54 protein-coding genes (1 of these 54 running past the window's edge) are annotated in these 57,229 nt (G+C 51.6%); 31 read left to right on the forward strand and 23 right to left on the reverse strand.

The window, feature by feature from the left end; all coding sequences use genetic code 11:
- The 5 genes from mraZ to NM686_RS01595 form a co-directional block, all read right to left on the reverse strand.
- Positions 1-425, reverse strand: partial view of a division/cell wall cluster transcriptional repressor MraZ gene (mraZ, locus tag NM686_RS01575; protein ID WP_255190197.1) — the 5' portion only. The gene continues 43 nt to the left of window position 1, outside the view; only the first 425 of its 468 coding nucleotides appear in the window; the start codon lies at positions 423-425; its stop codon lies beyond the left edge, outside the window.
- Between the two features lie 326 nt (positions 426-751).
- Complete coding sequence (gpsA, locus tag NM686_RS01580) at positions 752-1,774, reverse strand: NAD(P)H-dependent glycerol-3-phosphate dehydrogenase (protein WP_255190198.1); 1,023 nt, start codon at positions 1,772-1,774, stop codon at positions 752-754.
- 5 nt (positions 1,775-1,779) lie between these two features.
- Positions 1,780-2,247 (reverse strand): protein-export chaperone SecB, encoded by a 468-nt coding sequence (gene secB / locus NM686_RS01585; protein WP_255190199.1) that lies wholly within the window; start codon positions 2,245-2,247, stop codon positions 1,780-1,782.
- Positions 2,248-2,270: 23 nt separating this feature from the next.
- The gene (locus NM686_RS01590) at positions 2,271-2,711 is read right to left on the reverse strand and encodes a rhodanese-like domain-containing protein (RefSeq protein ID WP_255190200.1); all 441 of its coding nucleotides are present in this window, start codon (positions 2,709-2,711) and stop codon (positions 2,271-2,273) included.
- A 32-nt stretch (positions 2,712-2,743) separates the two neighbouring features.
- Positions 2,744-3,055: an ArsR/SmtB family transcription factor gene (locus NM686_RS01595; protein WP_255190201.1), complete on the reverse strand. Its 312-nt coding sequence runs from the start codon at positions 3,053-3,055 to the stop codon at positions 2,744-2,746.
- A 375-nt stretch (positions 3,056-3,430) separates the two neighbouring features.
- Here NM686_RS01595 and NM686_RS01600 point away from each other — a divergent pair, with 375 nt between their 5' ends.
- Complete coding sequence (locus NM686_RS01600) at positions 3,431-4,669, forward strand: murein hydrolase activator EnvC family protein (protein ID WP_255190202.1); 1,239 nt, start codon at positions 3,431-3,433, stop codon at positions 4,667-4,669.
- Positions 4,670-4,707: 38 nt separating this feature from the next.
- Positions 4,708-6,069, forward strand: coding sequence for a S41 family peptidase (locus NM686_RS01605; RefSeq protein WP_329959159.1), 1,362 nt, complete (start codon positions 4,708-4,710; stop codon positions 6,067-6,069).
- A gap of 168 nt (positions 6,070-6,237) precedes the next feature.
- Here NM686_RS01605 and NM686_RS01610 read toward each other — a convergent pair whose 3' ends face one another.
- Positions 6,238-6,693 carry a DUF934 domain-containing protein gene (locus tag NM686_RS01610; protein WP_255190203.1) on the reverse strand — a complete coding sequence of 152 codons (456 nt, stop codon included), beginning with the start codon at positions 6,691-6,693 and terminating at the stop codon, positions 6,238-6,240.
- Positions 6,680-8,332, reverse strand: coding sequence for a nitrite/sulfite reductase (locus NM686_RS01615; RefSeq protein ID WP_255190204.1), 1,653 nt, complete (start codon positions 8,330-8,332; stop codon positions 6,680-6,682). Before NM686_RS01615 ends, NM686_RS01610 begins: the two co-directional genes overlap by 14 nt.
- Positions 8,333-8,544: 212 nt before the next feature.
- Here NM686_RS01615 and nhaD point away from each other — a divergent pair, with 212 nt between their 5' ends.
- The 3 genes from nhaD (at position 8,545) to rpmE (ending at position 11,732) form a co-directional block, all read left to right on the forward strand.
- Entirely contained in the window at positions 8,545-9,849 is a 1,305-nt protein-coding gene (gene nhaD, locus NM686_RS01620; RefSeq protein ID WP_407942379.1) for a sodium:proton antiporter NhaD, read from the forward strand.
- Positions 9,850-10,064: 215 nt separating this feature from the next.
- A complete protein-coding gene (locus NM686_RS01625; RefSeq protein WP_255190206.1) occupies positions 10,065-11,426 on the forward strand; it encodes an AmpG family muropeptide MFS transporter in 1,362 nt (453 codons plus the stop codon).
- 105 nt (positions 11,427-11,531) lie between these two features.
- A complete protein-coding gene (gene rpmE, locus NM686_RS01630) occupies positions 11,532-11,732 on the forward strand; it encodes a 50S ribosomal protein L31 (protein WP_255190207.1) in 201 nt (66 codons plus the stop codon).
- A gap of 68 nt (positions 11,733-11,800) precedes the next feature.
- On the opposite strand, the gene NM686_RS01635 is transcribed toward rpmE, so the two are convergent.
- Positions 11,801-14,176 carry a penicillin-binding protein 1A gene (locus NM686_RS01635; protein WP_269022232.1) on the reverse strand — a complete coding sequence of 792 codons (2,376 nt, stop codon included), beginning with the start codon at positions 14,174-14,176 and terminating at the stop codon, positions 11,801-11,803.
- Positions 14,177-14,386: 210 nt separating this feature from the next.
- On the opposite strand from NM686_RS01635, the gene NM686_RS01640 reads away from it, so the two are divergent.
- The 5 genes from NM686_RS01640 to pilQ all read left to right on the forward strand — a co-directional run bounded on the left by NM686_RS01640 (position 14,387) and on the right by pilQ (position 19,659).
- The gene (locus tag NM686_RS01640; protein ID WP_255190209.1) at positions 14,387-15,448 is read left to right on the forward strand and encodes a pilus assembly protein PilM; all 1,062 of its coding nucleotides are present in this window, start codon (positions 14,387-14,389) and stop codon (positions 15,446-15,448) included.
- A complete protein-coding gene (locus tag NM686_RS01645) occupies positions 15,448-16,020 on the forward strand; it encodes a PilN domain-containing protein (RefSeq protein WP_255190210.1) in 573 nt (190 codons plus the stop codon). The genes NM686_RS01640 and NM686_RS01645 overlap by 1 nt, the downstream gene beginning before the upstream one ends.
- Positions 16,017-16,640, forward strand: coding sequence for a type IV pilus inner membrane component PilO (locus NM686_RS01650; protein ID WP_255190211.1), 624 nt, complete (start codon positions 16,017-16,019; stop codon positions 16,638-16,640). The genes NM686_RS01645 and NM686_RS01650 overlap by 4 nt, the downstream gene beginning before the upstream one ends.
- 158 nt (positions 16,641-16,798) lie before the next feature.
- Entirely contained in the window at positions 16,799-17,302 is a 504-nt protein-coding gene (locus NM686_RS01655) for a pilus assembly protein PilP (protein ID WP_269022895.1), read from the forward strand.
- A 77-nt stretch (positions 17,303-17,379) separates the two neighbouring features.
- Positions 17,380-19,659 (forward strand): type IV pilus secretin PilQ, encoded by a 2,280-nt coding sequence (pilQ, locus tag NM686_RS01660; protein ID WP_255190213.1) that lies wholly within the window; start codon positions 17,380-17,382, stop codon positions 19,657-19,659.
- 54 nt (positions 19,660-19,713) lie between these two features.
- Here pilQ and NM686_RS01665 read toward each other — a convergent pair whose 3' ends face one another.
- From NM686_RS01665 to NM686_RS01675, 3 genes are read right to left on the reverse strand one after another with little or no spacing between them, the layout of a single operon-like run.
- The gene (locus NM686_RS01665; protein WP_255190214.1) at positions 19,714-21,222 is read right to left on the reverse strand and encodes a YifB family Mg chelatase-like AAA ATPase; all 1,509 of its coding nucleotides are present in this window, start codon (positions 21,220-21,222) and stop codon (positions 19,714-19,716) included.
- A gap of 6 nt (positions 21,223-21,228) precedes the next feature.
- Positions 21,229-21,480 carry a ubiquinone biosynthesis accessory factor UbiK gene (ubiK, locus tag NM686_RS01670; RefSeq protein WP_255190215.1) on the reverse strand — a complete coding sequence of 84 codons (252 nt, stop codon included), beginning with the start codon at positions 21,478-21,480 and terminating at the stop codon, positions 21,229-21,231.
- 5 nt (positions 21,481-21,485) lie between these two features.
- Complete coding sequence (locus NM686_RS01675) at positions 21,486-22,067, reverse strand: MarR family winged helix-turn-helix transcriptional regulator (RefSeq protein ID WP_269022235.1); 582 nt, start codon at positions 22,065-22,067, stop codon at positions 21,486-21,488.
- A 109-nt stretch (positions 22,068-22,176) separates the two neighbouring features.
- Here NM686_RS01675 and NM686_RS01680 point away from each other — a divergent pair, with 109 nt between their 5' ends.
- The 4 genes from NM686_RS01680 to NM686_RS01695 all read left to right on the forward strand — a co-directional run bounded on the left by NM686_RS01680 (position 22,177) and on the right by NM686_RS01695 (position 28,806).
- Positions 22,177-23,082, forward strand: coding sequence for an AAA family ATPase (locus tag NM686_RS01680; RefSeq protein WP_255190217.1), 906 nt, complete (start codon positions 22,177-22,179; stop codon positions 23,080-23,082).
- Positions 23,079-24,035 carry a DUF58 domain-containing protein gene (locus NM686_RS01685; protein ID WP_255190218.1) on the forward strand — a complete coding sequence of 319 codons (957 nt, stop codon included), beginning with the start codon at positions 23,079-23,081 and terminating at the stop codon, positions 24,033-24,035. The genes NM686_RS01680 and NM686_RS01685 overlap by 4 nt, the downstream gene beginning before the upstream one ends.
- Positions 24,036-24,482: 447 nt before the next feature.
- Positions 24,483-26,675 carry a hypothetical protein gene (locus NM686_RS01690; protein ID WP_255190219.1) on the forward strand — a complete coding sequence of 731 codons (2,193 nt, stop codon included), beginning with the start codon at positions 24,483-24,485 and terminating at the stop codon, positions 26,673-26,675.
- A gap of 181 nt (positions 26,676-26,856) precedes the next feature.
- Complete coding sequence (locus NM686_RS01695; RefSeq protein WP_255190220.1) at positions 26,857-28,806, forward strand: transglutaminase TgpA family protein; 1,950 nt, start codon at positions 26,857-26,859, stop codon at positions 28,804-28,806.
- A 272-nt stretch (positions 28,807-29,078) separates the two neighbouring features.
- Here the strand turns inward: NM686_RS01695 and NM686_RS01700 are convergent, their stop codons facing one another.
- Complete coding sequence (locus NM686_RS01700) at positions 29,079-29,342, reverse strand: hypothetical protein (protein WP_255190221.1); 264 nt, start codon at positions 29,340-29,342, stop codon at positions 29,079-29,081.
- A 104-nt stretch (positions 29,343-29,446) separates the two neighbouring features.
- On the opposite strand from NM686_RS01700, the gene NM686_RS01705 reads away from it, so the two are divergent.
- From NM686_RS01705 to NM686_RS01735, 7 genes are all read left to right on the forward strand, one after another.
- Positions 29,447-30,367 carry an SPFH domain-containing protein gene (locus NM686_RS01705; protein ID WP_255190222.1) on the forward strand — a complete coding sequence of 307 codons (921 nt, stop codon included), beginning with the start codon at positions 29,447-29,449 and terminating at the stop codon, positions 30,365-30,367.
- Positions 30,368-30,370: 3 nt separating this feature from the next.
- Positions 30,371-30,814, forward strand: coding sequence for an NfeD family protein (locus NM686_RS01710; protein ID WP_255190223.1), 444 nt, complete (start codon positions 30,371-30,373; stop codon positions 30,812-30,814).
- 2 nt (positions 30,815-30,816) lie between these two features.
- Entirely contained in the window at positions 30,817-31,476 is a 660-nt protein-coding gene (locus NM686_RS01715; protein WP_255190224.1) for a response regulator, read from the forward strand.
- Positions 31,477-31,479: 3 nt separating this feature from the next.
- Positions 31,480-32,877 carry an ATP-binding protein gene (locus tag NM686_RS01720; protein ID WP_255190225.1) on the forward strand — a complete coding sequence of 466 codons (1,398 nt, stop codon included), beginning with the start codon at positions 31,480-31,482 and terminating at the stop codon, positions 32,875-32,877.
- Positions 32,878-32,887: 10 nt separating this feature from the next.
- On the forward strand, positions 32,888-33,259 hold the full coding sequence (locus NM686_RS01725) for a copper resistance CopC family protein (protein ID WP_255190226.1): 372 nt from the start codon (positions 32,888-32,890) through the stop codon (positions 33,257-33,259).
- A gap of 170 nt (positions 33,260-33,429) precedes the next feature.
- Complete coding sequence (locus NM686_RS01730) at positions 33,430-34,416, forward strand: HupE/UreJ family protein (RefSeq protein ID WP_255190227.1); 987 nt, start codon at positions 33,430-33,432, stop codon at positions 34,414-34,416.
- A gap of 156 nt (positions 34,417-34,572) precedes the next feature.
- Positions 34,573-35,157 carry a HupE/UreJ family protein gene (locus NM686_RS01735; protein ID WP_255190228.1) on the forward strand — a complete coding sequence of 195 codons (585 nt, stop codon included), beginning with the start codon at positions 34,573-34,575 and terminating at the stop codon, positions 35,155-35,157.
- Between the two features lie 68 nt (positions 35,158-35,225).
- On the opposite strand, the gene NM686_RS01740 is transcribed toward NM686_RS01735, so the two are convergent.
- The 4 genes from NM686_RS01740 to NM686_RS01755 form a co-directional block, all read right to left on the reverse strand.
- Positions 35,226-35,933: a DUF2490 domain-containing protein gene (locus NM686_RS01740; protein WP_255190229.1), complete on the reverse strand. Its 708-nt coding sequence runs from the start codon at positions 35,931-35,933 to the stop codon at positions 35,226-35,228.
- A 238-nt stretch (positions 35,934-36,171) separates the two neighbouring features.
- Positions 36,172-38,178: a TonB-dependent receptor gene (locus tag NM686_RS01745; RefSeq protein WP_255190230.1), complete on the reverse strand. Its 2,007-nt coding sequence runs from the start codon at positions 38,176-38,178 to the stop codon at positions 36,172-36,174.
- A 252-nt stretch (positions 38,179-38,430) separates the two neighbouring features.
- Positions 38,431-38,874, reverse strand: a complete 444-nt coding sequence (gene nikR, locus NM686_RS01750) for a nickel-responsive transcriptional regulator NikR (protein WP_255190231.1) — start codon at positions 38,872-38,874, stop codon at positions 38,431-38,433.
- A gap of 208 nt (positions 38,875-39,082) precedes the next feature.
- Entirely contained in the window at positions 39,083-39,520 is a 438-nt protein-coding gene (locus NM686_RS01755; RefSeq protein ID WP_255190232.1) for a hypothetical protein, read from the reverse strand.
- A 285-nt stretch (positions 39,521-39,805) separates the two neighbouring features.
- On the opposite strand from NM686_RS01755, the gene amoC reads away from it, so the two are divergent.
- The 4 genes from amoC to NM686_RS01775 all read left to right on the forward strand — a co-directional run bounded on the left by amoC (position 39,806) and on the right by NM686_RS01775 (position 43,609).
- Positions 39,806-40,558: a bacterial ammonia monooxygenase, subunit AmoC gene (amoC, locus tag NM686_RS01760; protein WP_255190233.1), complete on the forward strand. Its 753-nt coding sequence runs from the start codon at positions 39,806-39,808 to the stop codon at positions 40,556-40,558.
- Between the two features lie 111 nt (positions 40,559-40,669).
- Positions 40,670-41,419 carry a bacterial ammonia monooxygenase, subunit AmoA gene (gene amoA / locus NM686_RS01765; protein ID WP_255190234.1) on the forward strand — a complete coding sequence of 250 codons (750 nt, stop codon included), beginning with the start codon at positions 40,670-40,672 and terminating at the stop codon, positions 41,417-41,419.
- A gap of 92 nt (positions 41,420-41,511) precedes the next feature.
- Positions 41,512-42,756, forward strand: a complete 1,245-nt coding sequence (amoB, locus tag NM686_RS01770) for a bacterial ammonia monooxygenase, subunit AmoB (protein ID WP_255190235.1) — start codon at positions 41,512-41,514, stop codon at positions 42,754-42,756.
- Between the two features lie 454 nt (positions 42,757-43,210).
- On the forward strand, positions 43,211-43,609 hold the full coding sequence (locus tag NM686_RS01775; RefSeq protein WP_255190236.1) for a hypothetical protein: 399 nt from the start codon (positions 43,211-43,213) through the stop codon (positions 43,607-43,609).
- A 535-nt stretch (positions 43,610-44,144) separates the two neighbouring features.
- On the opposite strand, the gene prlC is transcribed toward NM686_RS01775, so the two are convergent.
- From prlC to hemB, 7 genes are all read right to left on the reverse strand, one after another.
- Positions 44,145-46,184 carry an oligopeptidase A gene (gene prlC / locus NM686_RS01780; protein WP_255190237.1) on the reverse strand — a complete coding sequence of 680 codons (2,040 nt, stop codon included), beginning with the start codon at positions 46,182-46,184 and terminating at the stop codon, positions 44,145-44,147.
- 30 nt (positions 46,185-46,214) lie between these two features.
- Positions 46,215-47,576, reverse strand: a complete 1,362-nt coding sequence (locus NM686_RS01785) for an HDOD domain-containing protein (protein WP_255190238.1) — start codon at positions 47,574-47,576, stop codon at positions 46,215-46,217.
- Positions 47,577-47,578: 2 nt separating this feature from the next.
- Complete coding sequence (locus NM686_RS01790) at positions 47,579-48,874, reverse strand: HDOD domain-containing protein (protein WP_255190239.1); 1,296 nt, start codon at positions 48,872-48,874, stop codon at positions 47,579-47,581.
- Positions 48,874-50,154, reverse strand: coding sequence for an HDOD domain-containing protein (locus tag NM686_RS01795; RefSeq protein WP_255190240.1), 1,281 nt, complete (start codon positions 50,152-50,154; stop codon positions 48,874-48,876). Before NM686_RS01795 ends, NM686_RS01790 begins: the two co-directional genes overlap by 1 nt.
- A gap of 74 nt (positions 50,155-50,228) precedes the next feature.
- A complete protein-coding gene (gene aroE / locus NM686_RS01800; protein WP_255190241.1) occupies positions 50,229-51,074 on the reverse strand; it encodes a shikimate dehydrogenase in 846 nt (281 codons plus the stop codon).
- Positions 51,061-51,621: a hypothetical protein gene (locus NM686_RS01805; protein WP_255190242.1), complete on the reverse strand. Its 561-nt coding sequence runs from the start codon at positions 51,619-51,621 to the stop codon at positions 51,061-51,063. Before NM686_RS01805 ends, aroE begins: the two co-directional genes overlap by 14 nt.
- A gap of 22 nt (positions 51,622-51,643) precedes the next feature.
- A complete protein-coding gene (gene hemB, locus NM686_RS01810; protein ID WP_269022244.1) occupies positions 51,644-52,657 on the reverse strand; it encodes a porphobilinogen synthase in 1,014 nt (337 codons plus the stop codon).
- Positions 52,658-52,794: 137 nt separating this feature from the next.
- Here hemB and NM686_RS01815 point away from each other — a divergent pair, with 137 nt between their 5' ends.
- From NM686_RS01815 to hxlB, 6 genes are all read left to right on the forward strand, one after another.
- On the forward strand, positions 52,795-53,436 hold the full coding sequence (locus NM686_RS01815) for an MlaC/ttg2D family ABC transporter substrate-binding protein (protein ID WP_269022246.1): 642 nt from the start codon (positions 52,795-52,797) through the stop codon (positions 53,434-53,436).
- 49 nt (positions 53,437-53,485) lie between these two features.
- A complete protein-coding gene (gene cmoA, locus NM686_RS01820) occupies positions 53,486-54,217 on the forward strand; it encodes a carboxy-S-adenosyl-L-methionine synthase CmoA (protein ID WP_255190245.1) in 732 nt (243 codons plus the stop codon).
- A complete protein-coding gene (gene cmoB, locus NM686_RS01825) occupies positions 54,214-55,182 on the forward strand; it encodes a tRNA 5-methoxyuridine(34)/uridine 5-oxyacetic acid(34) synthase CmoB (protein ID WP_255190246.1) in 969 nt (322 codons plus the stop codon). Before cmoA ends, cmoB begins: the two co-directional genes overlap by 4 nt.
- Before the next feature lie 124 nt (positions 55,183-55,306).
- On the forward strand, positions 55,307-55,621 hold the full coding sequence (locus tag NM686_RS01830; protein ID WP_255190247.1) for a ComEA family DNA-binding protein: 315 nt from the start codon (positions 55,307-55,309) through the stop codon (positions 55,619-55,621).
- Between the two features lie 271 nt (positions 55,622-55,892).
- Entirely contained in the window at positions 55,893-56,540 is a 648-nt protein-coding gene (gene hxlA, locus NM686_RS01835; protein ID WP_255190248.1) for a 3-hexulose-6-phosphate synthase, read from the forward strand.
- Between the two features lie 3 nt (positions 56,541-56,543).
- Positions 56,544-57,077 (forward strand): 6-phospho-3-hexuloisomerase, encoded by a 534-nt coding sequence (hxlB, locus tag NM686_RS01840; protein ID WP_255190249.1) that lies wholly within the window; start codon positions 56,544-56,546, stop codon positions 57,075-57,077.
- Positions 57,078-57,229 lie beyond the last annotated feature (152 nt).

Below are 57,229 nucleotides of genomic sequence, written 5' to 3' on the forward strand. Positions count from 1 at the left end.
CTACCGTCCAGCCATTCTTGTTCTTTTGCTTGCCAGGCGCTGTCGCTCCAGATTTCAAATTTGTTCAATTGTCCAACCAGGAAAATATGCTTTTCCATGCCGGCGTATTCGCGCAATTTCTCGGGAAGCAACAAGCGTCCTTGGGCGTCCATTTCGCATTCGCTGGCATGGCCAATCACAAAACGGCGAAGTTTGCCGGCCATTTTGTTGAGGGTGGGTAATTTGCTAATCGTCTGTTCCAGTTTTTCCCATTCCGGCAACGGATAGAGCCACAGGCAACCTGGTTCGCCAACACATTTGTCATTCACGGCTACGGTTACAACCATTTGCCGCTCGCAGCATTCTTGTAATTCCTCCCGATAACGGGTCGGAATTGCAATGCGCCCTTTCGCATCCAAATTGATTGCACTTATGCCTCTAAACAAGAGCTGCCCCAAATAATCTGAAAAAATCCCTTTTTAGCCACTTTACCTCATTTTTGCACCACTATAGTTTTCAATAGAGGCTTAGTCAAGAGTCTGTTGCTTAAATTCTTTCTTTTCCTACAATGACTTACGATGAGTGGGTCATGAGGGTGGGTGTGAATTTCTTACGAAAAATAAAGTTTATTTTTATCAGGCGCTTAATAAATACTATTGATGTGGTCTGTGACTAAGTTCAGGGGATGTGTTGTGTTTGCAGGAAAAAGTCTGTCCGTGCGGAGGTTTGATGCGGTTTGGATGTGGTGTTTCAATCGCTTTGCAGGCGATGGCTAGGCGTGGGAGGCTATAAGGGGTTGGGTTTCAGGTTTTTGCTCGCGCGCAAGCAGGTTGTGTACCGCTTGCCGAGGGGCTAGATTGTTGAAAAGTACTTGGTAAACCTGCTCGGTGATGGGCATTTCAACGTGATGTTTTTGCGCGAGGAGATAGGCTTCCCGGGCCGCAGATATGCCTTCGACCGACTGGGCGATTTCTGCAAGCGCTGCATCCTTGCTTTTCCCTTGGCCTAGCGCCAGGCCGAAGCGTCTGTTTCGCGATTGGTTGTCGGTGCAGGTCAGGATCAAGTCTCCCAGTCCGGCCAATCCCATGAAGGTATCCGGGTGGCCGCCTAGCCTGGCGCCCAAGCGCATGATTTCTGTCAGGCCGCGGGTGATCAGGGCGGCGCGCGTGTTGGCGCCGAAACCTAGGCCATCGGCGATGCCCGCGGCAATGGCGAGTACGTTTTTACAAGCACCACCGACTTGGACGCCGATAATGTCGTTGCTGGTATAGGCTCTAAAACATTGATTGTGCAGAATGGAAGCGACTTCGGTCGCAAACTGGTTTGACGTGGAGGCTACGGTAATGGCGGTCGGCAGGCCGTCGGCCACTTCGCGGGCGAATGTCGGCCCGGATAGGACGGCTGTTAAGGCCTGATTGCCAAGTACCGACGCCGCGACGCTGCTGAGTAAGGCCCCGTTATGGCTGTCAAAGCCTTTGGTGGCCCAGGCAATCCGCGAACTTGGACTCAGGAAGGGTTTGATGTTTTCCAGGGTTGTCTTGAACGCATGGCTGGGGACGGACACCAGCAGCAATGTGCTAAAGTTTAGGCACTCTTGCAGGTTTCCGCTTACCGTTAGGTTGTCCGGAAGTTTGATACCGGGCAGGTAGCGCGCGTTTTCGCGTGTTTGTTGCAATAAATTTGCTTGTTGCGGATTGTGCCCCCAAAGCATGGTTTGGCAACCGTTCCGCGCTGCTTGTATGGCTAGCGCGGTACCCCAGGAGCCAGCGCCTAGCACGCTAAGTGTTCGGGGCATGGCCGTTAGTTGAGCGTTTTGGCTTCCGGGCTTTGTTGAGCTTGTTGTAGATGTTGCATGTACAGAGCGTCGAAGTTCACCGGGGCCAGTATCAGTTGAGGGAAGCCGCCTTTGCTGACCAGGTCTGATATGACTTCGCGGGCATAGGGAAACAAAATGTTAGGGCAGAAACTACCCAGCATCGGCCCCATTTCCTGTTCGGAGAAACCGGCAATGGTGAAGATGCCTGCTTGTTTGATTTCAACTAGGTAGGCAACGGTATCGCCGATTTTTACCGTCACCGTAATGGATAGCGCGACTTCATACATCGAGTTCTCTAAAGGTTCGACGTGAGTGCCCAGGTTCAGGTCAAGCGCGGGTTCCCATTTTTGCGTGAATACCTTGGGAGAGTTGGGGGTTTCAAATGAAATGTCCTTGGTATAAATCTTTTGAATCGCAAATTGCTTTTCGTTGGCTGTATTGGTTTCTGACATGTCTAAAGTTGGATTTTTTAAGGTTAGTCTTTGTTTTTGCTGCTGATTTTGATAGGGAGCTTGTTGTCTTCCCAAGACTGCATGCCCCCGGTCATGTTGAACACTTGTTCAAAGCCGGCCTTGGTCAATGTTTTGCATGCGGGCACGGAACGCGCGCCGGTTTGGCAGGTTACGATAACCGGATGGGTTTTGTATTTTTCCAGCGTGGGTAATTTTTCTTCAAGCTTGCCTAATGGGATGTTGATGGCGTTTTCGATATGGCTTTTGAGAAATTCATTGGGTTCCCTGACATCGATCACGTGAGTTCTGTCGTCATTCATTTTGGTGACGGCGATCAGGGGTGAAATGCTTTCGTAGCTATTGAAAGAGTTCGATAACAAATCCTGTATTAACAGGAATATGACGCAAACCAGCGAAAAAGAAAGCAGGTAATGGTTGGTGGCAAATTCGATATATTGATCCATCGTAAATTTAATCAGTCAATTTTGGGGAAAAGTCAGCTTTCGCAGAAAACCGTTCGCATCATTTGAATCAGGTTTATCACGCGCTTGTCGTCGATATAGTAAAAAACCCGATTGGCGTCTTTTTTGAAATCCAGGATGCCCTTGTCTCTTAGTATGGCCAAATGTTGAGAGATATTGCTTTGACTGGTGCCTACCTGTTCGACTATGTCTTGGACGCTAATCGATTTGTCGCCCAGTACGCATAATATCTTCAACCTTAACGGATGCGACATGGCTTTTAAGCAGCGTGAAGCTCGATTGATGTCGGTGTCGTCATATAGTATGTGATCGTCGTTGTCTTCCATATAGCCCGTCTAAGATGATCAAGGCGCCCTTAAGTGGCGCTATTTTCACGCTGCGCCAAAATACGCCTACTGTATAATGGTAATCTAAGCCAATGAAAATTGGCTTGAGTTGTCGCAAAAGATCGCCAAATCTAACAGAGTGGGCTTTAATGATCAATAGATAGGCATGGATTGCCAGGTTTGCGCCATGCCGGGCGAATCGATCTTGTGGGCGGAAACAGCATTCACAAAAACTTTATAGAGTCTAAAAACGACTATGACTAACGGGATCAAGCCTATTGTGTTTCGGCTACTTGATGGCTTTGGCTTGCATGCCGAGGATTTTAGCCGTAAGAGACTCCAAGTCGCTAACATTCTCTGTTTGATTGGCTAGTAATGAAACTTGGCGCCTGTTTTTGGATCGTCTGTGTCGGTATCAGTCCAGCCGTATTCGCGGTTGATGCCGGCAATGCGCGCGAACTGGCCGATGTGCAAGCCAAGATTCAGCGGGTTGGCGCAGATGTTAAAAAGCTCGCGCTCGAAAAGTCTGGGCAAATCGAAGAATTGCGCAGACTCGAAAAACAGTTTGGGGAGCAGGTCAATGCACTGACGGCGATCAAAGTCGAAATCAAGCAGCAAGAGCAGGTGCTTGAAGAAGTTAGGGGCAAAATCGGCGTTACGCAAAAAAATTTGCAGGAACAGCGGCGCAGTTTGGAGGGGCTGGTCAAATCGGCTTATGCCATGGGTGACAAGGAAGGTTTGAATGTGTTGCTTAATCAACGCGACCCTGCCTTATCCGGGCGGATGCTGGTTTATTACGATTACATCAGCAAAGCCAGGCTACGGAAACTGCAGGCCATACGAGACGATGTCAAAAGTTTGAAACAATTGGAGTCGCAAAAGGATACCGAGACGCAATTGTTGCAGGTGGCACTGGAAAAGAAACAGCAAGAAACCGACGCACTGCAGGCGCTCAAGGTGCAGCGCGAAAAACTATTGGCGAAACTGAATGAAGAGCACGCCGCCAAGCAAGGAGAGTTGGCTCACCTGATTCACGATGAGAAAAAATTAGAAACCTTGCTGGCATCATTGCCCAAATCTGATGATAATGCGGTGCAAGCACCTCCGCCAGAGCCGGCCATTGAAAAAAAACGGGTTATCTCAGCGCAAAAGCCTTCGCCGGTTTCGTCCAAGAAACTTGATGAACCTCCAAAAGTCATTCAATCAGGGAAAGCCTTTGCCGAATTGCAAGGCCAGTTACCATGGCCGGTGCAGGGAGCCATCGTCGAGCGGTTCGGTAGTCGGCGATTCGAAACCACATGGGATGGCACGGTGATCGGCGCGAGCGAAGGCGCCGACATTCGCGCGGTTGCCGCTGGGCGCGTTGTTTATGCCGATTGGTTGCGTGGTTATGGTTTGATGATCATTGTGGATCATGGCAAAGGCTATATGAGCTTGTATGCGTTCAATCAAAGTCTGCGTAAAAGCGTGGGCGATTATGTCAGGGCGGGGGAGGCTTTGGCTTCGGTAGGACGCAGTGGCGGACGGTCGCAAGCAGCACTTTATTTCGGCATTCGCAATAAGGGCAGGGCGGTTGATCCGGAGAAATGGTGTCGTAAGTTGGGTAAGGGTTAATTTAAACTAGGAAACGGGTTGTTGGAGTTTTAAAACACATGCGGAAAAAAACGAATATTTTGATTTTATTGCTTGGCTTTTGTCTGGGCGCGATGGTCAGTTTATGCAGTAGCGTGCTGGCGGAAAAAGATTCCCCGCTGTCGGCGGGAGTAGAGGATGCGCAAACCTTGCCATTTGAGGAGCTCCGGACTTTTACCGAAATTTTTGGCCGCATCAAGCAAGACTATGTTGAGCAAGTGTCGGACAAAAAGCTGCTGGAGGATGCGATTCGCGGCATGTTGTCTGGTTTGGATCCGCATTCGGCTTATCTGGCGAGCGAGGAATACAAGGAGCTGCAAGAAGGTACCACTGGTCAGTTCGGTGGCTTGGGTATTGAGGTAGGCATGGAGAACGGCTTTGTCAAAGTCGTTTCTCCGATAGACGATACTCCTGCGCACAAGGCGGGTATCAAGGCCGGGGATTTGATCGTGCGCCTCGACGATAAGCCCGTAAAAGGAATGTCTCTGGCCGAGGCCGTCAAAATGATGCGTGGCGAACCTGGCAGCAAAATTGTATTGACCGTCGTTCGGGAGGGTGCGGAAGCCCCGCTAAAGTTTGAAATCACGCGTGACATTATCAAGGTCAAAAGCGTTAAAAGTCGCTTGCTAGAGAAAAACTACGGCTATGTCAGAATCAGCAGTTTTCAGTCCGGTACCGGTGAAGGCTTGCTTGAGGCGATTGCCGAGCTGAAAAAGGAAAATGATTCTCCGTTGAAGGGAATAGTGCTGGATTTGCGTAACAATCCTGGCGGTGTGTTGAATGCTGCTGTCGATGTCAGCGATGCCTTCATCGAGTCTGGCCTGATTGTCTATACCGAGGGGCGAATCAAGAATTCCGAAATGCGTTTCAATGCAACGCCGGATGACGTGCTGAATGGCGCACCGATCGTGGTCTTGATCAACGGGGGCTCTGCGTCGGCGTCCGAAATCGTCGCCGGCGCGTTGCAGGATCATAAGCGTGCCATCATCATGGGTGAAAAATCATTTGGCAAAGGGTCGGTGCAAACCATTCTGCCGACCAGCAATGGGGCCGCGGTCAAATTGACCACCGCGCGCTATTTCACGCCATCCGGGCGTTCCATTCAGGCTGAGGGTATCGAGCCCGATGTGACGCTGGCACGAGTCAAATTGGAGGCTTTGGAAAAGGCGCAGGTTGAAGGGATCAAGGAAGCGGATTTGTCGGGCCATTTGACCAACGGCAACAAGCAGGACAAAAAGTCTGAGGACGATGGCAAGGACGACGAAAAAGAGACGCTGGATAAGAACAGTGACGAAACGGGGCCGGATATCGACGTGCGTGATTATCCGCTACATGAGGCCTTGAATTTGTTGAAAGGCGTTAGTATTTGGAAGACCAAATGACGCATTGCCCATGGGTGAGGTCATGACTCCCGCGGTTTAGCGTGGAGTCATGCGGGCTGTCATTTTTGCGTAGACCGTAAAGCAAAAAAACCGGCCGATGAACATTTCATCGGCCGGTTTTTTATGCGTGCGATATTGCCGATCAACCGGACAGGTATTGCAACTAACCTAGTTGATCGAGGCTTGGTAGCGGACAGAGAAATCGTTCAAGGCCTTCAAGGCGCGTTCGCAATCTTTTGTTTCGGCAAATTCAAAAGTGTCCACCCCAACGCGGTGCAAGTAAAACACTTGATCGCTGATGAAATTTCCGACGGCGCGGATTTCGCCCCGGTAGCCATCACGGCTTCTGAGTAGTTGCGCGGCAGAGAACAGGCGGCCGTCGGTGAAGGCCGGAAACTCCAGTTCGACCAGGCTGATATGGCTCCAATCTTCTTGCGTCAGATTGGCGGTTGAGTCAAGCGGCGCGATTCTGATGCCAACTTTTCCCGCATGGTTTTTAAGCGCGGCCTTTTCTTCGAGCCAGCGCTTGAGCGTAACGGTGATATTGCCTCCGGCGAGCGGCGCATCGTCGGCGACAAAGGTCCAGTTGTTTTCGGTTATCTGCTGGTCTTTAATGATTGGCATAGACTTTTTCTCTAAAAGGTTCGAGGCCGACGCGGTTTACGGTTTGTAAGAAAGGTTCGTCTTCCAGGCGTTGCTGCACATAGACTTCAAGAATCCGGGTGATGGAGTCGGTGATGTCTTCTTTGGATACGGCCGGGCCCAGGCGCTCGCCAATTGCCGCTTCGTTTTCCGATGAGCCGCCCAGCGTGATTTGATACCACTCTTCGCCTTTCTTATCGACGCCGAGGATGCCGATGTGGCCGACGCTTTGGTGGGCGCAGCCGTTCATGCAGCCGGACATGTTGATCTTGATGTCGCCCAGGTCGTGGATGTAGTCCATGTCGTCTAGCGCGGTGTTGATTTCTTTGGCGACACCGATCGAGCTTGCATTGGCCAGCGAGCAAAAATCCAGGCCAGGGCAGCAAATCATGTCTGTTACCGTGCCAATGTTGGGCGTGGCCAGTTTCAGCTCGTCCAGTTTTTGCCATAAGGCATAAAGATCGCCTTGTTTGACATCGGCCAGGACCAGGTTCTGCCTGTGGGTGCTGCGCGCTTCGCCGAAGCTGTATTGATCAGCCAGGTCAGCCAGATTATCCAGTTGATCGGCCGTAATGTCGCCCGGTGGTGAATCCGGTGCTTTCAAGGAAACGAAAATGGCTCGATAACCAGGCACTCTGTGGTCGGCACTGTTGTATTTGATCCATTTTGCAAAGGCCTCGTCGGCAGTCTGACGCTCGGCAAAGCTGGTGTCACCGGCCGCAGCGGTGTCGTAGGCGGGCGGCGTGAAGAAGGTTTTCATCGCTTCAATGCGTTCGTCGCTTAGCAGCATGTCGTCTCGAATGCGCAGCCATTCCTCTTCCACCAGAGCCGTGAATTTTTCCAGGCCGGTTTCCTTGACCAGGATTTTGATGCGCGCCTTGTATTTATTGTCGCGTCTGCCCAGTAAGTTGTAGACGCGCAGAATCGCTTCCAGATAAGACAGTAGATGTTTTTTCTCCAGGAATGGCTTGACGGTTTGGCCGATGATGGGTGTTCGGCCCAGGCCGCCGCCCGCCAGTACTCTAAAGCCGACTTCACCTTGTTCGTTGCGCACCAGATAAACGCCTATGTCATGAAGCTGCACGGCCGCGCGGTCCCGTGCCGAGCCGCTGACGGCAATCTTGAACTTGCGAGGCAGATAAGCGAACTCCGGGTGCAGGGTCGTCCATTGGCGGATGATTTCGCAATAAGGGCGAGGGTCTTCGATTTCATCGACGCAAACGCCGGCCAAATGATCCGAAGTCGTATTGCGCAAGCAGTTGCCGCTGGTTTGGATCGCATGCATTTGCACGGTTGCCAAATCGGCCAGAATATCGGGCACTCTTTCCAGTGCCGGCCAGTTGTATTGCACGTTTTGGCGGGTCGTGAAATGGCAATAACCTTTATCATAGTCACGAGCGACCTTGGCCAGCATCCTGAGTTGTTTGGATGACAGTAAGCCGTAGGGTACCGCGACCCTTAGCATGGGGGCATGGGTTTGAATGTAGAGGCCGTTCATCAGGCGTAGCGCTCTGAATTCATCAGGGCCGAGTTCGCCGTGCAGAAATCGCTCGGTTTGGCCGCGGAACTGGCTAACGCGCTCTTCGATAAGCGTTTGATCTTGCTCGTTATATTGATACATTTAGACGTGTTTTGTGCTTGACGGACGAATTTGATAAGGCCAGAAATAATATACTGGCAGGCTTTAAATGACAAAGATTATTGTATGGTGATAACATGGCGAACTGATTTTTTCACCATTAATTAATGACTAAAACTTTAGAGGTAGAGGGGGTTATCTTGTTGCGCTTACTGTTGATTTTGGCCGGCTTGCTGTTTTTGCCGGAAATAGCCATGGCCGAAGAGTTTCATAATCTAGGGATGACTGGGACCGAACGGGGTATTTATACCGTACTGATCTTTTTGGTGGCCTATGGTTTCGTAATGACCGAGGAATTTACCCATTTGCGTAAATCCAAGCCGGTCATTTTTGCCGCTGCCGTTATCTGGGCGCATGTGGCCATCTTGGCTCAAGAAGCCGGTGTTCCCGGCGAGGAACTGCATAAAGCCTTCGAGCATGATTTGAAGGAATATGCCGAGTTGATGTTGTTCCTGCTCGTCGCGATGACTTACATCAATGCGATGGCCGAGCGTAACGTATTCGAAGCCTTGCGTTCCTGGATGATCAGGAAGCAGTTTGGCTATAAGCAGCTGTTCTGGATCACCGGTATCATTACCTTCTTCCTGTCTTCGGTTGCCGACAACCTGACTTCTGCGCTGTTGGTCGGCGCGGTCGTATTGGCTGTTGGTGCGGACAATGAAAAATTCGTTTCAATCGGTTTTGTCAATCTGGTGATCGCGGCGAATGCCGGTGGTGCGTTTTGTCCGTTCGGCGACATCACGACCTTGATGGTTTGGCAGGCTGGTTATGCGGAATTTTTTGATTTCTTCAAGTTGTTCATTCCGTCCGTGGTGAACTATGTGGTGCCCGCATTCTTCATGTGGCAGGCCGTTCCCGATGAGCAACCCAAAGCAACCAATGAAGCGGCTGTCGAGATGAAGCCGGGCGCGCTAGTGATATGCGGTTTGTTCGGCTTGACCATTGCCTCTGCTGTTAGTTTCAAGCAGTTTCTGCATTTGCCGCCGTTCATGGGCATGATGCTCGGTTTGTCGGTGTTGATGCTGTATGGCTATAGCTTGCATGTGCGTTACAGCGTGCAAGGCAGCGGTTTCGACATTTTTAACAAGGTCAAAGATGCCGAATGGGATACCTTGCTGTTTTTCTTTGGTGTCGTTTTTGCGGTAGGCGGTCTGGGCTATATTGGTTACCTGGAGTTGATGTCTCAAGGCATGTACGATGGCTTGGGTGCTACCACTGCCAATATCCTGGTAGGCTTGATCTCCGCGATTGTCGATAATATCCCTGTGATGTTTGCGGTGTTGAACATGGGTGTGGATATGGATCTGTACCAATGGTTGCTGGTGACCCTGACAGCGGGCGTGGGCGGTTCGATGTTATCAATCGGCTCCGCAGCCGGTGTGGCGCTGATGGGGCAGTCCAATCACAAATATACCTTCTTCAGCCACTTGAAATGGACACCTGTCATTGCGGCCGGTTACGTTGCAAGCATTTTTGTTCACTACCTGATCAACGGCTAAAACGCTTTAGGATTTCGTCAGAAATAACTTCCGCTTATGGTTCCCATGTTTCGCGTGGGAACCTGCTCAGGGACGCTCTAGTACCCCCGAACCGCAGAGCGGTTCAGTCTACATTCCCACGCGGAGCATGGGAGCGGTGAGCCCGGAATGCGGGGAATTGTTTTCAATCAAATCCTTAGTTGATCGAATCTTAAAATTGAGGAGAAGCGCTGGCAATGACTAGGCAAGGTTGGCGTCACGCTTTTTCCGTTTATACCCAGCCGGTCGTGCTGGGTATGATTTTTCTGGGCTTTTCAGCCGGCCTTCCTTTTATATTGGTTTCTTCAACCTTGTCCGCTTGGCTGGCGGATGAGAATGTGGATCTGTCCGTGATTGGCTATTTCAGTTTGGTGGGGGTTGCTTATTCCATCAAGTTTCTGTGGGCGCCGATTATCGATCGATTGCCCTTGCCCTTGTTGACCCGCTGCTTTGGCAAGCGGCGCGGCTGGATGTTGCTTTCCCAGGTCGGGATCGCGGCGGGGCTCTGGGGGATGAGTCAAGTCCCCGTTGTTACAGGATTGCAGCAAATAGCCTTATTGTCATTATGGGTGGCCTTTTGTTCTGCAACCCAGGATATCGTGATCGATGCGTATCGCATAGAAGTCGTAGCGGTGAAGTTTCAGGGCGCAATGGCTGCGATGTATGTGTTTGGTTACCGGTTGTCCTTGCTAGTGGCGGGGGCCGGAGTGTTTTATATTGCCGAATATGCAAGTTGGCAATTAGCCTATCAGGCCATGGCCGTGTCGATGCTGGTCGGCATCGTGTCTACGCTCTTGCTTGGGGAACCTGAGCATCGGTTGGATGAAGCGACGCAAGACATCGAAAAAAAATTGGAGCGATCATTCAAGGTCAAGGCGGGTGTTGTGTTGCCGGCGCGATTCTTGAAATGGTTTGTGGAGGCGGTAATCAGTCCTTTTGTCGAGTTTTTTCAGCGCAACGGCCGAAATGGTCTCGTGATTTTGGCCTTGATTGCGCTTTATAAAATGAGCGATATCGCCATGGGGGTCATGGCTAATCCTTTTTATTTGGAATTGGGGTTCAGCAAAAAAGAAATCGCCGATGTTACCAAGGTTTTCGGGTTTTTTATGACCATACTGGGCACTTCGCTGGGTGGGGTATTCGTCGTGCGCTTTGGTATTATGCGGCCATTATTGTTGGGCGCGATCATTGTGGCGCTGACTAATTTGTTGTTTGCGGTTTTGGCTGCGGTGGAGCCCAATCGATATTTGCTAGCGGGGGTAGTCAGTGCGGATAATCTGTGCGGCGGTATCGCTTCGGCGGTGTTTATTGCGTATTTATCCAGCTTGACCAATAGCGCCTATACCGCGACGCAATACGCCTTGTTCAGTTCGCTGATGACGCTGCCTGCTAAGCTGATTGGTGGCTTTTCCGGTCAAATCGTCTCTGGCTATGGCTATCAAGTGTTTTTTATATACGCGGCCGCGCTTGGTTTGCCGGCCATCATTCTAGCCATGGGAGTGATGAAAATTCAGGCTGGGAGTCGGAAAGTCAGAGCGGAACACAAAATCGCGGAGTAGCTGGAACAAAGTTTGTGCAGTTTTTAATTGCGGTTCAATTGTCGAAGTCGTATCATAAGCAGTTCTCTATTATTATGATGTGGCCCGAATGGGTATGTGAGCACTATGAAACCAGAAATTCATCCTGAATATAAACAGATTACTGTCACTTGTGGTTGCGGTAATGCCTTTGAAACCGGTTCGGTCTTGGCAAAAGACTTGCACATAGAGGTTTGCTCGTCTTGCCATCCTTTTTATACCGGTAAGCAACGTGTGGTCGACACCTCGGGACGCGTCGACAAATTCCGTAAAAAATTCGGCAAATAAATCATCCGGATGCGCCTTTCGTAGCCGCCGATTCAGAAGGCGGCTAATTGCGAGTGATCGCAATTTTCTCAAAACAACGTTTCTTGCAGCCATTCCTCGTCAAACTCAAATTCCGGTTCCTTGGGCGCGGAATAAGCAGTTGGTTGGGTTCCTTCGATGAAATATTCCCAAATGCCGCCACTGCTGTTTTGATTCAGTAGTAGACCGTCGCGTGGGTTGATGTAAGCTTGCACGATGCCTGCGGGGGGAGTCAACGCGGTTTCCGGCGTATTTTCCAATGCCGTTTTCATGAACTCTATCCACATCGGCAATGCGGCTTTACCGCCCGTTTCGCCTTTTCCGAGCGGGTGCAGGTTATCGAAGCCTATCCAAGCCGAAGCGACAATGTCTGCCGCAAAGCCGTTAAACCAGGCATCCCGTTGTTCGTTCGTGGTGCCCGTTTTTCCGGCCAGATCGTTGCGGCCCAGTTTTTGTTTGGCCAGGGTGGCGGTCCCGTTTTGCACGACATCGCGCAGCAGGCTGTTCATTAAAAAATGAGTTTGCTCGGAAATCACGCGCGGCGCGGTCTTGTTCACGGTCACCACGGTTTCTTGGCAGTCTCGACAGACAGCTTCGGCGGGCTTGGCTTGAAACACTTCATTGCCGGCATGATCCTCTATGCGCTCGATCAAGTAGGGTTTTATCAGAAAGCCGCCATTCGCAAAAACCGCATAGGCGGCAGCCATCCTGAGCGGTGGCGCGTAACCACTGCCCAATGCCAACGACAGTGTGGAGGGTAATTGTTCGCGGCTAAAGCCAAAACGCATGGCTGTTTCCAGCGCGTAAGGCATGCCGATGTCTTGCAATAAGCGAATCGAGACCAGATTGATCGATTGGCGCAACGCGACGCGGAGAGCGGTAGGGCCTAAATATTTGCGATTATAGTTTTCCGGGCGCCAATCGTTTTCCAGGGAGGGGTCTTGGATTACGATTGGTGCGTCATTGATGATGCTGGCAGGGGTGAAGCCTTTTTCCAGAGCGGCTGTGTAAATGAAGGGTTTGAATCCTGAGCCTGGCTGGCGCTTGGATTGCGTCGCCCGGTTATAGCCGCTGTGATAGAAGTCAAAACCGCCGGAAATTGCCAAAATGGCGCCTGTTTGAGCGTTAAGGGCGGCCAGGGCGCCTTCCGCGGCCGGGATTTGTGTCAAGGTCCAGGATTGATCGGCCAGTTGCCTGATCCAGACGATGTCGTTGGGCTGAATGAACGAAGCATTCGCGGCGCCGATGCGTATTTTGCTGAAGCCTGATTGTTTCCAGGGAACGTTTTGCCAGGAAATTGATACGCTAGAATCATCCGATAATGTAGCGCTTATCTGCGTGGCGGAGACAGCGCTGACGACAGCCTGGCGACAGTCGCCGATGGCTTTCAGTGTCGCCAATGATTGGCCGGTTTTGAATTTTTTATGCGGTAAGCCTCGATAACCATGGCGTTCGTCGTATTCATGCAAGGCGCTTTGCAGTGCATGATCGGCAGCAGCTTGAAGGCGACTGGGGACGGTGGTGTAGACGTTCAGTCCGAGGGTGTAGGCATCGTCGCCATATTTTTCCACCAGTTCCTGTCTTGCCATTTCGGCGATGAAGGGGGCGTTGAACTGGATGTTCGTCGGCTGAATGGCGGCATCGTCGGGGCTGTTGATGGCTTGATCGTATTCACTCGTGTTGATGTGGCCGAGCTCCAGCATGCGCCGCAGCACATAATTGCGGCGCTCCAAGGCTCTTTCCTTGTTTGCGATGGGGTTGTAGACGGAAGGTGCCTTGGGTAATCCGGCGATCATCGCCTGCTGGTACAGTTTGAGTTCGTTCAGGCTTTTGCCGTAATAAGTTTGAGCCGCGGCGGCCACGCCATAAGCTCGTTGCCCCATATAGATTTTGTTCAGGTAGAGTTCAAGGATTTGATCTTTGGAATAACGCTGTTCAATTTGTAGTGATAGTAAAATTTCCTTGAGTTTGCGTAGAAATGTCTTTTCCTTGCTCAATAAAAAATTACGCGCCACTTGCATCGTGATGGTGCTGCCGCCCTGGGTTTTTTTCCCCGTGGTCAAAAGCTGGTTGGCGGCACGCAGCAGGCCTTTGTAATCGACGCCCGGATGTGTGTAGAAACGGTCATCTTCGGCCGCTAGAAAAGCATTTATTTGTTGCCGAGGAACTTGGTCTATCGCGATGGGTATGCGCCGTTTTTCGCCAAATTGCCCAATCAGCAATTTGTCCTGGCTGTAAATCTTTAGCGGTGTTTGATATTGAACGTGTTCGAGCTGGCCAATGTCGGGCAGCTCCTTGCTCAGTTCGAGCAGGAAAAAATAACATGCTGCGGAAACGCTGAGCAAAAAGGTGAAAAAGATAAAGACAAGCCATTTAAATAGGCTTTTGAAAAAGCGTTTGGGCTTTGGCTCTTTCCTGATCGGCACGGACTGTTCAATATAGGGTTGTTGTGTATATCGCCAGCCAAAATACCTGCTTTTGATCACAGGAACAACTTAAAGTTTGGATTTAGCAAATGCTCAGGGTGTGAAAATTGCAAAACCTAACTATACTTCCCCCCTAGTTGGATTCTGCGGGCCAGGTTTGCAGCATTGCAGAGCCATTCACGTTTTTACGAGTCAAAATGGGTTTCATTCATGAGCTGGTTTAACAGGAATCAGTCTGCCTTGCTCGGTATCGATATCAGCACGGCAGCGGTCAAATTATTGGAGTTAAGCCGAACTGGCGCGCGCTACAAGGTAGAAAGCTATGCCGTCGCGCCGCTTCCGCAGGATGCGATCATCGATAAAAACATCACCAACGTAGAAGTCATAGGTAACGCCATCAAGGCTGCCGTAAAACAATCGGGGACACGCGCCAAGCGGGCTTGCGTGGCCGTGGCCGGGTCGTCGGTCATGACAAAAATCATTTCCATGCCTGCTACGTTGAGCGAGACGGACATGGAAGAACAGATCATGATCGAGGCCGATCAATATATTCCCTATTCTCTGGATGAAGTAAATCTCGACTTCGAGGTGCAAGGCGTTTCACGAAACAATCCGGAGATGTTGGACGTCTTGTTGGCCGCCTCGCGGCGAGAGAATATCGAGGATCGCGTGGCTGCATTGGCCTATGCGGGCTTGAAAACAGCCATCGTGGATGTCGAGGCCTTTGCCATGGAAAATGCCTTTACGCTGCTGATGGATCAATTGCCTGAAAAAATGGAAAACAAAACCGTCGCAATCGCCGATATTGGGGCCACGATGACGACGTTGAACATTTTGCACGACGGCAAAACCATCTATACCCGCGAGCAGGGTTTCGGCGGCAAACAGCTCACCGAAGAGATCCAGCGTCGTTACGGTCTTTCGTATGAAGAAGCCGGTTTGGCCAAAAAGCATGGCGGATTGCCGGACAACTATATTCCCGATGTCTTGGAACCGTTTAAAAAAGCGATGTTGCAACAAATCGCCCGATCCTTGCAGTTTTTTGTTTCCTCCAGCGCAAACCGGGGTGTGGATGCGTTGATTTTGGCCGGTGGCTGTTCCTCGATACCGGGGTTGGACAAGCTGGTCGAGCGTGATTTGGGTATTCCGTCTTATATTGCCAATCCTTTCATCAACATGGCGTTGTCGAGTCGAGTCAAGCCACAAAGTTTGAGTAACGATACGCCCGCGATGATGATCGCATGCGGCTTGGCATTAAGGAGTTTCGATTAATGGCTAGAATCAACTTGCTGCCGTGGCGCGAAGAACTGCGCAAGAAAAAACAACAGGACTTCGTCGCGGGCATTGGCGCCGGTATTTTGGCGACGATACTGATTCTTGCGCTGGTGTATTTGTATATCGAAGGCATGAAGGAGTATCAAACGCGCAGAAATCAGATGCTGAAAGACGAAATTGCCGTATTGGATAAGAAAATCGCGGAAATCAAGGAAATAGAAGAAAAGAAACAGCGATTGCTGACCAAGATCGATGTCATTCAAAAACTGCAGGAAAGTCGGCCGGAAATCGTGCATTTGTTTGACGAACTGGCCAAAGTGGCGCCGGAAGGTGTTTATTTGACAAAATTTACTCAAGTGGGAGCCTCGTTGACCATGGATGGCAAGTCTGAGTCAAATGCCAGGGTTTCCGCGTTGATGCGCGCGATAGACGGCTCGGAATGGCTCAATTCGCCGGTATTGACGGTCATCAAGGGCCAGGGTAAGAGCTCTGGGGAAATGAATGATTTTTCATTGACGGCCAAACAAGGGAAAAAAGTCAATCCAGATCAGGCGGGAGCTGGCAAATGAATCTATCGGAAATCAATTGGGACCTGAATGCCGCGGGTACCTGGCCGACGCCGATCAAGATAGCGGCGGGTGCCATTGTGTCGTTATTGGTCGTGATTGCGGACATATACTACGTAAGCAAGCCACAGTTGGATGAACTTGCCGCTTTAGAGCAGGAAGAAGTCACGCTGAAAACTGCTTTTGAAGCAAAACAAAAGAAAGCGGTCAATCTGCAAGATTATCGCGATCAATTGGCGCAGATCGAATCCTCGTTGGGCGAAATGCTAAAGCAAATGCCGACCAAAGCCGAAGTTGCCAATCTTTTGGTCGACATTTCTCAAACAGGCTTGGCCAGCGGTTTGGAATTTAAGTTATTCCAGCCAGGAGCGCCGGTGCCCAAGGAGTTTTATTCCGAGTTGCCGATCAACATTCAGGTAGTGGGTAAATACGAAGAGCTGGGATTGTTTGTCAGCGGCTTGGCCTCATTGCCCAGGATCGTCACTGTGCATGATGTCAATATTACGCCTATTGCCAAGGCCGAGAAAACCGGCGCCATGAATATGTCCGCCATCATCAAAACCTATAATGAGAGTGAGCAGGGCGGCGATAAGGATAAGGCTAAGAAAAGGGGGGGTAAATGATGTCGCGGCATTGCCTAAGGGTTTGGTCCTTGATGGCTGACACATTTTGCTCCATCACTCTCCGGGAGAGGCTTGGGGTGAAGGGGGTGATAAACAAGAAGGCTGGTTGTGGACAAATCCCAACTCTGTATATTGGACGCTCATTGGTCGTGGTTTTGATGTTCATGCTGCCGGGTATCACGGCGTGCAGCAGCGATGACGTCAGCGATTTGACTAAATATATTCAAGAAGTTAAAGCAAGGCCGAAGGGGGCCATCGAACCCCTGCCGGAGACCAAGATCGTTGAAAGCTTCATTTTCCAGCCTGAAGGATTGCGAGATCCTTTTCGGCCTACTGAAAAGAGTACGGAAGACGCGGGGCCCGATTTGGCGGGTGTCAGTGGCATTAAGCCAGATACCGAACGGAGGAAAGAGGAGTTGGAGGCTTATTCCCTGGATACTCTCAGAATGGTGGGAACTCTGAAGGATTTACAAGGATTATGGGGCCTGGTTAGAACCAAGGATGGCACCATACATAGCGTAAGGGTTGGAAATTATATGGGGCAGAATTACGGCAAGATCATCCGCATCCTTGAGGACAAGATAGAACTAATGGAAATCGTGCCAGACAAGCCAGGCACTTGGCGCGAACAACAAGCAACATTAGCATTGGTTGAGAAATAAAGGTTATAAAAATGACTACTAAGCAAAAGATTATGATGAGGAATATACAAGGCCGATTTGCTCACCGATGGCTATTCATGTTGCTGCTGGCTGTACAGGTTTTTTCTGTTTCGGCCGATGAGGCTACTATCAACAATCTTGAATTTTCGTCTTTGGCTGGAAACCAGCTGCAGATACGGTTGGATATGAGCGGTCCGGTTGCCGAACCGAAGGTGTTTCAGACCGACAATCCGGCTCGAATCGCGCTGGATTTCGATGGGGTGAAAAGCAATTTGGCCAAAAAAAGCTTCCCGATCAATCAAGGCGCGGCCAATACGGTTTATGTGGTCGAGGCCTCAGGGCGGACGCGGGTGGTTATCAATCTGATAGAGAAAGTCCCTTACGAAACCAAGATCGATGGCAATAAGTATTATGTCGTGCTGAAATCCGCAGGCGCCTTGGAGGCGGTCAACAAAATCGTGCAAACCAGTGCGACCAAAGAATCGGCGCTGAGTCGTTTTTTGCCAGAGCAGGGCATTAAAAGCATCGATTTTCGCCGTGGTCCCAATGGGGAGGGACGTTTGTTATTGGGTTTGTCTACGCCCAATACCGTGGTCGATGCCAAGCAAACCGCGGGCAAGGTCGTCTTGAACTTTTTGAATACCTCGGTACCGGAATCGTTGATCAAAAGTTTTGATGTGGCCGATTTCGCCACGCCCGTGCAAAAAATCGATGTGGTGCCCCGGGGCGAAAGCGCGACGATTACCATCACGCCAAACAATCCAAACTTTGAGTATTCGTCGTATCAAGCCGACAATGTACTGACTGTCGAATTTCGACCGTTGACGCCCGCCGAAAAAGAGGCGCAACTCAGAGAAAAACAACCTTATATCGGCAGCAAGTTATCGCTGAATTTTCAGGAAATCGATGTCAAATCGGTGCTGATGATTCTTGCCGATCACATTAAGACTCAAGAAGGCAAAGAGATCAATATTATTACCACCGATTCGGTAACGGGCTCGATCGCCTTGCACGTCAACGACGTGCCTTGGGATCAGGTGCTGGATGTGGTCATGAAGTTGCGGGGCCTGTCCAAACGTGAAAACGGCAACGTGATTCTGATTGGCCCCACGGAAGAAATCAAAGTTCTGGAGGAAAAGGAACTGGAGGCCAGAAAAATTTATGAGCAACTGGAGCCGTTGAAAACCGAAAATATTCAAATTAATTATGCCCGTGCCAGTGACATTTGTAATATCTTGATCGGTCGCGGCAACTTCAATCAGGGTGGAGGGCCGCTGGCGCAGGGATCATCGGGTGGCGGTATGGCTGGCGGTGGTGCAGGCATGTCCGGTGGCGGAGGCGGCATGGCCGGTGGTTGCGGCGGTGGTACCGGAACTGGCGGCATGGGTGCTGCGGGTCTGACTCAGCAGATCGGCGCGCTGGGTGCGTCGGGTACGGATATTGCCAATTTGCGGCTGATTTCGCCGCGTGGCGCGGTGATCGTCGATGCCAGGACCAATACCTTGATCGTCAAGGATACCGCCAAGCAATTGGAAGAAATTCATAAAATGATTGCCAAACTGGATATTCCTGTCCGGCAGGTGTTGATCGAATCTCGTATCGTGATTGCGACAACCGCTTTTGCGCAAGATATCGGTACCAAGTTCGGTGTGATCAAACGTGGAGATAACGTTTTGTTCCGGGGAAAAGGCCTGACCGATTCCCAGGATTCAACGTATGGCCAAGGTCTTGAGGATGGTCAAACGGAAGGCTCGCGAATTTTGAAAGATCTGGGTACCGCGTTGGCGACTTCTAGTGGTGGTTCGTTGGCATTGACCTTGGCGCGTGGCGCGGATTATTTGTTGAACCTGGAAATTACGGCTTTACAAGAGGATGGTAAAGGAGAGCTGGTCTCGAATCCGAGAGTGATGACTCAAGACAGGGTGCCCGCTACCATCAAGCAGGGTATCGAAATTCCTTACACCACGGTCAGCCAGAACGGTACGCAGACCGAGTTCAAGGAGGCCGTGTTGGAGTTGAATGTGATTCCGCAAATTACGCCGACAGGCAGCGTGATCATGTCGCTGAACATCAAGCGTGATTCACAAGGCCAAGCCGTAACGACGGGTGGTCAAAACACCACTGCCATCGATAAGCGCGAAGTCGAAACGATGGTGCAGGTCGAAGACGGAGAAACCGTGGTTCTTGGCGGGGTGTATGAGTCCGATAGTATTACTAATGTCGACACCGTCCCCTGGGTATCCGATTTGCCGTTGGTGGGCTGGCTGTTCAAAAAGACTGTTAAAGACGAAGCTAAGCGGGAATTGCTGATATTCATCACCCCAAAGGTGATCAAGGATAGTGCGGTCAGCAGCTGAGACTTTTCCGGCGGGCCAAGCTGCATCGGCTCGGCCCGGCTAGGTTTCGATGGGTTATCGGGTTCTATCGAGTTTCCGATAACCAATCGCTTCGCTTAAATGAACCATTTCAATCGCACGAGAGCCGGCCAAGTCTGCAATGGTGCGCGCCAGTTTCAAAATGCGATGATAGGCTCGATGCGACAGGCCGAATTTTTCCAGGGCCTGCTCCAGTAATTGATGTCCCGCCTCATTGAGTTCACAATACTGTTTGACTTCTTTCGCGCTTAATTGCGCATTGGTTTTGTCTTGGCGTTGCTGGGCAATTTCCCTGGCCGCGATTACCCGGCCGCGGATGCTTGCGCTGCTTTCCTCGCCCAGTATGGAGCCTTTGCGCAATACGTCTAGCGGCACGCGGGGCACATCCAAATGCATGTCTATCCGGTCCAGCAAAGGCCCCGAAACCCGGGCGCGATAACGCGCTACTTGTTCCGAAGAACAATGACAGCGGCCGGACGCGTCACCCAAATAACCGCAGGGACAAGGATTCATCGCGGCAATCAATTGAAAGCGCGCGGGGAAATCGGCTTGCCGGTTGGCCCTGGAAATCGTGATGTGCCCGGTCTCCAGCGGCTCCCTCAGAACCTCGAGGACTTTCCTGTCGAATTCCGGCAACTCGTCCAAAAACAACGCGCCGTTGTGCGATAGCGAGATCTCGCCAGGCTTGGGATTGCTGCCGCCCCCGACCAATGCGGCCGCCGAGGCCGTGTGATGGGGGGCGCGAAACGGTGGTTGCCGCCATCTGCGTACGTCGAGTCCATGATCACTGATCGACGCAATCGCCGCGGTTTCCAGCGCTTGCGACTCGTTCAGTTGCGGCAGGATGGTGGGCAAGCGTGCCGCCAACATCGATTTGCCTGTGCCTGGCGGGCCGAGCATCAGCAGGTTGTGCGCGCCGGCCGCGGCGATCTCCATCGCCCTTTTGACATGAAACTGGCCGTGTACATCGGCAAAGTCGATGTCGAATTCAGTCTGTTCTATGTGCCGCGTGGGTGGCGGTGATTGGATCGGAGTTTGGCCGGTCAAATGCGCGCAGACTTCCAGCAAATTTCTAGCAGGTAGCAAGCTGGCGTCGCTGATCAAAGAGGCTTCCTGTGTGCAGTTAGCTGGCAGGATCAGTTGCCTGTGCGCGTCTCGACAATGGATGGCGACGGGGAGTGCGCCGGAAATCGGCCGCAGTTGACCGCCCAGGGATAATTCGCCTATACACTCATATTGATCGAGTTGCCCTTTGGGGATTTGACCGGATGCGGCGAGGATACCCAGGGCAATGGCGAGATCGAAGCGGCCCCCTTCCTTAGGCAGGTCGGCGGGCGCCAGGTTGATCGTGATGCGTTGGAAGGGGAATTCAAAGTGCGAGTTGATTATGGCGCCGCGCACTCGGTCTTTACTTTCCTTGACCGCCGTCTCGGGCAGGCCGACGATGTTCAACGCGGGCAGACCGTTGCTGACATGCACTTCGACCGTCACCAGCGGGGCGGTGATGCCGGCGCGCCCGCGGCTATAAACGACAGCCAGGGACATGGCGATTTAGTCTTGCAAAATGCGTTTTTCCAAATCAGCGACGCGTTTTTCCAGTTCTTCCAGGCGGGAGCGGGTTTTGGCCAAAACGGCTTTTTGCACTTCAAACTCTTCCCGGCTGACCAGGTCCAGTTTGGATAATGCGCTCTGCAGCAAGGCGTGAACGTTTTTGTCCATATCGTCCTTAAAGTTGCTCAGGCCTGGTGGAATGGCATTGGCGATGCGATCGGCGATATGGTCTATGGATTTCGGATCGAACATGATGTTTACTCTTGGTTGGTAAAATAATCGACAGGCATGTGGTCGCGGCATATTTTATCAGTATCCTCGCGATCCAATGCTTCATCTGTTAACTGGCATTGGTAATGATGCGCTTCGACGCCAAAATACAGGCAGGAGCGGCACGGACCAAAACTTTTGCTTTGATTGGCTTTTTGCAACATGCCTAGCGTGGTTCTCAAGGCATGGTCGATATTGCCGAATTCTTGGTCGCTGATCTCGGCTTCGGCTTGCCTGAATATCTCCAGGGGTTTTAGCTCGTTGATCAAGGCGAGGCCTGCTTCGGTCAAGCTTAGGTGAATGACGCGGGCATCGTGTTGATCGGTGGTCTTTGCCAGCAAGCGCTTTTTCTCAAGTACCTGAATGGATTGCGATACCGTGCCTTTGGTCAGGCCAAGGTATTCCGCCACGGATGCGTGGGTATTGCTGTATTTGTTGCATTTTGCGAGGTATTCCAATACCTGTCCATGGACCGGCTGTAAGCCTATGGCTGCATATTTTTTGCGCTCCTCCGAGCGCAATAAGGAACTGATGCGTTCGATCAGTTTAAAAATTTCCAAGTCGTGCATTGTCGGTATTTTATCATATGCCCAGCGCTTGCCGCGTATGGCCCATTTGCACTTTATCATCGACCCGGGCCACAATGAATAATAATCCGATGCGATGGGCTTATTTTTGATGAATACCGCGCTTAATGAGTTGTTAGCCGCTGCCGACGGCGTGATACTGGGCAAGCAGACGCAAATTCGCCTGGCGGTTTGCTGTTTGTTGGCCAAAGGGCACTTGTTGATCGAGGATATTCCCGGTGTGGGTAAAACCACGCTGGCGCATACTTTGGCGCATTTATTCGGTCTGGCCTATCAACGCATCCAGTTTACCAGTGATATTTTGCCGGCCGATATCATAGGCTCTTCGGTGTTTGATGCCGGCCAAAACACTTTCACCTTTCGGCCGGGACCTTTGTTCAAGCAAATGATTCTGGCCGATGAAATCAATCGGGCAACGCCAAAAGCGCAGAGTGCGTTGTTGGAAGCCATGGAAGAAGGGCAGGTGACGGTCGAAGGTGAAACCCATCGCCTGCCGCAACCGTTTTTCGTCATCGCCACCCAAAATCCTTCCTATCAGATAGGCACTTTTCCGTTACCCGAGTCGCAATTGGATCGGTTCTTGATGCGGATTGAACTGGGGTATCCATCACGCCAAGCCGAGCGTGAATTGTTGATGGGGCAGCCGCGGCATGTTTTGATCAAAACGTTGTCCGTGAAATTGCCGCCGCAACAATTGATGCAATTACAGCAAGCGGTGACTCAGGTGCATGCCGCGCCCGCTTTACTGGATTATTTGCAAGGCATGCTCGATTTTACCCGTCAGTCCGGGCATTACCCGTGCGGCCTATCGCCTCGGGCTGGTTTGTCCTTGTTGGCCGCGGCCAAGGCCTGGGCCTTTATGGACCGGCGGCAAGCGGTTTTACCGGAGGATCTGCAAGCCGTCTTGCCAGCCGTGGCGGGACATAGGTTACGCGCTAGCAGCAATGATTCCGTGGCGATCGTCGAGCCTATCCTGAAGCAAGTACCTGTCCATTGAACGAAACTTCATTACCACTCAAGCAGCGCTTCAAGCTGAGCCGTTTTTTCCAGGGTGAGGAACCCGTCGCCGAGCCGGTCATACTCAATCAGCGCCGGATTTTTATCTTACCGACCAGACAAGGGCTATTGTTTGCGGCATTGATCGTGTTGCTACTGCTGATCGCGTTCGTCTATAACAACAATTTGGCCTATATGCTGGGTTTTCTGCTGGCCAGCGCTTTTTTTGTCGGCATTTTGCACAGTTTCAAAGCGCTAGCCGGCTTGGTGGTATGGGCGGGCAACAATCCAGCCGCGTTCGCAGGCACCGGGGCCGGGTTCAATTTTTATGTACAAAATCCTGCCAATCAAGCTCGAATGGCGGTGGATATTCGGTTGCAGCAACGCAAAACCATTGATTTCGAGCCTGGACAAACCCGCATGATAACCCTGTATGTCACGGCGGAACGGCGTGGCTGGTTGGCATGCCCAACCCTCACGGTATCCAGTCGCTATCCTTTGGGCTGGTTTCGGGCCTGGTCTCCCTTGCGATTCGCCAGTAACGTATTGATTTACCCGAGACCGGCACGGGAGCTCCTGCCGTTTCCGGAAACCGATGCAGGGCCGGGGGAACAAGGGCAAAGCCGGCGCGATGGCGACGAATTCCATGGGCTCAAAACCTATCGGACGGGAGATCCCGTGCGGCAAATTCATTGGAAAAGTTTTGCGAAAGGGCGTGGCTTGCATAGCAAGGAATACGCCGGCACTACCAGCGTCGAATTGTGGCTGGATTACGCCATGGCGCCGGGAACGGGTGTCGAGGAGCGTTTGAGTCATTTGTGCCGATGGGTAATTGAAGCCGAGCAGGCGGGTATGCGCTATGGTTTGATTTTGCCAGGACTCAGCGTTCAGCTCGATACGGGGGCCGCGCATTATCATCGCTGCCTGCAAAGTTTGGCGCTGTTCCAGGCGTGACGCAACGGGATGACAAGGCAGTCAGTTTTTACGTTAAGCTTCTTTGCTTTTTTGTGAGCCGAAAATCCTTTTTTATTAATGTGTTATGGGTTATCAATAGTTTTGTTTGGCAGGAAGTCCAACTGATTCGATCGGTATTATTTTACTAATTTAATTATGGGATATGGCTCAAAGTGAGCCATATCCCGTATTTTTGTGTTTCCCCCCTTTCATTCATCCCATGTCTTTGGCCGACTTTGTTCCATGGTTGCCAAGGCTTGCGGCGATTTGGCCCGGCTATTGCTTTTGCTGTTGCGCGGGGCAGAACAGCACTCTTCCGTTTGCACGGGTGGCCCAGGTACGCCGAGACCGTTACGGTGGCAGGAATGAACTCCATCATATGATTAGAACTTTGAACATTAGCTGGTTGTTTGTTCCGTAACCCAGCAATTGATCCAGGAGCACTGAATGAAAAAAAACTTCGGCGTTGCGAGTAAAAAGATTTTTAAACTGACTGCGACTTTTGCAGCGGTTTCCGCTTTGGCGCTCGCGCTTAATGCGCAATATGAACAGTTGATGGTTGGTTCGGGTGAGACAATCAACAGCGTGGGGCATGGTGATGTCGACACGCTGAAAGCGGCGCTGGATGTTTGGCGTGAAAATTATGAAGCCAAAGGTGGAAGTCCCGAGGTGTTGAAAATTTCCCTGGGCTACTCCAAGGTGTTGTCGCAAAGCTTCACTAAAGCCAGGGGACAATTGAAGTTCAATTTAAAAAACGGTGCGTTGGCTTTTCATGTCAGCGACCTGAATGATGGACAGTATGCGCTTTGGCTGGTGGACAACCGGAACGGTTCCGTGATGCCGGATGCCGAAGACAACATGGTCAAGATAGCCGATTTTGCCGTCGCCGATGGCAAGGGGCTAATAGAGTCTCAACTCGAGCGTGGTAAATTGTTGGACGTTACGATGGATGCGGTCGTCGTCACGGAATCGGGAAAAACCCCACTCGATGGTGTCGCGATAGCTGGTGCGCCTGACTTGATGCATAAACTTTATTATGCCGACAAGCCTTGGCTGACCACGGGCATGGGCGATTTCAATCGGCTTGCTTCGGAACTTGCGGCTCCTTTCGAATTCTTGCTGCCCAAAGCCGCGCAAGCCGATACCGTCTCGGACTTGACGCCCGTGCTGGGCGCCTTGGTGGCAAAGGGGCGGCAAATATTCCATAACGAAACCTTCGGCGGTAATGGTCGTACCTGTGGCACTTGTCACCGGGCCGATAACAACTTTACGTTGGACCCCAATTACATCATGACTCTGCCGCAATCCGACCCGTTATTCGTGGCGGAAAACAACCCCGAACTGGCCGAGCTGGAAAATCCTGTCTTGATGCGTAAACATGGCTTGATTTTGACCAATATCGATGGCCCGGATGTCGATATATTCCGCAGCGTGCCTCACACGCTATCGATGGCAACCACGATCAAAAGCGAAACTTTGGCAGGTGGTGGAGAATTTGAAGCCGATGAAGCCTTTGCGAATGCAACGGGTTGGAGTGGCGACGGCGCGCCGGGTTCCGGCTCGTTGCGCGAGTTCACGTTGGGTGCCGTGGCGCAGCATATGCCGAAAAGGATGAGCCGGATGGCCGGCGTGGATTTCCGCTTGCCTACCGAGGACGAGTTGGATGCGGTCGAAGCGTATACCTTGTCTTTGGGACGGAGTAAAGATTATCCGGTCTATCAGCTCAGTTTCAACGACCCTCTGATCGAGGCCGGCAAGGACTTGTTCGATACCAAGGTCAGTGTCTGTGCCGACGGTTCGGCGCAGAAAAAAAACGCGCCCTACTGTCCGGACGGCGCGCCAGTGGTGCAAGGAACCACGGCCAACTGCAACGGCTGTCATCAAAACGCCGGCGGTCGCAGTTCTTCCACGAATGCCAACCCCACGCGTAATACCGGCATAGAGCAAATGAAAATCCATCCTGCGCGCTTGTTAAAACCGGACATGGCTTATGACGGCGGCTTCGGCACCGAGCCCGCTGTTTGCGGACCGGATGGCGAGGTTTGTTATGGCGACGGCCGTTTCAATACGCCGCCTTTGATCGAGGCGGCCGATACCGCGCCGTTTTTCCACAACAATGCGGTCAGTACCCTGGAAGAAGCCATTGCAGCCTATAACAGCGACGCGTTTAATACGTCGCCAGGCTCTTTGTCCAAGGGGCTGGATCGTAAGGTGAAGCTGGATTCCACGCAAGTGGTGGCGGTCGCTTCCTTCCTGCGTGCGATCAATGCCTTGGAAAACATTCGTCTCTCCGATCAATTGGACAAGCAAGCGCAGCGGGTAGGCAACAATGCAACGGCGCGCGAATTGGCCAGACTCGCCGGGGAGGAAAGCAAGGATGCCATTCAGGTCCTGAAGGAAGGTGTGTTGGGTAACAACTGGAAAGCGGTGCAAAAACTGGAAAAAGCCGCGAATTATCAGCAATTGGCTCAATTGGCTCCAGCCAAAGTATTGCGCAACAGCTTGATAAATCGCGCTTTGGCCGAGAAGCAGGAAGCCCGTGCCTTGATCGCGAGCTGTGATCCGAATGCGCCGGTGCCTTCCACGGTGGTGGTGCCGCCCGCCGAGAACCTTTATACCTGCGCGGAAATCGGTTTGTAAACGAATCGCGTAGCGGATCGCGAAGGCTTCATATAGGTGCCTGAATGCCCGCTGACCACATGGTCAGCGGGCTTTTTTTTGCCTGGCAGCCGCATACGTTGGCGTTGTCAGTCAAGACAAAAGCCGGTAGTCTTGGATGCCAAGAAATTTTTATCAGGTTGAATCAGGAGATTGCAGATTAATGCATGACAGTACGCTTAATCAACGCAGTCTGTTTTTTCTGCTGAGTTCGATTGGCTTGATCACCTTGCCGCATGCGTGGCATCTTCCACCGCTTCTCTTTGGTTTTTTTGCCGCAGTACTGGTTTGGCGCGTCATTGGTATTTGGCGTAGTCGTTGGTTGCCCAATCGTTTGTTGCTGTTTTTGCTGACGTTGACCGGCTTGATGCTGATGCTGAGTCAGTACCGGAGTTTTTTGGGGCGCGACGCCGGTACCGCGTTGTTCGTTACGGCCCTGGGTTTGAAGTTGCTGGAAATTCACGGCAGGCGCGACGTGTATTTGGTGGTCTATCTGGCTTTTATCGTGGCCGCGACCCAGTTTTTATATGAACAAAGCATCTTGATGGCGGTTTATATTCTGCTGGTCTGCATGGTGTTGTTGGCAACCTTGATGACCCAGACCGCGCGGCAAGTACAAACCTGGGCGGCGCTTAAAACCGCGGCCACCGTGATTCTGCAAGCCTTGCCGATTGCGGTGGTGATTTTCGTGTTATTTCCGCGTGTGGAAGCACCGCGCTGGATGTGGCTGAAAGACGATACCAAGGCCTTGTCGGGCTTGACCGATACCCTGGAGCCTGGCTCCATCAGCGATTTGAGCTTATCGGACGAGTTGGTGTTCAGGGTGCGTTTCGACGGCGATGTGCCGCCGCCAAAATTACGTTACTGGCGGGGGCCCGTTTATTCGAGAACCGATGGCGTGCGCTGGTCCATCGCCGGCAAAGCCTCGCAAGCGGCTAAACCACCCGGTTTTTCCGGCGAGACGTATCGATACACATTGCTGATGGAGCCGCAAAAGGAAAATTGGGTGTTTGCGCTGGAGATGGCGGAAAGCTTTGATCCCAGTTTGCGCCGCAACGGTTTATATCAATTGTTGACCAATAAAAGGCCGGGCGAGCGGGCCGAATACAAAATCACTTCCCGCCCCATTTACGACACCGGCGAACTCAGTCCCGACGAATATCGGGAAAACCTGCAATTGCCAGCGGAAGCTTCAACCAGGCAGCTGGAATTGGTCGGAACGCTACGAGGCAGGGGGGGCGATCCAGAGCAATTCATTCAAAACTTGCTGAATCATTTTCGCCGGGAAAAATTTTATTACACGCTGACGCCGCCGCTGATGCCGGAAAACCCTATCGATACGTTTTTGTTCGAGACTCGTAGCGGATTTTGTAGTCATTACGCCACCGCCTTTGTCTATCTGCTGCGGATAGCCGGAATTCCTGCGCGGGTTGTGGGCGGGTATCAGGGCGGTGAAATCAATAAAGTCGGTGGTTTTCTGGAAGTCAGGCAAGCCGACGCCCATGCTTGGGCCGAAGTATGGCTTAGGAACCAGGGCTGGGTTCGCTTCGACCCTACGGCTGTCATCGCGCCAGAGCGGATCGAGCATGGCGTCAATGTGGACGTGCAGATCGCCAGCGGTGCCGTCAGTTTTAGCCCTGTGCTGCTGGATTCGGCGGCGATCAGTTGGTTGAAGCGTGGCCGGCAGTTTTGGCAGAGTATCGATTACAACTGGCAGCGCTGGGTGATCAATTACCATGGCGCCAGCCAAAATCAATTCCTCCAACGGCTCGGCATAGACAGTGTTGCCAGGTTGGCGCAATGGCTGGTCGGCAGCTTGTTAATGATCACGCTGCCGTTGTCTTGGTGGCTGTTAAGGCAAAAGAAGGGACGTAAAGCGCCGGCCGTTGCGTATTACGACAAGTTTTGCGCCAAGCTGGCCAAGGCCGGGGTGCAAATTCGCTTGGGCGAAGGTGCGCGCGATTTCGCCGAGCGGGCCAAACAGCGGTTCCCGCATCTGGCGATCCAAATCGAACAAATCACTGCTGTTTTCATTCGTTTACGCTACCAAGACGATGCCCAGGCCGACGATCTACAAACGCTCAAAAAACTGATCGCCGGCCTGCATGTTTAATAGAATCGCTTGAAATGCGTTTGCAAGCGACTTTTGGCATTCGAGGCTGTCGCAAAGCCCCTCTCCTGTGAGAGGATGGGGGTGAGGGGGGTGGGTGATGATAATGTAAACAACTGATTTATATGTCCTCATCCTAACCTTCTCCAGGCGGGAGAAGGAACAATTTTGACTTTTTAGCACCCCTCCATTCAATGGCTGGGGCAATCTTAATCGCCCTGAGCTCATCAATTCGACTTTGCCAGATATTTGGGAATTGGGTTTTGCTGAAATCGTTAATGCAGATCGGGAACTTCCTCGGTTTTTTGCTGGCTGGATTGCTGTTTGCTGAGTTGGGCTTTTTCTTGTTGCAGTTGTTTGTTGCCCTCGCCGAACATCACGGCGGCTATCATGAGCAAAATAGCGACGATAAACGCGATAGGCATGCGGCCGGGTTTTTCCATCCATAGCAAGATCCATTTGGGTTTGTACATGCCGACGCCCAACACGATCAACGCAAGAATGAAGATGTTGAAAGAATAATAGATCAAGGTATTCATGAATCCGGTCCTGTATCCTGCAAGTTTGAGAGGGATGCATTATTATTAGTCGGCAGGCAGTTTGCAATAAACAATATTTTTAAATCGATCATTGAGGAGGCGCTATGGGCGGCTTTGGCTTGTTTGTAACGGTGCTGTTTGTGTTTGCGATACTGATGGTGTTCATGAGTGTCAAGTCGGTGCCGCAAGGCATGGAATATACCGTCGAGCGTTTCGGGAAATACACCAACACCCTGACCCCGGGTCTGAATATCATCGTGCCGATCATCGACCGCATCGGCCGGAAATTGAACATGATGGAACAGGTGCTGGACGTGCCGTCGCAAGAGGTGATTACGAAGGACAATGCGATGGTCAAGGTCGATGGCGTGGTGTTTTATCAGGTGATGGATGCGGCCAAGGCGGCTTATGAAGTCAATTACCTGGACATGGCGACCATCAATCTGGTGATGACCAATATTCGTACCGTGATGGGCTCTATGGACCTGGACGAACTCTTGTCAAGGCGGGATGAAATCAATGCCAGGTTGCTGAGCGTGGTCGACGAAGCCACCTCGCCCTGGGGCATCAAAGTGACCCGCATCGAGATCAAGGACATTTCCCCACCCAAAGATTTGGTCGATTCGATGGCGCGGCAGATGAAAGCCGAGCGGGAAAAACGCGCGCAAATTCTGGAAGCCGAAGGCTTGCGGCAGGCGGAAATTCTGAAAGCCGAAGGCTCCAAACAAAGTGCGATCCTGGAAGCGGAAGGCCGCAAAGAGGCCGCTTTCCGCGAGGCGGAAGCCCGCGAACGGATGGCCGAAGCCGAAGCTAAAGCCACGCAGATGGTTTCCGAAGCGATAGCGAAGGGTGATGTACAGGCCATCAATTACTTTGTCGCGCAAAAATACATCGAATCCATCAAGGAAATTGCCACGGCCGATAACAGCAAACTGATCCTGATGCCGTTGGAGGCTTCCAGCGTAATCGGGGCCTTGGGCGGCATCGGTGAATTGGCCAAGGAAGCCTTGCATAAAAAGGCATGATGCATGAGTGAATTTGCAATCGAATTTTGGTACTGGTGGGTGCTGGCGGTCGGCTTTTTGGCCATCGAGTTGCTGGCGCCCGGTTTTTTCTTTTTGTGGCTGTCGGTATCGGCGTTTGTAGTCGGCTCGATATTGCTGATGATTCCGTCTGCCTCGCTTGAAGTGCAATTGCTGTTGTTTTCGATACTGGCCGTGACGTCGATCCTGGTTTGGCGCCGTTTCGTCAGCGCCAAGTCGCAAGAAAGCGACCATCCGTTGTTGAACCAGCGCGGCGCCCAATACATCGGTCGCACCTTCAATCTGGTGACGCCGATAGAAAATGGTCAAGGCCGGATCAAGGTCGATGACACCCTGTGGAAAGTCCAGGGCCAGGACTGCCCCCTGGGCAGCAAGGTCAAAGTGGTCGGGGTGAAGGGAACGATTTTTGACGTGGAATTGTGTGACTGATTATGCGGCTGTTACTGGTAGAAGACGATGCCATTCTGGGGGATGGCTTGAAGGCTGGCTTGACGCTGGAGGGTTATGCCGTGGATTGGCTGACCGATGGGGCTCAGGCCGATGAAGCCTTGAAGTTGAATCATTATGATTTGGTCGTACTGGATTTGAATCTGCCGCGCCTGGACGGCATGAGTGTGTTGAAAAATCTGCGCAAGCGCAAGGACAATACGCCGGTATTGGTATTGACGGCGCGCGACGGCGTGTCCGAGCGCGTGGCCGGCCTGGATGGCGGGGCGGACGATTTTGTCTGCAAGCCCTTCGATCTGACCGAGGTCTGCGCGCGTCTCAGGGCCTTGGCGCGCCGGCACGAAGGACAGGGTTCGCCGTTGCTGGAGCATAAGGGGGTGACCTTAGATCCTGCCGCGCATCAGGTGTTCTATCAAGGTGCGGCGGTGGATTTGTCGCAAAAGGAATACGAGATTTTGAATTATCTGATGACCCACATCGGGCACGTCACATCGCGTGCTCGTTTGGAAGAGGCTTTGTATGCCTGGGGTTCCGAAGTCGAGAGCAATGCGGTCGAGGTGCATATTCATCATTTGCGTAAAAAACTCGATCCTGGTTTGATCCGCACCATCCGTGGAGTGGGTTACATCATAGATCAAGCCTGAGCCTTGAAGCACAGGTTTCGACCGCGCTCGCTGAAAAGGCAGCTTTTGTTTTCGTTGCTGTCATCCCTGCTGCTGGTATGGGGGATGACGGTCTATGTCAGTTATCAGAAAACGCGTGAGGAAATCACGCAATTATTCAATGCCGATTTGGCGCAATCGGCCAGAGTGGTGCATGCCTTCGTCGAAAACCTGTTGCAGCAGCGCCGCTTGACCAAGCTATGGAATCAGGACAAATCCCCCGATTTGTTTCAGATGCCGATACTCGGGCAAAAATACGAACGCAAGATAGCTTTCCAACTGCGCTCGGTCAAAGAAGGCGTGGTATTGCGCTCGGAAAGCGCGCCGGAGTTTGCGTTGTCCTTGACCCGCAACGGTTATAGCGAGACTTTGCTGAATAAAGAGCTCTGGCATGTGTTCAGCATCAGCACCGAAAATGGCGAATATGTGATTCATGCCGGCCAGCGCGACGACATGCGCCGCGAATTGGTGACGGATCTGGCCAATCAACAAATCTTGCACATGTTGCTGGTTTTTCCGGTGTTGGGATTGGTGATCTGGTTCATCGTCAGCCGCACCTTGCGTCCGGTGAATCAGCTGAAGGAGCAATTGGCCGCGCGCGAGGTGGGCCATTTGCAGCCGTTGCCGTTGGAACGTTTGCCGGAAGAAGTGGTGCCGATGGTCGAACAGATCAACGCCTTGTTTGCCTTGCTGGAACAGGCTTTTACCAACGAACGCAATTTTACCTCGGATGCTTCGCATGAGCTCAAAACACCGCTGGCCGGTTTGATGACGCAGTTGCAAGTAGCGCAAAAAACCAGCGATGAGGCGATGCGCAGGCAGGCCCTGCAAAAATGCCAACAAGCCGTTTTGCGCATGACGCATATGGTGCAGCAGCTATTGACCTTGTCCAGAGTTCAATACCAAAATTTTCAGCTGAGCAAGCAGCGAATGGATATCAATCAAGTCTTGATTGACGCAATTGCCGATATCGAATTTTCCGCGCATGAAAAGCGGATCGACCTCGAACTAAACGGAAAAGACGGTATCGCGATTGAAGCCAACCCGCAATTATTGACGATATTGTTGCGGAATTTGCTGGATAACGCCGTCAAATATACCCCGCGAGGGGGCAAGGTCAGCGTTGGCTTCTGGCGCGAGCGGCAAGACGTCTGTGTCGCTGTCGAGGACAGTGGGCCCGGTGTCGCCGATGAGGATTATGCACGCATCGGCCAACGGTTTTACCGCTGTGTCGAAACCGCTCAAACCGCCGAGGGCAGTGGTTTGGGGTTATCGATTGTGCAGCGCATCATGAACCTGCATGAGGCGGATATTGTTTTTTCAAAGTCCGAGCTCGGTGGATTGAAAGCCCAGTTACGTTTTCACGCGCCACAACCGGCATGAGACGAAGCGTATGTGTAAAGCAATAACCATTTCAGTGCTGCTTTTCCTGGGGGCGATGGTGCATTCGATTCCGGTTGCCGCGCATGCGATTCTGGTTAACTCGCAACCCGGCAAAGGCGAAGAACTGACCGAATCGCCCAAGCAAATCGATCTATGGTTCAACGAGCCGGTGAGAAGCGAATACAAGGCCGTGGCGGTGATCGATGGCAGCGGAAGGCGGGTCGATAATCGCGATGTCGAGCAAAATCCAGCCGATGGTTCTCATGTCCACGTCACGGTGCCCAAGCTTGAACCGGGTAATTACATGGTGCGTTATCGAGTGGTTTCCCAGGATGCTCAAATTTTTACCGGGAAATTCGAGTTCATCCTGAAAGCGCCTTGATCGATGAGAGTAGTGGAAAGTCAATGCTGCATAGGGGAAGGTTCAGGGTGAAGCATATTCGGGCAAAGTTCTTTTACTGGTTATTGTTATGCCTGCTGTTGCGGTCGAATGCGGTGTTCGCGCATCAGCCGGGTCTTGGTTCGCTCGACGTTACCTTCGCAAGCGGGTTAATGCTGGTTCAAGCGACCTTTGCCTTGCAGGACGTTGAGGCCCTCGTGCCGATGGATAGCGATCTCGATGCCGAAGTCAGCGAAGTCGAGCGGGAATCGGCCAAACCCGCCATCGCCGACTGGTTGTCCAAACAATTGCTCATCAATGTGGATGGCCAGAATCGGGTTCCGGCGACGGCCGGAAGCGTGACTTACGACGAGCGCAATAACGTTCATGTCGAGTTCCGCTATGAAGCCGTTCCGCGTCGGCTGCTGCTGATGCAAGCCACGTTTCTGTCGTCATTGCCGGAGGGGCATAGACAATTCGTCAAAATCCAAGACGCCAATGGCGACACGGTCCTGGAGCAGGTGTTGACTCGGGCCAGTGACCTGGTTCGACTCGAACTGGCGGCTTCGCATGGCGGGCATGAGCGCAAGCTGTCTTCTTGGCAAGAGGTCTCTGGCGACTTTTTTCGGCTGGGCATCGAGCACATCGTCACCGGTTACGATCATTTGCTGTTTTTGTTCGCGTTGCTGGCGGTCACTCACGGTTTCTGGCCGGCGCTCAAGATCATCACCGCTTTTACCCTGGCGCATTCATGTACCTTGGCTTTGGCCGCGCTCGGTTGGGTTTCGCTGCCGGCCAGTTTCGTCGAGCCCTTCATCGCCGCGACCATCGTTTATGTGGCCGTCGAAAACTTGATCCGCGGCGACCGCGCCGGAGGTCGGTATTGGTTGACGTTTGGGTTCGGGTTGATTCACGGTTTTGGTTTTGCCGGTGCGTTGGGGGAAATGGATATATCCAGCGGCGATAGCGGAATATTGTTACCACTGCTGGCGTTTAATCTGGGGATTGAAACCGGACAAATCGCCGTTGCGGCTATCGTGTTGCCAATGATCTGGCGCTTGCATGGCAAGCCTGGGTTCTCCGAGAAGTTTCTGAAAGGCTGCTCGGCAATGATTTGTTTGGTGGGTTCCTACTGGTTTTTGGCGCGCACCGTTTTTTGACCGATCAATGGGCTTGGCTGCGCGCGGGGGCCGCGTATGAGGTAATAAATATGTTTCATAAAGGTGCTACAATCGAAACATGGACCTTCCGGGCTGTGGTGGCGCCGAAAGGCAGGACTTGAACTCGCATTAATAGCCTCAATTGGGAGATGAACAATGAAAGGTAAAAAATTAGTTTTATCCGTGGTCGCTGCCGTGTCATCGCTTATACCATTGACGGTCGCCGCGCATCCGCTGGTCGGTGATTCAATAGGTTTCATGTCGGGACTGGTTCATCCGCTGTTCGGCGCGGATCATGCATTAGCCATGTTGGCCGTGGGTTTGTGGCTGGCCCGGCAGAGCAGGCGAGCGGTTCGCTATATGCCGGTGGCTTTCGCGGTTTTGATGGTGTTGGGTGGTAGCGTGGCGTCCGGTTCCTTGCCCTATGCAGAACACGTCGCAGCTTTTTTGTTGATGATGCTGGGTTTGATGGTCGTTTCGGCGTTTAACGTCAACGGGACATTGGGCGGCTTGTTGATTAGCGGGTTTGCGGTTTTTCACGGTTACGCGCATGGTGCCGACATGTTGTTGGATACCGAAGCCCATGCTTATAGCGCCGGTTTTGTCGTGGCAACCCTGGGTTTGTTGTTTGCCGGTATCGGTTTGGGGGGCTTGTTTCGCCGTTGGGGGCAGGAGAAACTGTACCGCTGGGCCGGCGGCATGTCGGCGCTGGCTGGCGTTTGGGTGGCCTTGCAATTTTGACCTCCGGCAGGCTTGCTCAAAAAGGGGCGAAGACTTCGCCCCTTTTTTATGCCCAAAGTCCGGCGGATTTAAAAATTTACGTTGACGTTGGTCAGCCAGACGTGGTTGATCAAATCCGGGGTGCCGAAATTGTTCACGTACTGCAACTGATAACCCGTATCGATATTGAGTTGCGGGGTCAACTTGTAGCCAACGCCCACATAGGTGCGGTTTTGATTGATCCCGGCTTGCACCGAATGTTCCATGCGGCTGTCGTTCAGCGAATTGAAATACACGAACAACTCGTCGATACCGATCAAATAAGCTTTGCTGTCTGGTAGCGTATAGACGAAACGGAATCGATGCCGCATGCGGTGGCCGGCATCGCTTTCATGGGCAAAAAATCGTTGTTCCAGGCGGAATCGGTATTGAAAGTTCAGTTGCGGCGTCCAGTTATCGATCCACTGCAGTTGCTGCATGAAATCATTAGTGGCCAATTCAAAATCGGTCTGATCGTTATATTCGCCTTGCCAGGTATAGCCGAGCCAAAGCTGCAGTTTCTGTGTGACCTTGTATCCCACCAGCGGCCGGACGATGACCTGGCTGAAATCGTTGTTATCGTTTTTGGTGCGAGGCGCCAGTTCCAGAAATGCTAGATAGGGGCTGCCGCCAAAGTCGGTCTGATAGGTGTTGCTTAGCCACATGCCCCAATCATCCTTGACAGGGCCAGCCTGACTTGGGCTGGTGCTAACGGACAATCCGGCCAATAGTGGCAAGGCTATAAGATTTTTTCGCATGATTGACTTAACGTTGAGTTGCGGATTTGAGAATGAATAGGGACTCGGCGGCGAAGCATGCCGATGCCAATCCGGGCGCTATGGATGCGAGCGCGAGCAAGCTTAGCGTAATTTTGGCCAAATACTCGCAGATTTTTGTCGTTCTTCCAATAGCTTCGTCACTGTTGCCGGCGGCTATGGCTTTAGGCGACAGGTTTTCGCCATAGGATTGGGATGATGCTGGTCTCTAGGGGTGTTATCAAAAATTGACGGTGATGGTGCCGCGGATCATGCGGGGTTCGACGGGGTGCTGCAAAATGCCTTCGTCGGACGAAATTCCTGGGTAGCTGTAAGCGTAGGCGTAAGCGATATCGTTGCTTTCGGAACCCAGGATATTGAAAATATCGATTTCGAGCTTGTATTGTTTTTGTTTGAGGCCGGCGCCCAGATTAACGATATTGGTATCGCCTGACCAAAAATTACCGGCCTCATCCAATGGCATATGACCAAAATGCCGGAAGCGCAGGGTGCCGAATAGGCCGTTGGGCGCCATGAACGTTGCGCCGGTACTGATGACGCGGCCGACCGAGTTGGGCACATGGCTCTTGTCATCGGCATATTCGGCGGTTGTCAATGCGTAGTCCGCATCCAGCGTCAACCAGTCTGTCGGTTGGTAGTAGTTGGTAAATTCAAAACCGTAGCGATTGGATTTGCGATTGGCCTCGGTGGTGCCTTCATCGCCGACGAACACCAATTCCTGGCTGGATTGCAGCCACCATACGGTAAAAGTGCTGTTCAAGCCGGGAATGAGGTTGTTGCGCAAACCTGCTTCGCCGCCGCGCGACCAGGCGGCCGGCGTGATGCGGGCCGTCGAGAGGCCGTTGTCATCTACGGCCGGGCTGCCATCCACCGGGTTTACGCGCAAGGTTGTGCCGCGGGCGTCATTGGAGTGATAGCCATAGCCGCCATTAACGAAAAACTCGGTATCGTACCAAGGCCCCAGCACCAGGCCTGCTTTGGGGCTTAACATCACTTTGCCGCGATTGCCTGAATTGGCGGCGTTCACGCCGGCATCGCCGCTGCCGGTGCTGCGCACTCTGACGTCATTGTTGATAAAGTCGGCGCGACCGCCGATGATGCTGCGAACCTTGTCGTGCCAATGGGTCTGGTTTTTCAGGTAGGCGCCAACGGTGGTGACGCCGACATCGCTATTGCTGATCGGTCTAAGGGTTTGTCGGTTCCGGGTTTCATAAAGCCCAAGACCCATGATCTGGTCATGGCGAAATTGCAAGCCGATGCTGTTGTCCATCGCGAAACCGAATATTTTTTGATAACGGATATGTTCGGCATGGGTCCCCGTTTGCACGCGGCGCTCGGTTTGCAAAATCTGGTCTCCTTCCTCGCCCCGCGTGAATCCGCTAAAGTTGGAGTACAGATTCAGGTCGCTATACAGCGCGTAGATGTTGGCGGTGTTCTTCCAATGGCTTCCCTGTTGCCAGACATTGCTCGACAGGCTGTAGCGGTTGCTCGTGCCGCCGTCCGACGGGGCCATCGAACCATATAAGCCGATCGCGCCGCTAGCGATGGCTGCCTGAGGTATCTGGTTGGTGGCGACCCAGCTGTTGGTATAAGCCTTGCCGTCGATAGATAGCCCCCAGTCCTGCCGGTCCAGGCTGTATTTCAGCAAGCCGTTGAAGCGTTTGCTATCTTCCGGTACGTCCCACACGCCATCGTAGAGATTGAATTCGCCCGCATAAAGCAGGTCGCCGCCGCCAAGCGGGTTTGAATGGGCAAGCAAGCCACGGTAATAGTCGTATTGACCAGCGCTAAATTTGGCGATGCCACCTGCTTTCAAACGGCTCATCGTGGTCATTTTGGCGTGGCCGGCCGCCGCAAAATCGCCGACCTCCGCATAATAAGGCCCTTTGCCGTATTCGATTTTTTCCACCAACTCAGGGATGATGCTGCTCAGGTCCATGTAACCCTGGCCATGCGCGTGAGTGGGCATGTTCATCGGGATGCCGTCGACGAAGGTCGTAAAGTCGGTGCCGTGGTCCAGATTGAAGCCGCGCAAGAAATATTGATTGGCCTTGCCGGAGCCGCTGTGCTGGGTAGCTATGGCGCCAGGAATGACTTCTATCAGTTCGCCATTGCGCGAAAGCGGGCGGTATTCGAATTGCGCCTGACTGATTTCGCCTTGAGATGCCGAATCAGCGGCGCCAAGCAGATTCTTGCCGCGTCCATCCGCGACCTCGACGGGCGCCAATTCTTCTAGTTCAGAATTTATCGAGCGCGCGTGCGCAGGGGGAATGTTCAGTATTAAAGCAATGTATATGCCAACTAAAGGGTTTGTTGTTTTGTCCTGGCGGTGCATATCATCCCCAAGCGGCTGCGTAAAAGAATGGCGCAACACCAAGGCAGGCCAGGCGTCGGCGTATGATGATTTTAAAATACATCATACATGGGCGGCAGGTTCTTGCGCAAGGCGCCCGGGACGCGTCTTGGGGAGGAGGGGGCTTCAGGTCAAGGGATGAAAATGAGTGTGTAAATCTGTCGCTGCGAGGTTTGCGGGGACCCAATTAACCGCGCTGTGGCGAACGCCCGATTCGGCTGAAATTCGCTCAACAAAGCCACGAACGGCTTGGGTTTCTCCTCTCAAAAACAGCGACTCGAGACATTCATGGTGGTCTAGGTGAACATGCGTCGAACAGACCACGAGGTCGTGAGCATCGTGCTGAAGCTGGGTTAGGCGTTCTGCCAGCCTGCGCTCATGATGGTTGTAAACGTAGGAAAAGCTGGCGACACAATGAGTGGCCTGGTCGCTGGTCAGTCGCTCTGACTCGATTTCCTTGCGTAGCAAATCACGCACGGCTTCGGATCGATTGACATAGCCGCGCGCTTGAATCCAGGCGTCAAAGTTTGCGGCAAGTTCATCGCTGAGAGAAATGGTAAAGCGTTCCATGGTCGGCTTGACTCGTTTATCGGTTCAAAGCCCTGGATTATAACGTGAACTTCGCTCGTCTCCGGTCGAATGACTGCGTAGGAAAAAGGCGGTTTAGGCGGGCAGGGAAGACTGGATTCGCCTGCGCCAGTTGATAGGGTATTGGCGTAAGCATGGATATGGGCAGGTTGTGCGTGGCCAATATCCATGCGGCAATCGGTGATGAGGGTTAGAGATCGGGTAGACCGGTCAGGCCTTCGATGGACCAGTTGTTAATGTCCGAGGCGCCGGCAAGGTCATCGCCGTTGGAGTATTGAATGCGGCAGACATAGTGATGAACCGCGTTGGGAGCGTCTTTGCTGGATAGCTCTACTTCGGCATTGATGATGTATTCATAATTGCCAATGCTCCATGCATTTGTCGGTTGGCTGGGAAAAGAGATCGTGGTGTCGGAATCCAGCTTGCTGTTGATGTAGCTGTTGCACTGAGTAAACGCAAGGGCAGTCATGTCGTTCGAAATCGGCATGGGATTGGCTTCGTCTTTGCTTTCAACTAAAAACAAGTCAGATGCGGCAATCTCGAGCAATATCGGCTGAACGACCTTGCTTTGCAATGAATATAACAGAATGAGGCCGACGGCCAACAGGATTAGTTTCTTTGGTTTCATGACTCGGTTCGGTGGATGTGATGGCAAAAAAATATGCTAACTCTTCGAGAATTCTAGCAAAAAAATTATTGGCTGCGTTAAGCGATTAACGAGCGGAAATGGCGGGTCGAAAGAAGATTTGGAAAAATCTCAATATTGTCTTGACAAGGAATCTTGTGGTGGTAGACTCCCTCGCACTCTCAGGGAGGTGGGTGGATCATCCGAAATCGGGTGATTCGGTATAACAGGAAAAAACAAAGAACTCCCGGCTTATCCGGGGATTTTTAAATCTTTTAGGAGGTAGAAATGGCTGCTACAACTGAATCAGTTAAGGCTGATGCTGCGGAAGCACCGCTTTTAAACAAAAGAAACCTGACACTAGGCGTTTTGCTGTATCTGGTTTTCTATTCTTTCATTCGTTGGTACGAAGGCGTCTACGGCTGGTCAGCTGGTCTGGACTCATTTGCTCCAGAGTTTGAAACATACTGGATGAACATGCTGTACATCGAGATCGTAGCCGAAGTTGTCCTGTTCGCAGGTATCAACGGTTACATCTGGAAAACCCGTGATCGCAAAGTAATGTCAATCACTCCACGTGAAGAACTGCGTCGTCATTTCACACACTGGACATGGTTGGTTTGCTACGGTTGGGCAATCTACTGGGGTGCTTCTTACTTCACCGAGCAAGACGGTACTTGGCATCAAACCATCGTTCGTGATACTGACTTTACTCCAAGTCACATCATCGAATTTTACCTGTCATACCCAATTTACATCATCACTGGCACAGCTTCTTTCATGTACGCTAAAACCAGACTGCCTACCTATCAAGAAGGTCTGCATTTGATGTATTTGGTTGTTGTTATTGGTCCGTTCATGATTCTGCCAAACGTTGGTTTGAACGAATGGGGTCACACATTCTGGTTTATGGAAGAGTTGTTCGTTGCTCCATTGCACTACGGTTTCGTATTCTTTGGTTGGGCTGCTCTGGGTATTCTGGGTGTGTTGAATACCGAAGTTATGGCAATTGCCAAATTGCTGAAAAAAGACCTGGCTTAATCGCTTAAGTCTAAAAGTAAAATACTATCTCCTTTCTTGCCCCGTCTAGGCGGGGCAAGATAAAGGGAAAGTAACAAAAAATATAATTTTAATTCTTTAGGAGGTAAGCTAATGAGCGCATCTCAATCAGCTGTACGTTCTCGTGCGGAAGCGGTACAAGTTTCCCGTACGTTTGACTGGATGATTCTTTTTACACTGTTCACAGCGGTTCTGGGCGGTTATCACATTCACTATATGTTGACTGGTGGTGACTGGGACTTCTGGACTGACTGGAAAGATAGGCGTCTATGGGTAACCGTAGCTCCTATCGTTTCTATTACTTTCCCTGCGGCTGTTCAAGCTTGCTTATGGTGGAGATACCGTTTGCCTGTGGGTGCAACCTTGTCGGTTATTGCCCTGATGGTCGGTGAATGGATCAACAGATATTTGAATTTCTGGGGTTGGACATACTTCCCAGTGAATTTTGTATTCCCATCAAACTTGCTGCCAGGCGCTATCGTTCTGGACGTAATCCTGATGTTGGGTAACAGCATGACCCTGACCGCTGTTGTTGGTGGTTTGGCTTATGGTTTGTTGTTCTACCCAGGCAACTGGCCAATCATTGCTCCTCTGCACGTTCCTGTTGAATACAACGGCATGATGATGACTCTGGCTGACTTGCAAGGTTACCACTATGTTCGTACCGGTACACCTGAGTACATCCGTATGGTAGAGAAAGGTACATTGAGAACTTTCGGTAAAGACGTTGCTCCTGTATCAGCGTTCTTCTCCGGCTTCGTTTCTATCATCATTTACTTCTTGTGGCACTTCTTCGGCCGTTGGTTCTCAAAAACCGACTTCATCGCCGACGATGCTTCTTAATTGAAGATTTGAGAAAAATGACGGCTGGCATGACTTGCAGTAGATTGCCAGAAGATCTTAATTACAAATTCTCTAGTAATAGAGGAGGAAATATGAAAATAATTAAAGACAGAGTTGCAAAACTGTCCTTTGTCGCACTGCTGATCACTATGACAGCAGCGATGTTCTACGCTCCAACAGCATCTGCTCACGGTGAAAAGTCTCAAGCGGCTTTCATGCGTATGCGTACCATTCACTGGTTTGACTTGAACTGGTCAGCCGATGAAGTTGCTGTAAACGATACCATGACAATTTCCGGTAAATTCCACGTTTTCGCTGGATGGCCTGAAACTGTTGATAAACCAGAAGTTTCTTTCTTGAACATCGGTATTCCTGGTCCTGTATTTATCCGTGCAGGTTCTTGGATCGGTGGTCAATTGGTTCCTCGTTCTGTATCTTTGGAACTGGGCGAAACTTACGAGTTTAAAGTACTGTTGAAAGCACGTCGCCCAGGCGACTGGCACGTTCACACCATGATGAACGTTCAAGGCGGTGGTCCTATCATTGGACCAGGTAAATGGGTAACCATTACTGGTAAAATGAGCGATTTCGTTAACCCAGTTACTACTCTGACTGGCCAAACGATCGACCTCGAAGACTACGCGCTGGACAACGTTTACTTCTGGCACGCAGTATGGTTTGCCATTGCCCTTGCTTGGGTGATTTTCTGGATCAAACGTCCAATCTTTGTTCCACGTCACATCGCTGTTAGCACTGGTAAAGCAGACTCTTTGATCTCTGCTGGCGACAAAAAAGTTGGCATGATCTTCGGTGTTGGTACTCTGGTTATCGTTGCTGCTTCCATGGGCGCAACCAACGAAAAATACCCCGTAACCACTCCTCTGCAAGCTGGTTTGTTGCGTGGTATGAAGCCTTATCAAATGCCGGAAGCTACTGTTTCTGTCAAAGTTGATGACGCTACCTACCGTGTGCCAGGTCGTGCTATGCAAATGACTCTGACCATCACCAACAATGGTGACTCAGCTGTTCGTTTGGGTGAGTTCAACACTGCTGGCGTTCGTTTCTTGGACTCTTCTGTTCATGAAGACGAAACCGGTTATCCAGATGACTTGTTGGCTGAAGATGGTTTGTCTGTTAGCGACAACAGCCCGATTGCTCCAGGTGAGACTCGTACTGTTGAAGTTACAGCTTCTGACGCTGCTTGGGAAGTATATCGTCTGGCTGACTTGATCTATGACCCAGACAGCCGCTTCGCAGGTCTGATGTTCTTCTGGGACGAAAACGGCAACCGTCAAATGACTATGGTTGACGCTCCTCTGATCCCAACTTTCATCTAATGAAAGAATTCTAGGATAACATCTTAGAATAGGAGGGAAGCCTCCGCTGCCTTCGGGGAGCGGGGGCTTTTTTTTAGCCTTGAGATATTGAAGATAAATCAATGAACTCATCGTTGTTAATGACCTAGTCAAAGATAAATCAAGTCGCGGCATGTTTCCGCAAAAACGATGGGCTTGACTGAACGAACTGGAAGCGAAGCTATTCAGGTAGTAGATACTGACGTAAAGGTTCTTTCAGATGGGGAGAAGGCCGGCACGAAGTGATGAAGTTTGGGGATGCTCCAACGAAAAGGAACTAGTGGGTTTTTACGAAACAGCCAAGATGAAAAGGGTTTTGGAAAAGTTCACCCCGCCAACAAAATCCTGACTGCGAGAAGAACGGCTTTGACAACCAATGTACATAGCGACGAGAATTAAACCATTTCGAACGAAATCAACCCAAAGTGCGCCAAAAATGAAAAAAGTTTTATTAGTGATATTAGCCATATTTGTTGCCGGATGTGCGGAGAAAGGAGAATACGAACAAGCCGTAGCCAAGCAAGTGGCTAACGATAAAGATGTGCAAGACTACAAAATCGATCCTGAAATAATGGTCAAGTGTATAGTCGAGACATCGTCAAAAAAAATGCCGGGTTTCATCGCATTTGATCCAGAACGGCGGAAAGCTTATCAAAACTATGCCATGATGTTGAATTTATACGATGCTAAAGACCCAAAGCAAACGCTGGACGAGTTGCGGGAGACGTTTGGTTCAGCCAAGGACTTGGCGGACGCTCATCGAAACTATGCGGAGAGCATGGTCGATTGCGTCTCGGGTTTGGTCACCAGTGAAGAAGAGCAAATGCACAAATAGGACGTCGATCCTGGAAAAGCGTTAATCACCAAAATTTCAAACAGTTAGGAATGAACCTAAAAATATCAGTAGTTCACGAAAAGCACGAAAGAAATCATTGTGCTATGAACACTTATCGATTTGCCTGTTCTGTGCAGATCTTTAGGATGAAAACTGTTTGCCACTTTTCGTGATTTTCGTGTGTTTCGTGGACCCAATGATTTTTCCAGGATGAACAGGAAAACCTATGCAAGTATTCGGTATAGGTGCGGATTTATCCGTACAGTGCGAATGAATTCGCACTTACCAATGCCGAGATTATTTCCCACATATTCCTTGCCAGCATAAATTACGGCCCTCTATCAGTGAACGCATAACGGTCATGATTCCTGAAGATTCTCGTGTATCGCGTGCTTTTCGTGGGCGACTGCTGTTTTTGCTTGGAAGTTAGCGTAGGAGTGACGCTCTCGTCGCTACGAAGGCGGCGCTCCCACAAAATGCAGTTATTTGCCGAGATGATGCTTGTTAATGTTGTCAGCTTATTTGGAGCAAAATGCTAAGCCGCAATGCCGTTATGTCTGAGCAGTGCATCGATATTGGGGTCACGGCCACGAAAGTTTTTGAACAATGTCATCGCGTCGTTACTGCCGCCTTGCTCCAAAATATTATGCAGGAAGGATGCTCCCGTCGCGCGGTCGAAGATGCCTTTTTCTTCGAATAACGAGAAGGCGTCCGCCGATAAAACCTCCGCCCACTTGTAGCTGTAATAACCCGCCGCGTAACCGCCCGCAAAAATGTGCGAAAAACTATGAGCGAAACGGTTGAACTCAGGCACCTTGACCACGGCAACTTGATCTCGGATTTGCTGCAGGATTTGGTAGATGCGGCCGCCTTTGGCTGGGTCGTAATCGAGATGGATTTTGAAATCGAACAGGCTGAATTCGAGTTGACGCACCATCAGCATGCCAGCCTGGAAGTTTTTGGCGGCCAGCATCTTGTCAAACAGCGCATCCGGCAGCGCTTCGCCGGTTTGGTAATGACCGGAAATCAGCGTCAGCGCCTCTTTTTCCCAGCACCAGTTTTCCATGAACTGACTCGGGAGTTCTACCGCATCCCATTCCACGCCGCTAATGCCGGAAACGCCAAGATAGTCAACTTGCGTCAGCATGTGATGCAGGCCGTGGCCGAATTCGTGAAATAGCGTCTGCACTTCGTCGTGGGTCAGTAGGGCAGGTTCACCGCCAGCCGGTGGCGTAAAGTTGCAAACCAGATAGGCAACCGGAATTTGCACGCCATCGGCCAATTTTTTGCGGCTAATGCAATCATCCATCCAGGCGCCGCCGCGTTTTTTGCCGCGCGCGTATAAGTCTAGGTAAAAACGCCCGCGCAGTTGGTCATGCTGGTCTTTGATTTCGAAGAAGTGCACATCGGGATGCCAGGCGTCGAAATCCGTGATTTCACGAATGTTCAAGCCATATAGCTTTTCGACAATCGCAAACAGGCCGGGAAGCACGCGATTGACCGGAAAATAGGCTTTTACTTCCTCTTGCGATAGTTGGTAAAAATGCTGGCGCATTTTTTCGGAATAATAACCAATGTCCCAGGCTTGTAAGTCATGCAAGCCATGCTCGTCGGCCGCGAACGCCTTTAATTCGGCAAGGTCGCGGCGCGCTTGACGCCAGGATTTGTCCGCCAGATCCTCCAGAAACGCGATTACTTCATGGGTGTTTTCCGCCATCTTGGTTGCCAGAGAGTATTCGGCATAGTTGGCGAAACCCAGCAATTGCGCCTTTTCGTGGCGTAGCGCGAGGATTTTCTCCATGATTTCGGAATTGTCCCATTTACCGGCATTCGGACCTTGATCGGAGGCACGGGTCGAAAAGGCTTCGTAATGCTCCCGGCGTAGTTCGCGATTGTCGGCGTAGGTCATCACGGCCAGATAGGATGGAAATTGCAGGTTGATCAACCAGCCTTGCTTGCCCTCATTCGTTGCGGCTTGTTCGGCTTGAATCAAGGCTGATTCCGGCAGGCCCGCCAAATCTTCGGCGTTGGTTAGTAATTTGCTCCAGGCATTGGTGGCATCGAGCAAATTCTCCTCGTATTGGCTGGAGAGCTTCGATAACTGCTGGCTGATGTCCTTGAAGCGGACTTGTTGCTCGGCGGGAAGATCGACGCCGGACAAATGAAAATCACGCAATGCATTGTCTATGATTTTTTGTTGTGCACGGTCGAGGGAGGAAAACGCGGGGCTATTGCGGATGGCTTGATAGGCTTCAAACAGTGCCCTGTTCTGTCCGACTTCGGTGGCGTATTCGCTAAGTTTGCCGAGACAGGCGTTATAAGCGTCGCGCATCGCGTCGCTGTTGACTACCGAATTCATGTGGCTGACGGGCGACCAGGCCTTGTTCAGGCGATCTTCGGCATTTTCGATCGGCTCTACCAGGTTTTGCCAGGAATAAGGGCCGCCGGAATGCAATTGCCGCGCGATGGTTTGGCGCGCATCGGCCAGCAGTTGATCGATGGCGGGTTCCACATGTTCCGGCAAGATTTTGGAAAATTGTGGCAGTTCGGTGTCTTCTAGCAGTGGATTGGTCATGGGTGTCGACGCTGTATTGAAGGAAAAGAATTAGGATAGCAAACGCATGACGGCATCGATCCTGTCGTGCGCCTTGCGCAAAATAGCCAGCGAAAAGTCTGGGTCGAGTTTGCCCTCGCTGATTTTGGCGTAAGCGGGAACCGAGTTGATATACGGCAGATCCCTGGCTTGCTGGTTGCCGAAATAACTGTGCAATTTTGCCAGAATCACGATGTCGGCAATGCCGAGGCAATCGCCACTGTCGTGATGCCAATCTTCGGCTAAATTGGGAATGTTGCAGAGATTCGCGGAGAAACCCAGTGTGTGTAACACCAAATAACCGACGGGGCCACGCAGGTACGGGAAAGCGGTTTCCAATTCCGCCAGGTCGGGGTAGTGTTCGGGAAATTGTTCCGCAAAGTGCAGCAACGGGATAGCTCCAATGTCGCAAATCAAACCCGCCAGTAAGGCGTCTTCCGGTGGGATGTCGCTACATTCCTGAGCCAATACGAAGCAAAGGCTGGAAACATACAAGCTGTTTTTCCACAATTTTTGCATCCCTTTCAACAACTCGCGGTCCTTGGAATTGAATAACTGTTTGATGCTGATGCTTAGCACCAAATTGCGCGTAGCATCCAGGCCAATACGGTTGACGGCGTCGTGACAATTATTGATTGCTACCGTGGTGGCATATAAGGGGCAATTCGCCACTTGAATCAGCTTGGCCACGATGGCCGGTTCGACTTGGATGATTTCCACGGCATCATGGATGCCAATATCCTGAAGCATCGCGCGTTGCAGCTTGAAAGCGACATTCGGCAATGAGGGCAGGCGTAGTCTGTTTTCTCTATAGGCATGGGCAAAACTGTTGAAAAAATGCTGATTGCTGATCTCTTCGGGTAACTCCAGGTCTACCAGTTCGATACAGGAAAGATTTTCTTGCCGTTGATGAGTCCAAAGGCGGTTCAAATCCGCGGAAATCTTAAGAATGCTGACCTCTGTCAGTGCCATGGCCGTGGCGCCGAAGGATTTGCCGCTGTTTAACGGGAGGGCCGCCAAGCCGGTGCTTTCTTTGACCTGGTAACTATCCTCGCTGTCAGGCTGCATTTGCAGTTGCCCCGCCATTAAATAATAAACGGCGTCAGAGGATTGGCCTCGAATGAATACGGTGGCGTCTCTGGGATAAAGCGCCATGACATGAGGGAGGTTGGTCAGCGTTTGCTCATCGAGATCACGCAAAGGAGCAAAGCGCTTCAATTGTTCGACGGTCAGATTCTGTTCGCATTCGATCAACGGCCGAGTGGGCTTGATCGCCGCCGTTTCCCCGGTTTGAGCGGCAAATGCCCGTGGGATGGGCGGAGTTTTACCTGTGTCGGTATTGGTCCTTGGGAATATCTTTTCAAGCCAATTCATTGCTAGGACCTAAAAAAACTAACGGCTTCGGCTATTTGTTGTTTGGCTTCCTGTAATGCTTGCAAGGACATGTCCGGCGTCAGTGCGCGCTCGCCAAGCTTGGTGAAGGCGGGTAATGTATGTAACGGGGGAAGTTTTTGCCCGCTCGGGCCGCCGAGGAGCGCATGAAAACGCGCCAATAGAACGATGTCGCCCGGCTGCAAAATCGGATTGTCATCATGGTACCAGTGACTGGACTGATTGGGGATTTGTTGCAGATGCTCGGGGAAAGCCCATTTTTTTAGAATGTAGTTGCCCACAAGGCCTTGTAGGACCAGCAATGTTGCATCGAGGTCTTGCTCGGTATAAGGGGTACTTTTGAGGTTTTCTGCATAGGTAATGATCGGCAGGGCGCCGATATTGTGCGTTAAGCCGGCCAAAAGCGCTTCGTCGGGATTGATTGTGCGCGTCAGGTTGGCCAGGGTGTGGCTGAGGCTGGCGACTTGAATGCTTTGCTTCCAAATCTGTTGTACGCGATTATGCAGTTGTTTGTTATTGCTGCGGAATAGGCTGTGCAGGCTGATGCTGGTGACCAAGTTTTGCGTGGTTCTCAGGCCTAGACGGTTTATCGCATCGTGGCTATTCGAGATTGGATTTATCGCGCGGTACAGCGGGCTATTGGCGACCTGTATCAGTTTGGAGGCGATGACGGAGTCGAGATTGACGATTTTGGCGGCATCGGCTATGCCAATATCCTGTTGCAATGCGCGGCGAAGCCTGATTGCTACATCCGGTAGCGTAGGGACTTGCAGGTCGTCCCGGCGAAAGGCGGCGCAAAAACCGGTGAAGAATTCGCTATTGCTCAGGCCCGGCGGGATGTCATCCTCGTTGATCAACGGATTGTTGACCAAGGCTGTTTGAGCGCCGTGTTGTAATGCCGACAAGGGCAGGTATGCAATTTGGCTGTGCGATTTGGCAATCGCGCTGAATTGATGCTCGGCATGGGCGGATAACGGGTAATAGGCTTTGAAGGTTTTTTCTTCTACGCTATAACCGCTGCCGTTGGCTGACTCGAGGAAGACATTGCCTGAGTAAAGGTAAGACAGGGACTCCGTGCTTTCGCCGCGTTTAAAAATGATTTGGCCTGGCTCGAAACTGCGTAGTGAGGCGTTTAGCGCAAGCAGTTCGGCGGCAGGCAGTTTGCCGATGGGTATCAGTTGTTGCAAGAAATCGAGCGCCAGGGCGGGCGGCAAGTCGTTGTGAGGGAGGGTTTCCGCTTGCTTGGGAGCCGCGGGTGACTTGAAGAATTTCCAGAACATCAGACTCGAGTGGAAAAGATGGTTAGCGCGGCATGGATTTTTGCCTTGGCGTCGTGCAGGATCGACAGGGTGTTTTCCGGGGATAATGCCATGCCCTTGAGTTTGCTGGCCGCCGGAATGGCCGTGATTGCCGGCAATTCGCCGTTGCCGTGTTTGCCGATCAGGCCATGTAAGCGCGCCAATACCACGATATCGGTCAACGATAATTCATTGGTGCTGTTTTGATACCAGTTTTTGGAGTTCAAGGCAACGTCGATGAATTCATCCGCAAATTGCCATTCCTTCAGTACGGTAGCGCCTACCACACCGCTTACCAGAGACAAGGCCCGCTTGATTTCATCCTCGATGATGAAATCCGCGGGCAGATTGGCAGCGAAGTTAAGGAACGGGATTGCGCCAATATCGCATATCAAGCCAGCCAATAAAGCGTCTTCGGGATTGGCTTGTTGACTGGTAGCCGCCAGTACATGGCATAGGGTCGATAGATACAGGCTTTGCTTCCACAGTCTTTCGAGGCGGAGCTTGATTTGCGGCACTTTGCTTTTAAAAACTTGCCTGATGCTCAGTGCGATGACTAAATTGCGCGTGGCGTTCAGGCCTATGCGGTTGACTGCTTCCAGACAATTTCTGGCCGGAACGACCGTCAGATACAAAGGGCAGTTAGCGACCTCGATCAGTTTCGCGGAGATCACCGGATCCAATTGAATGATTTTTACGGCATCCTCAAGATTGACGTCTTTTTCTATGGCTTGGCGCAATTTCAATGCGACTTCGGGCAGTGAGGGCACCTCGAGCTCGTGATTTTGATAATGATCGACGAATAGGGCCAGCAGACGATTGTCGCGAGCATTTTCCGGAATTTCTATCGCCCTGTGTTGAAAGCGATTGCAGGTGGACATGATGTTCAGCGAAACCTTGAGGATGCTGATGTCGGTCTGGGCAACGGCCGTGGTTGTGTGTTTGGCGCCGCTGCAAATGGGGAATTTGGCTTGAGCGCTGTCAGCCTTGATCTCATAGCTTCTGCCGTTTTGATCCGTGAAGCTGATGATGCCGCTGATCAGATAAATCGCACAATCCGCCGGCGAGTCAATCGTAAATAACGTGGTGCCGGCGGAGATCAATTCCACATGATTTTGCTCGGCAAAGCTTTGTCTGATTTCTTCGCTGAAGGTTCTGACAGGAAACAGTTTGGCGAGAATTTCGGGCGATACTTTATCGCCGAAACGCGGTCCGGGCGTGTCTGACTGGTCTTTGTTGAAAAACGCCTTTATTGAAGCCATGTCATTCTAGGTTTGGAGCTTTGAGTCCCGGCATGTTTGTTCGATTCTCGCTCATTATAGTCCAAGGTCAAGCGTCAAGCTGGGGTCGGGCTGCCGCGCTCCTCGTTGAGCAATGCGATCACTTCCTGGGTTTCCGGGCGAACGCCACGCCATAAATAAAATGCTTCGGCCGCCTGTTCGACAAGCATGCCCAAGCCGTCCAAGCTCTTTCGTGCCTGCTGCGCGATGCCCCAGTGTACAAATGCCGTGGGTTGATTGCCGTAGGCCAGGTCGTAGCAGCAACCGTTTGGCGCCAGTAGGCCTGGCGGCAGTGGGGGGAGTTGGCCGCTGAGGCTGGCCGATGTGGCGTTGATGATCAAGTCGAACAGTTGATGGCCGAGACTGGGATAGTCGCTGCTGCTCAATGTACCTAAATCAGCGAATTCGTGGACGATGGTTTCGGCTTTGTCGAGGGTTCGATTGGCGATGGTGATTTGGCTGGGCCGATGTTCGAGTATCGGCGCCAAAATGCCTCTGGTAGCGCCGCCGGCGCCGAGAATCAGGATTCGGCTCGCGTGCAGTTCGATGTGGTGATTTACGGTCAGATCGTTGACCAAGCCGATACCGTCGGTATTATCGCCAAGGATGAGGCCGTCAGATTGTTTTGCCAGCGTGTTGACGGCTTTGCCCAGGCGGGCGCGCTCGGTCAAGCAGTCCGCATATTGCCATGCCAGCTCTTTTAAGGGCACCGTACAGTTCAAGCCTTTGCCGCCGTTTTGGAAAAAATGTTCCGCGCTGGCTTTGAATTTGTCGGCCGGTACGTCTTCGGCGACATAGCTCAGGTTTTGCGCCGTCTGCTCGGCGAACAGGCGGTGAATGCGCGGGGATTTGCTATGGCTAATCGGATGGCCGAAAACGGCATAGTTATCAGGCGCTGTCATTGTCACGATGTTTGAGTGTCCATTTATGCCAAAGAAAGGTGGCTATGACCGCGGCCACGCCCAATCCACTACAGATCCAGATGAAGGCTTCGACATAGGCAATGATGATTGCGCTGGCAACCAGATAGCAGCCTATCAACATGAATTGCCAGCCTATCCGCCTGCCATCCAGTATCGTTGACATGGCTAGTAACAGCAATATCACCAGGCTGGCGCTGGTTTCCGTCAGTTGCCCCGATTTTTGGATGAAAAACGCCGCGCCGACGATTACAAGGGTCAACAGCCAATGCGAGGCTTGTTCCTTGACAATCTCGCCAAACTCAATTTCACCGGTCTTGGATTGCAACCAGGAAACCAAGATCGACAGTAGGCCGAACACCACGACCATGAATAGCCAATAACCATAGCCATCATGACGGGAAAAGTCGGTAACGACCATGCCTATCAGCGACAAAAGCAGCATCACGATGAAGATGGTTTGTTCCAGCCCGAAATAACGGGGGGCGACGAAGAGCTCTTCGATGTCTTCTGAGTTTTCTTCTGACATGGTTACGGTATCCTAAAGAGGGTTATGAATTGAGCCATTGAGCCGCGCTTTTGGCAAAATAAGTCAAGATGGCATCGCAGCCGGCCCGTTTGAATGCCAGTAGCGATTCCATGACGACTTGTCTTTCATCCAGCCAGCCGTTTTGTGCGGCGGCTTTTAGCATGGCATATTCGCCGCTGACTTGGTAGGCAAAAGTTGGCACACCAAATTGGTCCTTGGCGCGGCGGATGATGTCCAAATAAGGCATGCCGGGTTTGACCATGATCATGTCGGCGCCTTCCTGCAAATCCAAGGCAATTTCCCGCAAAGCCTCGTCAGAGTTGGCAGGGTCCATTTGATAGCTGTATTTATTGCCGCCGGCCAGATTGGTGGCGGAGCCCACCGCATCACGGAATGGACCATAGAAACTCGAAGCGTATTTGGCCGAATAGGCCAGGATGCGCGTGTTGATATGGCCATTGCTTTCCAGGGTTTTGCGGATGGCGCCGATCCGGCCGTCCATCATGTCCGACGGGGCGACGATGTCGGCGCCGGCTTCGGCGTGGGACAATGCTTGCCTGCAAAGCACTGCGACGGTTTCGTCGTTGATCACGTAGTCTTGTGCGTCCAGCAGGCCGTCTTGTCCATGCGAGGTAAAGGGGTCGAGGGCCACATCGGTGATGACGCCCAGTTCCGGGAATGCTTGTTTCAAGGCTCTGATGCTACGTTGCGCCAATCCATCGGGATTGAAGGCCTCGCTGGCGTCCAGTGATTTCTGTTGGGGATCGATAACCGGGAATAAGGCGATGGCTGGAATGCCCAAGTCCAATAAAACTTCCGCTTCTTTCAGTAGCAAGTCCAGTGACAGGCGGTACACGCCCGGCATGGAGGCTACAGGCTGTTGCTGCTTATGGCCTTCAATGACGAATAACGGGCAAATCAGGTCATCGGTCGATAAACGATTTTCGCGCATCAGGCGGCGGGAAAACGCTTGGTAACGCATTCTGCGTAATCGAGTGGCAGGGAAAAAGTCGTTAGGGTGTGACATCTTTTCCATAGTAAAATAGTTAGGCGTGTTCTGGAGTAAGTTCAATCGTAATGATTGGATATTATTTGCATAATTATTGTAACAGTGTATCGATACAAGGGCGTTTGGATTTGCCGGCGATACGTTTTGAGGTGGTAACAACAGTCATGAAACGTCATTTAAAGATAGTACTCATTTTCTTATTTAGTGTTTTGGCAAATGCTTCGGTGATCGAAGCCGTCGCCGCGGCGGAGCTAACGGAGCCGCAAAAAGTCATTGAAGACGCCTCCAGCCAGTTGAAAGTTCGCATGCAAGATCCTGGCTTCACCAAGGATTTTCGAAAAATCACCGAATTCGTGCATTCGGTGATTTATCCGCATGCCGATTTCGATCTAATCTCTTCGTTGGTTTTGGGTAAGCTTTGGAAAGATGCGTCGCCAGACGAAAAAGACGCTTTCAAAAGGGAATTTCAAACGCTTTTGATCAGAACCTATTCGAGAGCGTTTGTCGAATTCAAGGAATGGTCGGTCAGATTTTTGCCGATCAATCCGGAAGAGGACCCACGCAAAGTCATGGTGAAAACCGAAATTTTGCAACCGGGTCTGCAGCCGATTGCGGTGAATTATCGAATGCTTAACACCAAAGGTGAATGGAAGGTATACGATATTTTGATAGAAGGTGTCAGTTTGGTGACCAACTACCGGACCAGTTTTAAAAACGAAGTTGAGCGCACGGGTTCGCTGCAAGAAGTCATCAACCAATTGGCGAAACGCAATAGCGAAGCGCTCTCTACCAGCAATCATTCCTAAAATGTTCTCTTGCTCCCCGGCTTTGATATAGACCGGGGAGATTCTCTTTATGCATTTCAACAAAGATTCTCTCTACGCCAATCCGCTGGGCGAAATAGCGGCATTCAAGTTTGATGAATCGGTGGTGAATGTCTTTCCGGATATGATTCGCCGCTCCGTGCCCGGTTATGGGGCGATCATTTCCGCGATAGGCATGCTCGCCGGGCGCTTTAGTCGGGCCGATAGTCTTTGCTACGATCTGGGCTGTTCGCTGGGGGCTGCGACCTTGGCAATGCGAGAGCGGATCGCGGCTGAAAATTGCTCGATCGTCGCTGTCGATAGCTCCGAGTCCATGATTACTCGCTTTAAGCGCAACCTGGACAGCGGTGGAGCGGGGGCCGAGGTTCGGGTGGTGTGCGCCGATATTCGGGAAATAGCAATCGAGCGGGCGTCGGTCGTCGTGTTGAATTTTACCTTGCAGTTCATTCCGCTGGAGGATAGGGCGTCTTTGCTGGCAAAAATTTATCAAGGTATGTTGCCGGGCGGCGTGTTGATATTGTCAGAAAAACTGCGCTTTGACGATCCAAGGCAACAAGCCCTGCAAGTGGACATGCATCAGCAATTCAAGAAAATGCAAGGCTATAGTGATCTGGAAATCAGTCAGAAGCGCACTGCTCTGGAGGATGTGTTGCTGCCGGAGTCGTTCACCGTGCATCAAAAGCGATTGCTCGAGGCTGGCTTCGCTAGTGCGGAAATCTGGTTTCAGTATTTCAATTTCGCATCGATGATCGCGCTGAAATGATCGATTATCAGGCGCTTGGAGAAGCGCTGGCGAGTGTCGGTGCGGGCGCTTGGTCGGAGCAGATTTGCAGGCAGGTGCAAGTCGCGCTCGATCAGCAATCTCATGGCGATTTGGCCCGTTGGCAAAAGGTGGTTGACGATTTGCACTGCGTAAGCCCGAGTAGCGTCGATTTACGGGAAGGTGTGCGCGTCGGTGTGCCGGATGATGTGTCCGAGGCGCTTCGTGGTCGCCTGCGCGAACACTTGATGGCGCTGCATCCATGGCGCAAGGGACCCTACCAGATATTCGGGATTGATATTGATACCGAATGGCGCTCGGATTGGAAATGGGATAGGCTAAAAAATCATATCGCTCCACTGGACAGGCGCTTGGTTCTGGATGTTGGTTGCGGTAATGGGTATCACTGTTGGCGCATGTTGGGCGCGCGCGCGCGCATGGTGCTGGGTATCGATCCCACATTGCTCAGCGTGATGCAATTTCAGGCGGTGCGTAAAATGTATGGTGAGGCTGCGGTCCACGTTTTGCCGTTAGGTATCGAGCAATTGCCGGTTGAGATGAGGTTGTTCGATACGGTGTTTTCGATGGGGGTTTTGTATCATCGCCGCTCGCCCATCGATCATTTGTACGAATTGAAAGGTTGCCTAAGGCCGGGCGGCGAATTGGTTCTCGAGACTTTGGTCGTTGCGGGTGGTGTGGATACGGTTTTGTTGCCCGGGCAACGCTACGCGCAAATGCGGAATGTCTGGTTTTTGCCGAGTTGCGATGCCTTGATCGTCTGGTTGCGGCGCTGCGGCTTTAAAAATATTCGGTTGATCGATGTTGCAAAAACATCCACTCAGGAGCAGCGCAGCACGGAGTGGATGCGTTTCAATTCGTTGGCGGATTTTCTCGATCCTGAAAATGCTGATCTGACTCGCGAAGGATTGCCGGCGCCAAGGCGGGCCATCATTACGGCTAACGCTTAACAATAAAAATGAGTTGCAAAATAAATGACCTGGTCTAAGCTAGAGATCGGGCTGAGCCGATTCTCTACGGGGGAGGAATTATCCTGGCCTATTTGAATTCCATATCCCGTTTAGGAGAAATATCATGAAAAGGCTTTTAACGATCTTGGTCCTGTGTCCTGTCTATGCGTTTGCCGCGCCGGTTAATGTCAATCGGGCCGATGCCGAAACGATTTCGGAATCCCTGACGGGAATTGGCCCGAAGAAGGCAGATGCCATCGTTCAGTATCGAAAGGAACATGGGGATTTTCAGTCATTGAAGGATCTGGAGAATGTCAGCGGCATTGGCGAGAAAACCCTTCAGGCCAATGAAAAAGACATTCGCTTCACGGATGATTTGAGCGATAAGTCATCCGCGGAAAAAGGTGCGGTAGCTGTGGATAAAAAAGGCGCCAGATAGTAAGCGCTAAGGATTGGGGTGCGTCGCCGGTCGCGGCGGCGCTCCTCGACGGCAGAGTTGGTGCCAGGTTGGCGGATGATTGATGCCGAATATTACGCGACCAATTCTCGAGGCAAATGAACTGTGAGCTACTGAGTTGCAGGCATTGACAGCCATCCCATTTCTATCATACAGTTACGGACGCATCACGAGTAGGTGATAAGCCTAGCAGATTGCGGCAGTTGGCAAAATCAGCTATTACTAATAATTAAAAACTTTCGGAGCACATCACATGGCAAGACCATTAATTCAAATGGCGTTGGACTCACTGGATTTCGACCAAACCGTGGCATTGGCGGATCAAGTGGCGCCATATGTGGATATTTTTGAAATCGGTACCCCTTGCATCAAATACAACGGTATCAACCTGGTTAAAGCGTTGAGAGAACGTTACCCTGACAAACTGTTGCTGGTTGACCTGAAAACCATGGATGCTGGCGAATACGAAGCCGGTGCATTCTATGCGGCTGGTGCCGACATCTGCACCGTATTGGGTGTGTCTGGTCTGGCTACCATCGGTGGCGTCATCAAGGCTGCGAAAAAACACGCGGCCGAAGTTCAAGTTGACCTGATCAACGTGCCGAACAAAGCAGAGTGCGCACGCGAATCTGCAAAATTGGGCGCGCAAATCATGGGCGTTCACACCGGTCTGGACGCGCAAGCCGCGGGCCAAACCCCATTTACCGACCTGAATGAAGTTGCCTCCTTGGGCTTGAACGTTCGTGTTTCTGTTGCTGGCGGTATCAAACCTGCGACTATTGATCAAACCGTTAAAGCGGGCGCAAACATCATCGTTGTTGGCGCAGCGATCTACGGTGCGCCGTCACCTGCCGAAGCAGCGCGTGAAATTCGTGAATTGGTAGAAGCAGCAGCGGTATAAGCCATGCATAGAGATTTAATCGTAAACAAAATTTCAGGTATTCTGGAAGCTACGCCGGATTCTTACGACAAAGCACTGACCGAACTGCTGGATCAAGCCAAGCGGATATTCGTATCCGGGGCTGGGCGTTCAGGCTTGATTGGTCGTTTTTTTGCGATGCGCCTGATGCACAGTGGCTACGACGTCAGCGTGGTGGGTGAAATCGTAACGCCAAGCATCAAAGCTGGCGATTTGCTGATCATCATCTCAGGTTCAGGTGAAACCGAGCAGTTGATTGCGTTCACCAAAAAAGCCAAAGAAATCGGCGCAAAAATCTGTTTGATTTCCGCAAAAGATGACTCGACCATTGGTGATATGGCTGATGTGACCTTGCAAATTGGCAGAGCCGAACAATACGGTAAAGTCAAAGGCATGCCGATGGGAACCGTGTTCGAACTGTCGACCCTGTTTTTCTTGGAAGCCACTATTTCTCATGTGATTCATGAAAAAGGCATTCCTGAAGAAGAGATGAGATCAAGGCACGCTAACCTAGAGTAAAAAGCTTAAGACCTGCGGCCTTTGGCCTGCAGGTCTTTTACATTTTGGGTGTCAAGGTATTACCGATTCCAGCAGTCTGACAATGTAGAGTGTGGTTTTGGTTGGCCTTGCAATTCACCAAGCCTCAGCCAGAACGATGTTTGGAGAAGCAA

The organism is Methylomonas rapida (genome assembly GCF_024360925.2).
Classification (GTDB): Bacteria; Pseudomonadota; Gammaproteobacteria; order Methylococcales; family Methylomonadaceae; genus Methylomonas; species Methylomonas rapida.

Excerpts from the sequence above, each read along its gene's own strand:
- amoA (WP_255190234.1), top strand. The coding sequence starts at position 40,670 with ATGAGCGCATCTCAATCAGCTGTACGTTCTCGTGCGGAAGCGGTACAA.
- NM686_RS01785 (WP_255190238.1), bottom strand. The coding sequence starts at position 47,576 with ATGAATTGGCTTGAAAAGATATTCCCAAGGACCAATACCGACACAGGT.
- NM686_RS01830 (WP_255190247.1), top strand. The coding sequence starts at position 55,307 with ATGAAAAGGCTTTTAACGATCTTGGTCCTGTGTCCTGTCTATGCGTTT.
- rpmE (WP_255190207.1), top strand. The coding sequence starts at position 11,532 with ATGAAACCAGAAATTCATCCTGAATATAAACAGATTACTGTCACTTGT.
- NM686_RS01795 (WP_255190240.1), bottom strand. The coding sequence starts at position 50,154 with ATGGCTTCAATAAAGGCGTTTTTCAACAAAGACCAGTCAGACACGCCC.
- NM686_RS01700 (WP_255190221.1), bottom strand. The coding sequence starts at position 29,342 with ATGAATACCTTGATCTATTATTCTTTCAACATCTTCATTCTTGCGTTG.
- NM686_RS01740 (WP_255190229.1), bottom strand. The coding sequence starts at position 35,933 with ATGCGAAAAAATCTTATAGCCTTGCCACTATTGGCCGGATTGTCCGTT.
- NM686_RS01605 (WP_329959159.1), top strand. The coding sequence starts at position 4,708 with ATGCGGAAAAAAACGAATATTTTGATTTTATTGCTTGGCTTTTGTCTG.
- nikR (WP_255190231.1), bottom strand. The coding sequence starts at position 38,874 with ATGGAACGCTTTACCATTTCTCTCAGCGATGAACTTGCCGCAAACTTT.
- aroE (WP_255190241.1), bottom strand. The coding sequence starts at position 51,074 with ATGACAGCGCCTGATAACTATGCCGTTTTCGGCCATCCGATTAGCCAT.
- NM686_RS01690 (WP_255190219.1), top strand. The coding sequence starts at position 24,483 with ATGAAAAAAAACTTCGGCGTTGCGAGTAAAAAGATTTTTAAACTGACT.
- amoC (WP_255190233.1), top strand. The coding sequence starts at position 39,806 with ATGGCTGCTACAACTGAATCAGTTAAGGCTGATGCTGCGGAAGCACCG.
- prlC (WP_255190237.1), bottom strand. The coding sequence starts at position 46,184 with ATGACCAATCCACTGCTAGAAGACACCGAACTGCCACAATTTTCCAAA.
- hxlA (WP_255190248.1), top strand. The coding sequence starts at position 55,893 with ATGGCAAGACCATTAATTCAAATGGCGTTGGACTCACTGGATTTCGAC.
- NM686_RS01645 (WP_255190210.1), top strand. The coding sequence starts at position 15,448 with ATGGCTAGAATCAACTTGCTGCCGTGGCGCGAAGAACTGCGCAAGAAA.
- NM686_RS01610 (WP_255190203.1), bottom strand. The coding sequence starts at position 6,693 with ATGCCAATCATTAAAGACCAGCAGATAACCGAAAACAACTGGACCTTT.
- NM686_RS01725 (WP_255190226.1), top strand. The coding sequence starts at position 32,888 with ATGTGTAAAGCAATAACCATTTCAGTGCTGCTTTTCCTGGGGGCGATG.
- NM686_RS01625 (WP_255190206.1), top strand. The coding sequence starts at position 10,065 with ATGACTAGGCAAGGTTGGCGTCACGCTTTTTCCGTTTATACCCAGCCG.
- NM686_RS01595 (WP_255190201.1), bottom strand. The coding sequence starts at position 3,055 with ATGGAAGACAACGACGATCACATACTATATGACGACACCGACATCAAT.
- hxlB (WP_255190249.1), top strand. The coding sequence starts at position 56,544 with ATGCATAGAGATTTAATCGTAAACAAAATTTCAGGTATTCTGGAAGCT.
- hemB (WP_269022244.1), bottom strand. The coding sequence starts at position 52,657 with ATGGAAAAGATGTCACACCCTAACGACTTTTTCCCTGCCACTCGATTA.
- NM686_RS01640 (WP_255190209.1), top strand. The coding sequence starts at position 14,387 with ATGAGCTGGTTTAACAGGAATCAGTCTGCCTTGCTCGGTATCGATATC.
- cmoB (WP_255190246.1), top strand. The coding sequence starts at position 54,214 with ATGATCGATTATCAGGCGCTTGGAGAAGCGCTGGCGAGTGTCGGTGCG.
- NM686_RS01705 (WP_255190222.1), top strand. The coding sequence starts at position 29,447 with ATGGGCGGCTTTGGCTTGTTTGTAACGGTGCTGTTTGTGTTTGCGATA.
- pilQ (WP_255190213.1), top strand. The coding sequence starts at position 17,380 with ATGTTGCTGCTGGCTGTACAGGTTTTTTCTGTTTCGGCCGATGAGGCT.
- NM686_RS01775 (WP_255190236.1), top strand. The coding sequence starts at position 43,211 with ATGAAAAAAGTTTTATTAGTGATATTAGCCATATTTGTTGCCGGATGT.
- secB (WP_255190199.1), bottom strand. The coding sequence starts at position 2,247 with ATGTCAGAAACCAATACAGCCAACGAAAAGCAATTTGCGATTCAAAAG.
- amoB (WP_255190235.1), top strand. The coding sequence starts at position 41,512 with ATGAAAATAATTAAAGACAGAGTTGCAAAACTGTCCTTTGTCGCACTG.
- NM686_RS01735 (WP_255190228.1), top strand. The coding sequence starts at position 34,573 with ATGAAAGGTAAAAAATTAGTTTTATCCGTGGTCGCTGCCGTGTCATCG.
- NM686_RS01650 (WP_255190211.1), top strand. The coding sequence starts at position 16,017 with ATGAATCTATCGGAAATCAATTGGGACCTGAATGCCGCGGGTACCTGG.
- NM686_RS01755 (WP_255190232.1), bottom strand. The coding sequence starts at position 39,520 with ATGAAACCAAAGAAACTAATCCTGTTGGCCGTCGGCCTCATTCTGTTA.
- NM686_RS01615 (WP_255190204.1), bottom strand. The coding sequence starts at position 8,332 with ATGTATCAATATAACGAGCAAGATCAAACGCTTATCGAAGAGCGCGTT.
- NM686_RS01600 (WP_255190202.1), top strand. The coding sequence starts at position 3,431 with ATGAAACTTGGCGCCTGTTTTTGGATCGTCTGTGTCGGTATCAGTCCA.
- nhaD (WP_407942379.1), top strand. The coding sequence starts at position 8,545 with ATGGCCGAAGAGTTTCATAATCTAGGGATGACTGGGACCGAACGGGGT.
- NM686_RS01790 (WP_255190239.1), bottom strand. The coding sequence starts at position 48,874 with ATGTTCTGGAAATTCTTCAAGTCACCCGCGGCTCCCAAGCAAGCGGAA.
- NM686_RS01695 (WP_255190220.1), top strand. The coding sequence starts at position 26,857 with ATGCATGACAGTACGCTTAATCAACGCAGTCTGTTTTTTCTGCTGAGT.
- NM686_RS01710 (WP_255190223.1), top strand. The coding sequence starts at position 30,371 with ATGAGTGAATTTGCAATCGAATTTTGGTACTGGTGGGTGCTGGCGGTC.
- NM686_RS01730 (WP_255190227.1), top strand. The coding sequence starts at position 33,430 with ATGCTGGTTCAAGCGACCTTTGCCTTGCAGGACGTTGAGGCCCTCGTG.
- NM686_RS01675 (WP_269022235.1), bottom strand. The coding sequence starts at position 22,067 with ATGCACGACTTGGAAATTTTTAAACTGATCGAACGCATCAGTTCCTTA.
- NM686_RS01715 (WP_255190224.1), top strand. The coding sequence starts at position 30,817 with ATGCGGCTGTTACTGGTAGAAGACGATGCCATTCTGGGGGATGGCTTG.
- NM686_RS01590 (WP_255190200.1), bottom strand. The coding sequence starts at position 2,711 with ATGGATCAATATATCGAATTTGCCACCAACCATTACCTGCTTTCTTTT.
- ubiK (WP_255190215.1), bottom strand. The coding sequence starts at position 21,480 with ATGTTCGATCCGAAATCCATAGACCATATCGCCGATCGCATCGCCAAT.
- cmoA (WP_255190245.1), top strand. The coding sequence starts at position 53,486 with ATGCATTTCAACAAAGATTCTCTCTACGCCAATCCGCTGGGCGAAATA.
- NM686_RS01655 (WP_269022895.1), top strand. The coding sequence starts at position 16,799 with ATGTTCATGCTGCCGGGTATCACGGCGTGCAGCAGCGATGACGTCAGC.
- gpsA (WP_255190198.1), bottom strand. The coding sequence starts at position 1,774 with ATGCCCCGAACACTTAGCGTGCTAGGCGCTGGCTCCTGGGGTACCGCG.
- NM686_RS01815 (WP_269022246.1), top strand. The coding sequence starts at position 52,795 with ATGAAACGTCATTTAAAGATAGTACTCATTTTCTTATTTAGTGTTTTG.
- NM686_RS01665 (WP_255190214.1), bottom strand. The coding sequence starts at position 21,222 with ATGTCCCTGGCTGTCGTTTATAGCCGCGGGCGCGCCGGCATCACCGCC.
- NM686_RS01680 (WP_255190217.1), top strand. The coding sequence starts at position 22,177 with ATGAATACCGCGCTTAATGAGTTGTTAGCCGCTGCCGACGGCGTGATA.
- NM686_RS01805 (WP_255190242.1), bottom strand. The coding sequence starts at position 51,621 with ATGTCAGAAGAAAACTCAGAAGACATCGAAGAGCTCTTCGTCGCCCCC.